Consider the following 57671-nt stretch of genomic DNA (forward strand, 5'->3'; position numbering starts at 1 on the left):
AAGCTCCAACTGGACGGAAATACCAAAGAGCCCATCGTGCTGGCCAGCGCCATTCACCTTGTAAAACTTTTCTTGCGATTTCTTTTTCTGATTCACGGGCACGTTGATAAAAGTAACCGTATTGAACTGCTTCGAATCCGCCAGGGCTTTGATATACTGCATCACGCACAGATCGAAGCTCTTTAAAATCTAAACAATCACAAAACACACGATTTACGACAACACAGCCAACAAGTTGTTCACCTTGTCGGCCTTCGCCCTCAGCTTCAGCACGGATTAAACGTGCTAATAAATCAACGTCACTTTCGTTGTATGGAATAAGGGGCATTGTAATACCACCTTTCTTAACCTGTTATAGTAAAGAGTGTATGTTTCAAAATGAGCTAAGTGCATTTTTCTTGAAAATAACTACTAATTTTAAAAAGGAGCTTATACAGATAAAAGCTAACTATTATATAGAAGATAAAAACGAAAAAGGAGAGGTACTATGCATCGTATTCATAAAGAACATATCATTTACGCAATGTCACCAGAAAATAATCCATGTATTGAAGTAGAAATTGGGAGCCGTCTTGTATTTGAAACATATGATTGCTTTGAAAATCAAATTGAATCTGAAGATGTTGTGTTTCAAGAGCTAGATTGGAGTCGAATTAATCCAGCGACTGGACCTGTATATATTAAAGACGCAGAACCTGGCGATATTTTAGTCGTAACGATTGAAAAAATTAAAATTGCAGGGCACGGAGTTTTAACGACAGGTGCGAACCTTGGTGTAATGGGTGATAAGTTAAATGAAAATATAGTAAAAATTGTCCCAATACATAATGGACATGTTTCATTTTCAAAAGAACTGCAAATTCCAATTAATCCAATGATTGGTGTGATTGGTACTGCACCGAAAGAAGAGAGTATTTCATGTGGCACACCGCATGATCATGGTGGGAATATGGATTGTAAAGAGATAAAAGAAGGAACAACGTTATTATTACCTGTAAATGTTCCTGGTGCTCTTTTAGCATTAGGTGATTTACACGCTGCGATGGGTGATGGTGAAATTGGTGTTAGTGGAGTAGAGGTTGCTGGTGAGGTAACTGTAACTGTTCAAATTATAAAAGAAAAGAAATGGCCACTACCAATGGCTATCCAAAAAGAAAAAATAATGACGATTGCTTCAGAGGAATTGTTAGATGATGCAGCGAATCGCGCTGTACGTAATATGGTGACATTTTTACATGAAGAATTAGAAATGTCTAAAGCTGATGCAACTCTTTTATTATCAGCAGCAGGTAATTTAAAAGTATGCCAAGTTGTGGATCCACTGAAAACAGCGCGGATGGAACTAGGAAGGGAATATGTGGAGAAGTTAGGGTTTTCTCTAAGTCAATTTCATATTAAATAAAAAAAATAGAAAAAGGATACTTTTGTATAAAAGTATTCTTTTTCTATTTTACGGATTTTGTGAAAAGAGGTAGTATTTATATAAGTATATTTGAGATTGTGGATCAAAAAGGAGTTCAGAAATGGTCAAAATTATGATTGTTGAAGATGATATGAAAATTGCGGAGCTATTATCAACATATGTTGCGAAATACGGTTACCAAGGAATTATTGTAACGGATTTTCAAAATGTGTTAGACATATTTTTAGAAGAACAACCGGAGTTAGTGTTATTAGATATTAATTTACCAAGTTTTGATGGTTACTATTGGTGTCGTCAAATTCGCGGGGTTTCCACATGTCCGATTTTATTTATTTCGGCCCGTGAAGGTACGATGGATCAAGTTATGGCGTTAGAAAATGGTGGCGATGATTTTATTCCGAAGCCGTTTCATTATGAAGTTGTAATGGCGAAAATTCGAAGTCATTTAAGACGTGCTTACGGAGACTATGCACCGAAACTAGAAGAACGAATGGTTGAGCAACAAGGTCTTAGTTTATATCCCGAAAGACTTGTATTAAAACTTAGGAACCAAGAGATTGATATAACGAGAAACGAAGCCATTTTATTAGAGACGCTAATGAAAAACTATCCGCGTGTTGTGAGTAGGGAAGTATTATTAAATAAATTATGGGATAGTGAATCCTATGTTGATGATAATACATTAAGTGTAAATACAACACGTGTGCGTAAAAAGTTAAAAACGTTACAAATTGAAGGAGCAATTGAAACAATTCGTAGTGTTGGGTATAGATTACATATTACTTGGGATAATGGTATGGAAAAATGATAAGGTTATTTATACGTGATCATATACCACTTATTTGTTTTACTGCGATCCAACTACTAGCCATATTCTTAGTTTATTGGTTTGATGGACATAATCATATTTCAACGGCATTATATGCAATGTTTTTAGGTGCTTTTTTTATGGTGAGTTATTTAGTATTTCGTTATTTTACACATCGATCTTTTTATGAACGTTTAGCAAATCCGTTGCAATCTTTGGATGAATCTGTTCAAAAATCTGATTTTGCAGTTTTATCAACTGCGCTTCAAGACTTACTTGAGGTACAATATCGCCATTATCAAAATCAGCTCCAGATACAAGAGAGAAAAAATAATGATCATTTAACCTTTATGAATCAGTGGATTCATCAAATGAAAACACCTTTATCTGTAATAGAATTAATTACACAAGATGAAGTGGATTCGCGTTTTGAAAGTATTAATGAGGAAACGGATCGGTTGAAAAAGGGGTTAGAGATGGCACTGTATGTCGCACGTTTAGAGGCATTTACACAAGATTTTTATGTAGAAAGAGTACAACTACATAAAATAGTGAATGATTCTGTACATGAACATAAACGCTTTTTTATCCGGAATTTCGTATATCCAGAGCTTGAAATTGATAAGGGTATTACTGTAGAAAGTGATGCGAAATGGCTACAATTTTTAATTGGACAAATTATATCGAATGCAATTAAATATTCATCAGGTAGTAGAGAAAAGATTAAAGTGAAAGCTTGTAAGGAAGGTAATACAGTTGTGCTTGAAATTATCGATAATGGCGTAGGGATACCGAAGCAAGATTTACCAAGAGTATTCAAACCCTTCTTTACAGGAGAAAACGGTAGAGATTTTAAAGAATCAACTGGAATGGGGCTCTATCTTGTATATGAAATTACGAAACAATTAGGACATAGTGTAGAAATCCATTCAGAAGTTGGTAAAGGTACCGTTGTACGAATAATATTTTTTAATGTGTAACAAGTGATTCAGGCTAAAGAACTTTGGAGATAAGTTTTTTAGCCTTGTTTTGTACCACTTGGGAATAAAGAATTATTTATCTAAGAGAAGTAAAAGCGAATTGTTTATTATTCGTTTATGGTAGGGGGATTGTAATGGATATTCGTAAAATGAGATATTTCATAACAGTGGCAGAAGAATTAAACTTTAGTCGTGCAGCAGAGCGTCTTATGATGGCACAACCGCCTTTAAGTCAAGAAATTCGTAAATTAGAAGAAGAATTAGGAGTTCAACTTTTTCATCGAACGAAAAGAATGGTTGAACTTACGGATGCTGGAAAAATATTTTTAGAAGGTGCGCGGCAAACATTACTTCAAGTAGATAGAACTATTAAAGAAACACAGCTTGCGGATGAAGGGAAGATAGGACATTTAATAATCGGTTTTGTCGATTCTACAGAAACCGTAATAGAGATATTAAAAAGATTCCGAGAACGTTTTCCTAGAATACAGCTTATATTACGCGAGATGACAACAGACCAGCAAATAAAAGCGCTATATGAAAAACAAATTCATATTGGATTTATTCGTTCCAAGCAGAATAATGAAATATTAGCTTCCGAAGTTTGTTCTGAAGAATGTTTAAAATTAGTTTTGCATCAAGATCATCCTTTAATCTCGTTACCTAACATTTCAATCAAATCATTAGTTGATGAACCATTTATTTTATTTCCTCGTCATTTCGGTACAAACTTTTATGATTTAATTATTAGTTACTTTTGGGAACATGGAGTAAGTTTAAATATTGTTCAAGAGGCGATCCAAATGCAAACGATTGTGAATTTAGTTGCAGCAGGAATGGGGATTTCTGTCGTTCCATCATCGGTGGAAAGTTATAAAAAATCGGGTGTCATGTATAAAGACATTCAAGAAAATACATCGAAAATAAATTTATATGTTGGATGGAGACAAGATGAAAAGTCTGTCGTGTTAGAGAACTTCTTAACAGTTGTTAGAGAGGTTTATGCAACTTCACAATTTGAATTTGAAAAGTAAAAGCCCATCTTGATAGGATGGGCAGTGGGAATTTGGAAAGGGAAACTTCTATTTTTATTTTAAAGTCACTGATGATTCAACCTGTTTTACTTGGATCGTACTCAACGAAACCTTTTAGTATGCTATCAATTTGATCCATAATTTCAGGTTGCAATTTAACACTAGAAGCAATTACGTTTTCTCTTATTTGCTCCGGATTTGATGCGCCAATAATTGCAGATGAAACAGCTGGATTTTGTAGCACCCAAGCAACTGCGAGTTGAGATAAGGTAAGATCATTTTCTTGTGCGATGGGTTTAAGTTCCTGAATAGCAGTGAGTACATCTTCATCCATCCAACGTTGCACGAGTTTGTGGAAAAATGGTTTACCAGCATCTGAATTAGCACGTGATTGAGTGGGTATTGGTTTACCAGGTTGATATTTTCCAGAGAGAATACCTTGTGCGAGGGGGGACCATACAACTTGACCAAGTCCCTCACGTTGACATGTTGGTATCACATCAGTTTCGATTACTCGCCATAACATCGAGTATTGAGGTTGGCTAGCGATGAGTGGAATTTTCATTTCTCGTGCAAGCGCTGCACCGCGGGTAATTTGTTCCGATGTCCACTCACTTACGCCAATATAAAGGACTTTACCTTGTCGTACAAGATCTGAGAAAGCTAACATTGTTTCCTCAAGAGGGGTTGTTGTATCATATCTATGTGCATAATAGACATCGATGTAGTCTGTCTGCAATCGACGTAAAGATGCATTACAATTTTCTAAAATATGCTTTCGTGATAAGCCTCGATCATTTTTTCCGGGTCCAGTCGGATGGCATACTTTTGTACAGAGTTCTATACTTTCTCGGCGTATACCTTTCAAAGATCGGCCAAGTACTTCTTCGGCTATAGTGTCTGAATAAACATCAGCAGTATCGAACGTTGTAATTCCGACATCTAGTGCGGCTTTCACACAGTCATTTGCAGTATCCTCATCTACTTTTCCACCATGGTTTATCCAGTTACCGTATGCAATCTTACTTACTGTTAATCCACTGTTTCCTAGTTTGCTAAATTCCATTGTAGAAGCCCCCTTAAAAATGATATCTTTATTATAAGAATTGAAATGTAATATGTATAATATATGATTAATGATAAATTTATATAAAAATTATATAAGAGGGAGTGCTTAGAAGTTTATTACTAGGGAACTCTAAAGCCAGTAGTACAACAAATGTAATTAATGCTTGTTCAATATGTAGTTAAGAAATGATAAATAGACCAAGAAGAAAGCACTCTTTATAACAGCACATATAATTGCATTTACTCATACAGTATTATCATGGTACAATATGGTTACTAACGACGGAAAGGAATGATGGGTGGACGATGATTAACTAATCTTATTTTTAAATGTTGAAATTAAATAAATTTCAATTTCTAAAAAATAGGATTAGTCTGCCCAATTTCCATACAACGGTATTGCTATTTAAGTTGCGCAATAGCTTATTTGGGTATAAATATTTTTACGACTAATCCTGCCAAATTTATTTGGGAGGATTTTTTTATTCTCCCTTAATGAAAGGGATCGGTATTATGAAAGAACTTTTAAAATTAAATGATGTTTATGTTGAAATAAAGGAAAACACTTTGTTAGAGAAAATGAATGTGACAGTAAGACAAGGGGATGTTATTGGATTAATCGGCAAAAATGGTGCTGGTAAATCAACGTTACTTCAATTAATAAATGGGAAGATTGAACCATCAAAAGGTACTGTTGAATGGATGCAAATGAATATGACAACAGCATATGTTGAACAAGAAAAAGAATCTTTCGTTAGTAAGGATATAATTGCAAAAGAAGCCGAACTTCTTGCGAAATGGAGCGTGCCAACGAACGATTTTCATACTTTAAGTGGTGGTGAAAAGTTGAAAGTTCGACTAGCAAAAGGATTTTCTGAAAATCCTAATGTCTTAATATTAGACGAACCGACAAATCATCTAGATGAGATGAGTACGGAATTTCTCATTAAACAAATCAAAAATATGAAAGGTACAGTTATCGTCGTATCGCATGATCGATACTTTTTAGATGTTGTCGCAACAAGAATATGGTCAATTGAGGATAAGAAATTAATTGACCATAGCGGTAATTATACGAGTTATATGAAAGCACGTGAGCAGAAAAGAATGACGCAGCAGCGTGAATATGAAAAACAACAAAAAAAGATAGAACAAGTAGAAACACATATAAAAGAATTAAGCTCATGGTCACAAAAGGCACATGCGCAATCTACAAAACAAGAAGGAGTGAAAGAGTTTTATCGTGTAAAAGCGAAGCGAATGGATGCGCAAGTGAAGTCAAAACGAAAACGTCTCGAAAAAGAGCTGGAGAAAACGAAAGTGGAATGTGTGAAAGAAGAGTATTCAGTCGAGTTCTCTATTCAGGCGAATAAAAAAGTAGGAAAACGCTTTTTAGAAGTAAAGCAATTAAAAAAAGACTTTCATGGAAAGACATTATTTGAAAACGTTAATTTTACAATCCAACACGGTGAGAAGGTAGCGATTGTTGGACCAAACGGTAGCGGGAAAACAACGTTACTGAGGATGATTATGGGAACAGAAACTGCCGAAGGAGAAGTATGGATTTCACCATCAGCAAACATCGGTTATTTAACACAAGAAGTATTTGATTTACCACTGGATAAATCGCCAGAAGATTTATTTTATAAAGAGACATTTGAAGAAAGAGGAAAAGTCCAAAATTTAATGAAACATTTAGGATTCCAAGCTACTCAATGGACAGAGCCGATTCGATATATGAGTATGGGTGAACGAGTGAAATGTAAGCTAATGGCTTATATTTTAGATGAAAAAGATGTACTTATTTTAGATGAACCGACGAATCATCTTGATCTTCCTTCACGTGAACAACTTGAAAATACATTAGCTGAGTATAATGGAACACTCGTTATCGTTTCTCACGATCGATATTTTCTGGAGAAAACAACTAACACGAAACTCGTGTTTTCAAATAATACGATACAAAAGCAGCTAGAGGCACCTATTAAAACAAGAGATGATATTGAAGAGCTACGTTTAACGTTAGAAACAGAGAGACAAGAAGTATTAGGTAAATTAAGTTTTTTAACTTCTAAAGACAAAGAATATAAAGAACTAGATGAACGGTTTATGGAACTTACGAAGCAGATCAAGGCACTTTAGCGTAAGTAAGGAGGGGATTCACATGGGAGAAGAGAGTTTAACTAAGTTATTTAGAATAGATTGTGGAGATATATACCTACAAGAGTTTACGGTCAAAGATGCAGAGAGTATTTATAAAATATCAAATCAACCGGAAATAGAAAAGTTTTTACCCGACTGGAAATCAACGAAAGAACAGAGGACTCATTGGATTATCAATGATGAAATACCAGCAAACAAAGCATTTCTTGATGCAGTGACAAAAACGTCTAACATAGATGATCATATATTAAAGCTAGGAATATTTAAGAAAGCCACAAATGAATTTATTGGATGGTGCTGCACAGGTATGAAAGATGAACTCCCTGCACCGAACAGAGAAATTATGTATGCTGTTTCAAGTGAATATCATAATAATGGTTATGCAACGAAAGCGACAAAAGGGTTGATCGATTATTTGTTTGAAAATACAAATGTAGATGCCCTTAACGCAATTGCTTTAATTAAAAATGTACCATCAAATAAAGTTATTGAAAAATGTGGATTTACTTATATGAGCCAACAGACGATAGAAAAGCAACTATATAATAATTATATATTGAGTAAATCGGAGTGGATAAAAAATATTGCTCTTTAAAAGGAGCGATTATACAATGCAAAAAAGCTTAGAGCTAATACTCTAAGCTTTTTTGCATTTATATAATAAAGATTTGATATACAATTGTATTTTCTACCACTATACAATTATTATAAGATAGTTATGCGTTAATTTTAGTTGGAAAACATTTTCATTATCAGTTTTTTTAGAAATCTTACAAGCGTGTAAGATAAATGAAAGATGAATCAATATGAGCATTAAGACAATTCATTTACACTCTATTGTGAGAAGTGCAAATGAAGGGAGAATAGAAATGGAAATTTTACATGCAAAAAGTATTAGTAAAGTATATAAAGGGAAAGTACCTTTTAAAGCATTGGTAGATATTGATTTATCAATTCAAGAAGGTGAATTTATAGGGATTATGGGACCATCAGGTAGCGGGAAAACTACATTATTAAATATGGTATCTACTATCGATTCTCCGTCCTCAGGAGAAATATTAATAAACGGTACAAATCCTTTCCAGTTATCATCAGAAGATTTAGCTTTATTCCGTAGGAAACAATTAGGGTTTGTTTTTCAATCATTTAATTTACTTAGCACGCTTACAGTGAAGGAAAATATCGTATTGCCGATGACATTAGATGGCGTTTCTGTGCAAGAAATGAACAAACGCGTACAAGAAATCGCAGAGAAATTAAATATTACAGATATATTGAATAAAAGAACGTTTGAAATATCAGGAGGCCAAGCTCAAAGAACAGCAATTGCTCGTGCAATTGTTCATAAGCCACAATTATTACTTGCAGATGAACCAACAGGGAATTTAGATTCTAAATCTTCAAATGATGTAATGGAGATGTTAGATACTCTAAATAAGGAAGAAAAAGCTACGATGATGTTAGTGACTCATGATCCGTATGCAGCGAGTTTTTGCAGCAGAGTTATATTTATAAAAGATGGTCAATTATATAACGAAATTTATTGTGGTGAAAGTAGGCAAGCATTTTATCAAAAGATTATGGATGTCCTTTCTTTGTTAGGAGGGAAAAGGCATGACTTTTCGTCAGTTCGCATTTAATAATATTTTTCGCAATAAGCGTATATATGCAGCTCACTTTTTAAGCAGTGCATTTTCAATTATGATTTTCTTTACGTACGCTCTTTTATTATTTCATCCTGATTTACAAGGTGAGTTACAGTCGACGAGTGCAACAATAAGTGCATTTGGTACATTAGGATTTAAAGTTTCGCAAGGTTTGATTTTTGTATTTTCATTTTTCTTTATTTTATATTCAGTGAGTTCGTTTTTAAAAACGCGTAAGAAAGAATTTGGCATTTTAATGATGCAAGGTATGTCTATGAGACAGCTTAAAAAGTTATTGTTAATTGAAAATATGTTAATTGGACTTGGCTCAATTTGTATTGGGATTCTTATCGGCCTCGTATTTTCTAAACTAGTTTTATTAATAAGCGCCAGTGTATTAATGATTAGTAACGGTTTACCTTTTTATATACCAGTACAGGCTGTATTATTAACAGTTATCACGTTTCTTTTCTTATTTTTAATCGTTTCATTAATTACATTTAAAACGGTTAAAGTAACAGAACTTGTTGAACTTATGCAAGCAGGTGAAAAGCCAAAGCCTGAACCGAAATCGTCAATTTTATTATCACTTTTTTCTTTATTTAGTATAGGATACGGTTATATTTTAGTATTTCGCTTTATCTCAAATTATAGTTTTATTACGCTCGGAATGGGTGTGCTTTTAGTAATTATAGGCACGTACTTTTTATATACACAGTGTAGCGTATATATATTGCACCTTGCTAAAAGGAGTGAATCTTTCTTTTTAAAAAGAACCAACATATTAACGTTTTCAGAATTAATATACCGTATGAAAGATAATGCAACGATGTTTTTTATTGTATCTATTATTTCAGCGGTTGCTTTTACAGCAATTGGCACGACAGCTGCTCTTGGAAATAAAGATTTGGTAAGGATGACAAACCCATATACATTTCTATATATAGGGCCTGAAAAAGACAAAATGGTGGACGAACATCTTTCTATTATAAAAAAACACCTTTCTGATGCTAATATTCCATATCGAATGGCTTCATCTTCATATATATATACAGAAAGTAGCGTATATGTAATGAAGTTAAGTGAATATAACGATCTTGCGAGAGCACTCGGTTATCAACAAGAAACGATTGAAAAAGAAGATGAAATTTTACTAATACCTGGAATGGTATCGCAGAAACAAGAATTTAAAAATGGTGACTATAAAAAGAATATTGAAATCATTCAAGGAGATTGGACAAAGACATTTCGTGTTAAAAAAGCTCTAGAAAATTTAGTTTTACCACATGATTCTAGTAGTATTTATATTGCTGTTCAAGATCATATATATGATGGAATTCCTTTTAATGTTAATCAGAATGATATAGTTGTTAAAGATCGTACTTACGGATTTGTTGTAGATGACTGGTTGAAAACGAAAGAGATCTCAAATCAATTAAATAGTATATTTAGTGAAGATGTTAAAGAAAGAGACTTCCATTTTCAAGCTCTAACATTAGATTTGTTACGTGCAAAACAAACGAATGGGTTATTACTTATGGCAAGTGTTTTAGTTGGAATCGTCTTCTTTACATTTGCTGCCAGTTTTATTTATTTCCGGTTATATACTGATTTGGATCGTGATCAACAGCAATATAAAATGATTTCAAAAATGGGATTAAGTAAACGAGAGTTAAAAAAAGTTGTAACGAGGCAGTTAGTATTAATGTTTTTCTTACCGATTGTTGTTGCAGTGATTCATACTGTAGTTGCTTATACCGCATTACAACAATTAGTCGATTTTTCTATTTTAAATAGCTCTATCGTTATTTTAATTTCATTTATATGTATACAGGCTTTATATTTCTTTATAACACGTTGGCGTTATTTACAAAAGCTTTATAAAACTATGGAGCAATAGAGTATATCAGCTTGTAAGATTACACAAAAGTATATAAAAAAGAAATGAATTATGAAAGGAATTGTGATGAAAAAAACATTAACCATTTTTATGTTAATTATAATACTTTTAATAAGCTTTAGTGCTTGCTCTAAAAATGAAAATAGATTTCCAGCAAACGGTGTATTAATTATTGGGGAGGAAAATTATACTTCACCAATTATTAATCGTTATCAGGAGATTACGAAAGAAAATGAAGTGTTTTCTGTGAAAATAGATACATTCGGAATAGGACAAGTATTAATTTTAAATGAATCCACAGCGCAAGCGTTGATTAAAACAAAGGTTTTTCGTAAAAGAGAGAATGGATCCAAATTTAGACCTATAGATACGTTACCTAATTTACCAAAAGAAGGATCGCTTTTGTTTGCAAATGAAGATGGAAAAAATTTGCAAAGTATTGAATTAGAAGGAACGGAGATTGCTGTTAAATACGGTAGTGATGCTTGGATAGGTAACACTCGTAAGTATCCAAACCAATCGTATGTAATTGTAGCAAAAGATAGTGTGTATAAAGAAATAAAAGCAAATGAAACGAAAATGCACCTTCTCCACTTGAAAAAGTCTTTAGGTGATGAAAAACCTAAAATGTCGACAGATAATACATTGATAAATGAAAAATTAAAAGTAGAAAAGTTAATTAAAGATTATATAGGGGAAGCGTCATTCCAGTTTGTAACGATTGGAGAAAAATCTTAAAAAAGAGTTCGAGGTTGATAGAAACTATATCAACCTCGAACTCTTTTTAATACCATTTAAATAACTTACATTACTTCATTTAATCGTGTCTCGCTCGTTTCTTCAATACCATTTGAATGTTGAACCGAACTATCTCGAGTTTCCTTCTCTTTACGAGCCTTTTGTAGCATTTCAAGTATGATCCATAAAGGTACACCTTTGTCTTTTACCATTTTCCATAAGCCTAATTCGCTAAATTTATGATCTCATTGTTTCATTTCTTGTTCAGATGTACGAATATCAAATTTGATTAGATTATTAGATTTCTTATCTTCAAGCTTAGTAGAAGAGATAGTATTATGCTCAAGATTAGATGGGTTATTTTAGAAGGTTGAGATAATGTATGAATGTTTAATCCGATTTGCATGGTTTTCCCCTCTTTTTCAAGCAATGAAATTAGTTTTCTTATGATTGTTTAAATCCATTTGACATGAGGAAACTATATTTAATTATAAATTCAAATAATTGGATTTGCGAGTTTTATTATAAAAAGTAAATGCTTACTTGATTTAATATTTATCAACATTTGTGTATGTTTTCTATATATACAACGTATATAAAATACTTTACATTATGTTTAAGTTGCAAACTAATTGTGTAGATTTTTTTAATAGGAAAATGTAAACGTTTTATTAGGGGGAGAAAGTATGGGGAAGTTATTTTTAAGAGTATGTTTTTTCGCATTTGTGACTGTTTGTTCATTCGCAGCAAAAACAACATACGCTGAAGAGGGACAACAAAATAATTATCCTATCATTTTAGTGAATGGATTTGCTGGATGGGGTAGAGAGGAAATGCTAGGGGTAAAATATTGGGGTGGTGTTAATGATATACAAGAAGATTTAAAAAGAAATGGTTATACAGTACATACTGCAGCTGTTGGGCCAGTTTCTAGTAACTGGGACCGTGCATGTGAATTATATGCACAAATAAACGGTGGAACAGTAGACTACGGCGCGGCGCATGCTGAGAAACATGGACATAATCGTTTTGGTAGAATTTATAGTGGATTTGCACCGAATTGGAGTGAAACAAATAAAGTTCATTTAGTTGGGCATAGCATGGGTGGACAAACGACAAGAACATTAGTGCAGTTATTAAAAGAAGGAAGTTATGGAGAAAAAGATTATGTGAAAAATCATCCGAACACAAAGATATCACCACTATTTGAAGGTGGTAAATCGTATGTTCATAGTGTTACAACTTTAGCAACTCCTCACAACGGTACAACACTCGCGGACGGAAGTCTTCTGTTGCCGTTCGTTAAAGATTTACTCATTACAGCTGCAAGTTTAGGTGGAAACAATAATTTATCATTATATGATTTTAAATTGGATCAATGGGGTATAAAAAAGAATACTGGAGAGTCCTTTTTCCAATATACTGATCGTATTTTAAATAGTTCAATTTGGGAAAATACAAAAGATATAAGTCAATGGGATTTAAGTACTGATGGAGCAAAGGAGTTAAATAATTGGGTAAAGACGCAATCGGATGTATATTACTTATCCTATAGTGGACATGCATCGCAAGCAGCACCTATAACAGGTTTGCATCTACCGCATATAACGATGAATAAAGTGCTAATGGGGAATGCATTCTTCTTAGGCTCTTATGCAAGATATGAAGAAAACCGGCCATTAATAGATACTTCTTGGTGGCAAAACGATGGTGTAGTAAATACAAATTCTATGATTGCACCATCTTCTAATGCTACTGTAAATAATAATGAGTTATTACAGGTTGGAAAATGGAATCATATCGAAACGAAAGCAAATTGGGATCATCTTGATATGGTAGGGCTTAGTGTTTCAGACACGTTAGGTTTTTCTAACATTCAAGAGTTTTATAGAACAATTGCTGGAAAATTATCACGTCTACCGAAATAGGTAATATAAAGCGCTCTCGATGGAATTCGAGGGCGCTTTATATTATATTGAAAGAGGGATTTGGTATAAAAATATGGGGGGATATTATGAAAATTCAAATTGTATTATCAGGATACGGGACAGTAGGAAGAGAGTTTATAAAATTATTAAATGAAAAATATTTATATATAAATGAAACATATGGAATAGATTTAGTGGTAAGTGGCGTATTAGGTAGAAATATTGCAATACATAATGAAGAAGGCTTATCTATTCATCATTTATTAACGTATGGTGGCGGTACTGCAGCAATTGAAAAGTATATAGAACATCACCCGAAAGAACGTGCAACAAATAGCATAAGTGGTAATGTATTAGTAGAATCAACAGTTACAAATCTTAAAGATGGAAATCCGGGAAAGAAATATATAAAACAAGCGATTGAGAAACATATGGATATAGTAGCAATTTCAAAAGGTGCACTTGTTACAAACTGGAGAGAAATAAATGAAGCAGCAAAAATCGCAAATGTACGAATTCGATATAGTGGTGCAACTGCTGCGGCATTACCGACACTAGATATTGGGCAATTTAGTTTAGCTGGTTGCAATATTGAAAAAATAGAGGGAATATTAAACGGAACAACAAATTATATTCTTTCGAAAATGTATGGGGAAGATATTACGTTTGAAGAAGCACTGAAAGAAGCACAACATAAAGGAATTGCTGAGACGAACCCAGCGTTAGATGTAAGTGGTTCAGATAGTGCATGTAAATTGTTACTTTTAACAAACAGTTTAATGGGAGTAGAGTATACACTTACAGATATACATATAAAAGGAATCGAGCACGTTACAAAACAACAAATTCGAAATGCTAAGGAACAACATAAAATTATTAAATTAATAGCATCGGCGCATAAAGATGAGGAAGGCAATGTAAATCTAAATGTTGAACCGTGCGAAATAGATAAAGATCATCCGCTAGCAAAAGTAAATGGGACAGAAAAAGGAATCACGTTCTTTACAGATACAATGGGGCAAGTTACTACAATTGGTGGAGCTTCTAAGCCAAGAGGGGCAGCCGCATCAGCTTTGAAAGATGTAATCAATTTATATCGAAAGGATTTATAGGTTTTATAACCGTACCGCTATTAATAAAAAACACATATGTAGTGGACCTTTTGAAAATGAAATAAATATGCAAAAATGATTGCAGGGGGTAAGGATTTGTTTAAAGATTTTAAAGTTGTGAAAGATCGTCCTGTTTATATTCAACTGAAAGATTATTTAAAAAAGATGATTATGAAGGGACATTTGCTAGGGAACCAAAAAATCCCATCAACAAGGGAACTGAGTGAATTACTATCTGTGAGCAGAAATACAGTACTCGCTGCTTATGCGGATTTAGAGCAAGAAGGACTCATTTATGCAGTTAAAGGAAAAGGAAATTTTGTTGCGAAGGTTGATATTTCTAACACTTCGTCTGTTGAAATAGATTGGAAAAATAAACTCAATACAGTTACCGCATTAGCGGATGAATTAGATTTAATGAAACATGGTGTTCGCTGGGAAAAAGGAATGATTGCTTTTAATAGTATAGCACCGGATGAAAAGCTATTTGATGTTGAAAATTTCAAAAGAGCTTTTCTTACTCGCATGTCCATTGAAGGGGATATCGTACTGAACTACGGATATGCAAAAGGTTATAGACCGTTAATGAATTATTTACTTCATTACATGGAAATGAAAGGCGTAGATATTTCGAACAAAGATATTTTAATTACAAATGGATTTACAGAAGGATTAGATATTGTATTATCTTCGTTATCGAAAAAATCAGGGCGTGTTATTTGTGAAAATCCAACTCATCATGCTGCATTGAAGCTATTTCGCTTACATGGACTTGAAGTTCATGGAATTAATATGAATGATGATGGTATTGATACGAATGAAGTAGAAAAAAGTTTGCGTGAAAAGGATTTTGATTTCGCATATTTAATCCCTTCTTATCATAATCCAACGGGTATTGTTACGAGTTCGGAGAAAAGAACGGAATTGATGAGATTATTTTCAAAATATAAGATTCCTATTATAGAGGATGGATTTAATGAGGAATTACGTTATTCGGGTTCACATTTAGCGCCATTATTAACTTTTGCTGGGGCTGGTAATAATGTGATTTATATTAGTAGCTTTTCAAAGGTACTTTTCCCTGGTTTACGTGTAGGTTGGATCATTGCAGATAAAGAGCTCATTCATTATTTAGAAAGTGTAAAAAGAGCAAGAACCATTCACACATCAACGTTAGATCAAGCTGTTCTGTTTCAATATTTACATGAAGGATATTTTGAAAAGTATTTAAAAAAAGCAAGATCAGTTTATAAGAAAAAATATGAGTTAGCTGTTGAGGCGTGTAATCAGTACATTCCGTTTAAAAGAATGACTGGAGATGGTGGACTTCATTTGTTTATAGAGTTGGAAGAAAAAATTCAAGCCCGCGTACTTTTACAAAAGTGTTATGAGAAAGGAGTTACGTTTTCTCCTGGAGATGTTTTTTACTCTGATGGAGGAGGAACGAACACATTCCGATTAGGATTTTCACGTTTGAAAGAAAAGGAAATTGTTAGCGGGATTCAAATAATTGGTGAAATATTAAAAAATGAAACTTGGAGTTGAGAAAATGAGAATTGGCGTTATTATGGGAGGAGTCTCCTCTGAAAAACAAGTATCAATTATGACTGGGAATGAAATGATTACACATTTAGATAAGAGTAAGTATGAAATAGTTCCAATTACGTTAAATGAAAAAATGGATTTAATTGAAAAAGCGAAAGACATTGATTTTGCATTGCTAGCATTACACGGAAAGTACGGAGAAGATGGTACAGTTCAAGGAACGCTAGAGAGTTTAGGTATTCCTTATAGCGGTAGCAATATGTTATCAAGCGGTATATGTATGGACAAAAATATTTCGAAAAAGATTTTGCGTTATGAAGGAGTAGAAACACCAGATTGGATTGAACTCACAAAAATGGAAGATCTAAAGCTTGAAGAGTTAGATAAGATAGGATTTCCGTTAGTGGTAAAACCTAACTCTGGTGGCTCAAGTGTGGGAGTTAAGATCGTCAATGATAAAAATGAATTAATCTCAATGCTGGAAACAGTATTTGAATGGGATTCTGAGGTAGTAATTGAGAAGTATATAAAAGGTGACGAGATTACATGTTCAATTTTTGATGGTAAACAGTTACCTATCATTTCAATTCAACATGCAGCTGAGTTTTTTGACTACAATGCAAAATACGATGATGTTAGTACAATTGAAGAAGTTCTTGAACTTCCAGCTGAAATTAAAGAACGTGTAAACAAAGCGTCAATAGCTTGTTATAAAGCATTAAAATGTAGTGTTTATGCAAGGGTTGATATGATGGTGAAGGATGGAATTCCATATGTAATGGAGGTTAATACATTACCAGGGATGACACAATCAAGTTTACTACCAAAAAGTGCAGATGCGGCTGGAATTAATTATAGTAAACTATTAGATATGATAATTGAAACTTCATTAAAAGTAAGGAAAGAAGAAGGTTTTTAAGATATTTGTAGAATTAAAACTTTTGATAGTTCTACGAAGTATGCTATGATAATTACAATACGACAACTAAATATTTATCCACTAGGGGGGCCTTTATAGGCTGAGATCAAATTTAATTTTGAGACTCTTAGTACCTGATCTGGTTAATGCCAGCGTAGGGAAGTGGGAAAGACGTTGCTATTTATTGAATAAATACTGTCAATTTCACTTTCTTTACGCCTGTAAAGAAAGTTTTTTTATTTTACAGCTTTAATAAATGGGATAAATACTTATATTTTATAAATTATTGGAGGGATTTAAATGACTTTTTCACAATCATTACGTAAAGAAGTAGATTCAATTTGGGAAGCAAGTTTTAATCATCCATTTGTAAAAAAACTAGGAGAAGGAACGCTAGATTTAGCTAGTTTCCGTTATTATGTGCTTCAAGATTCATATTATTTAAGTCATTTTGCTAGAGTACAAACGTTAGGTGCTGCAAAGGCTCTTGAATTAGAAACGACAGCACGCATGGCGCATCATGCACAAAATACATATGAAGCTGAGTTATCATTGCATGAGAATTTCGCGAAGAAATTAGGGATTACGAAAGAAGAAAAAGATAATTTTATTCCTGCGCCAACTGCATATGCATATACATCTCATATGTATCGTGCAGCTTATGAAGGGCATTTAGGAGATATTATTGCAGCTATTTTACCTTGTTATTGGTTATATTATGAAATCGGTGAACGATTAAAAGAATGTCAACCAGAAGAGCCGATTTATCAAGAATGGATTTCTGCATATGGATCGGATTGGTTCCGTACGCTAGTAGAAGAGCAAATCACACGATTAGATACGATCGCTGAAAAAGTAACAGAGGCAGACCGTAATCGTATGAGACAACATTTTATTTTTAGTAGTCAATATGAATATTCATTTTGGGAAATGGCATATACACTAGAAAAATGGCCGGTGAATGAAAGAGTTAAAGGTCTTATTAAATAAAGAGTATAGAAAGGGTATCGCTATATAAAGAGGCGATACCTTTTCTTATATTTAATTTATGTAAATTTTTTGTAAATTATAGATATAAAACCGAATAATCTTTTATAATGATTTTATAATATAAGAAGTGACATAAGGGGGTAGTTATATGTTAATGGTAACTTTTTATTAATTTAGTTTTTTGTAATTTATTATTATAATAATTTAATTTAATTATTCCCCGAAATATGCTTCGTTTAAATTTGAATTGTTTATGCTTAAAAATATTGGTGAATTTACTAGTATTATTCATGATCAATATTAATTAAGAGAGGAAGTATTACTAATATGGAAAAATTACAGTTATTAACATTTAAAAATATAGTAGACCCCCTCTATAATGAGAAAGTATCGTATATTTACTTTCCTATTGAATGGCTTGAGATTGTAGAGATACATTATAGAACATTTTTATTAACGAGTAAGTTAAAACTTGTAAATGAAAGATTGTATGATATGTTTTCTGATATATTATTCATTCAGCATAATCCATATATACTAAAGGAAGATACACCTTGGATTGTAGCAAAAGAACCAATGAGCCAAGAGCAGTTAGACTATATTTTCCAAAGTTGGTATGAGGTTATTCATGATTGGAAACCGAATAAATTAATAGATCCACCACATTTAGAATGGCAGTATGATTTAATTAGTAATTTACCAGTATTACATGATAAAAAAACGTTTTCTAAATGGGTACCAGCTCTAATTACACATATCTTTTGCGAACAGCCTTTACTTATGAAAAATAAGAATGATGAAGAAGTATATTTTTCACCACTGCGATCCCAACATGTTTCTGAGGCGATGTCTGAGCCAATTAAAGATGACGAAACACAGGATTATTTCGCTTATGTATATCGGTTTGAATACATAACTCGTGGAGGTGAGAATATTCCACTATTAAAAGTATCAGTAGGGATTAGACGGTTTTATCAGCAATATAACCATAAAGATATTTCTATACTTTTAGGACGAAAGCGAAGCCAAATACTGATTTCAACTCCTGAATTTGAATCAAATAAGAAAAAGAAAAGATTTGTAAAGTTAAAAGTGCAACAAGCTGAAAAAGGAATAAAGTGGATTAAGCGTTTCAGAAATTTAAAAGATGAGTATAGGATAGGGGGAGAAGTTAAATTAGAACACATTCTCCAATGTCCGAAAGAGTATATTAGAGGAACAAATAAAAGAGTGCTTCTTCCATATAACGAAAACATATATAAAGTTCAAGGAACAAAAATAAAGCTTGGTATAAAAGTAAGAGAAAAAAAGGAGCTTTTAAATGAATTCCAACTAACCTTCCCATATTTTACATTAATTCCTGAATGTGAAAATGTATTAACTAATAATGAGAATGAGTTATTACCTTTACTTACCCCAAAGGGATTAGACTCAATTACGTTAGAAGTATGGTCAGATGATATAGTAATAGAGATAGAACAAGCGTTATTAGATAGCAAAATAGTTTTAGCTCAAAATGGAGATTCCTCCTATGTATTAAATGCAGACAATCCGGTGTTGTTAAAAATAGTAAGATATAACATTGAAAAAGTATTACAAAATCCATATAGAATGCAATATAGCCATAAAAATAAAAAGAAACTTGTAGACGATGTTGTAAAAGCGGTACATGCTACAGCAGGAGAGCAAAATGAAATGAAACTAGCATTAATTGCATTAAAAACTTTTAATGGCCGTGAAAAAATTAATCCAAAGCAAATTATTAGGGAAGGATTCGTTCGAACACAACGTATTTCAGCTTTTATTAATTTATTTATTGGACAAAGTGTATCTAAAAAAGAAATTATTACCGCTATTCTTAGTTTGTTAGAGCAAAATGGGTTCTTAAAGCGTAGTTGGAATAAGATAAAATTACCAGGTATAATTGTAAATTTATCAGTTGAAAAAATGTCTAAATTTGATTTCTTACCTATTTTTTCAAAAATAAATGGGAGAGAAATAGTATATAAATTATATGGTCAAGAAGAATGGGATACAATTGATCATACTTTATTAAATATAGGTAATAATAAAGTGTTTTTACCACAACCATCAAAAAGGAATGATATAGGGGCCCACTTTAAACAATTTATATCAGAAACATTAGTTGAAATTTTACAAGATGCACATAAACAAAACAAAGAAGTTTATTTTGTTGTAGATGCAAATATGAGAAAACATTGGATAAAAGAATTGCAGAATGAAAGCGTTAATATAGAGGTTTTACCTGAAATAATCTCAAATTTTAAAGAGGATATAAAAATAATTAGAATTAATACTAACTCAGATGTACCGAACTATATTGTTAGAGATCAAAAATATGTTATGGATGAAACGAGTTTATTTGTAGATCAACTGGGAATTTACTATAGCACGGCTGCTTACGAATTAAATTGTAATGCGATAGCACAGCAGTGTATACTCGAAATTATCCCGTTTGGTGTAAAATTTGAAGAGAGGGAAGAACTCGCCAAAATGATACATTACATGTGCTGTAAATCAACCTTGCTCTCAGAACAAAATATTCATAATACGTACATAATGCATATGGTTAAATTAATAAAAAATTATACTACCGATATTGATTCAAGGGAGTTTAAAGAATTCGATGATGAATTAGATGAAGATGTAATAATTATGGAAAAAGAAGATGGATTGATATTAATATAAATGATAGTATACAAATCCTGTTAGTAATAATAAAACAGGATTTGTCATTTTTTATTGTAAATATAGATATGATTTGTCATGTATATTTTCGTTTTCATATTTACTTTATTTACTTTCAGGATTAAGATGTTTTTTAGAAATATCACAAAGGTTTTTCAAATAGTATGAACTTTATATTTTGCGAAACTGAAAAAAGAATTTGAAAGGAATGGGGAATTGTGAAGAAATTAGATGTGCTATTAATGATACTGAGCGGCCTCTTTCCGGTTGCAGGTGTTATGAAGCAAGTCCCTCTAGAACAATCTTTATTTATTGGAGGATTATTATTTTTCACTAGTTTTGGAAGTTACTTTGCTAAAAAGATGTACTCACGAATATGTAGCTGGATAGCGTATGCGCCATTTATTACATTACTGTTAGTTATTTGGAATCAGGATATTTCAACAAATTCAATAATAGCGAACGCGAAAATCGCCGCTTGTATTGCGTTAATTCCATGTATATTGCGTTTTCGTACATACGGGCTTACTTTGGGCTTATTCTCATTATGGGCCGCTTTACTATGGGATATAAAAGAAGTACAGTCATTAATTATACTTGAGCGTATGATGAGTTTAATGACAGGCCATTACTTATATATTCTCCTTTTAGTTGGAGGACTTATATTAGGTGGATTACTTGCGATGTTATTGCACCGTAAAGAGAAAGGTGCTAATAAAGAAAATACTAGTTTATTTAAACAGAAAAAGAAACGCAACAAGCCAACATTTAAAATTCGTATTCCTAGATTACCAAAGTTTAAGTTAAAATTATTAAAGTTTGGTGGGAAATCTTCTAAACGAAAAACACCAGAAACAATTTATGAGCGTAATTATGATGAACCGGCTCAATCAAATCAAATGATAGAGCAAGAACCGCAATATAAAGTAGAAGCTATCCAAGGACAAACAAGGATGGAACGTCGAAGAAATAGGCATAATGCATAGTAAAATTAGTTAACCCCTTAATGATTTATCGTAGAATTGATAAATCATTAAGGGGTTTTATATATTCCTCTGTGTGCTTTTTTATCTCTCACATGTTTATAAGCAATTATCCAGTGAAATATATAAACTACTAGTAGTTACATATATCATCGAGTAAAAAGATAGACGTTGTTATTACAGTCATTCAGCTAATGAATAAAGCGTGCCCAACTGGTGAAGAGTTACACCAGTTGGATAGATACCTTGATATATAACCGAAAAAAGAGGTGGACAAGAAAAAAATACCGATTTGGGAAGATAAAGAAGAAGTGGACAAGTGAAGGGAAACGGAATGAGAGAAATTAAATAGGATGAAGAAAATGCTTGAAACCGTTGACGTGAAAGTTATGTCGGATGATGAGTTTCTAAAGAAATATAAGGGCACATTTAAAAAGGAAAGACACCAATTCAAAAACTACTGTAAAGATTGCAAGCAGAAACATAACGATTTGTTATAGGAATTTCATTTTGTTCAGATAGATTTTTGTTTGGAGTTTTAAGACTGTTGCATTTTCTTTATTTTTTTTGTTCCCAAAACACAACTAATAATTGCAAGTAATGCACTTGAAGAGATGAAATTTACGGTCCAATAAATTCCTGTTCCAGTAATTAAGTCGATAATTACAAATTTTTTAATTGCCGAACTTTTTATTGTATGAAAAACGAATTGATTGTTATTGTTATCCAATGTTGTCACGTCCCTTATCTTTTTTTAAAACATATGACAAGGTATGCTTGTTCTAGTCATTTAATCTCAAGAGAACCATAAAAAGAACAGCTAGCAAAAGCTAGCTGTTTCATAAATGAAAAACAAAAAATTAGATTGGTTTTGAAAAATGATTGAGACGAATTATTTAAAATGTTGTAGAGAATTTAGTAAGTCATTATGGATACGTAATAAGGTTTGGATATCTTCTTCAGATAGTTGTTCTAGTGCTAGTCCCATTGCTTTATAAGAAGTCGAGTTTTCAATGGATTTCTTAGATATTTCTTGTCCTTGTGTTGTTACTTTTAATTGTATTTCTCTACGATCTTCATGTGATTGTTTTCGCTCAATTAATCCTAAATTAACTAACTCATCTACATTTACACTCATTGTGCTTTTAGGAACTGAAAGGCGTTCTGAGATATCTTTAAGAGTAGTATTAGGAGTTGCATAAATTGAATTTAAGATGCCCATTTGTTGAACTGTTAATCCTAACGTAGAAGCGTTTTGATGAGTAAATTTTATAATTTCTTTGTTTATTTTTACAAATGAATGAACAATTTCACTGGCTTGTTTGATACCTTGTTTATGTAGACTCAAAGTAATAACTTCCTTTCATTTTAAAATAATCCAACTCGATATTGTTCATTGTTGAACTATTTTATTTTGAATCAAATTGTAGGGAAAGTCAATAAACGCTATTGATAAAAAACCTAATAAAAAATTCATTTTGTAGAAATAAAAAAAGGTGATGAACATCGCATCACCTTTTGATAAAGCAAAGCACTTTCAAAAATAAAGTATTCAAAGTTAAAACAGAAGTTATCATAAATTCCTTTAATCTTTGACTTGAAACTTATCTTTAATATTAATAAATAATAAAAATAATATTATGGCAGATATTAAATTAGACAAGTAGAAATCTTGGTGGAACAGTAGTTCAAAGATAAAATCGAAAGTGTATAATAAAGAAACAGCAGGTAATATGCAAATGAATATAAATCTCCAATTTTTTAAATAATATTTGTAATAAGTATGTACTTTCTCCATAGATCTTGCTCCTTTGATTTTACCTTCTATATAAATATACATTCAAATAAATAGATTTACAAAGCCTTTTAAAAATAAATAAAAAATACTGTGAAAGTGGTGTGTAATAGAAAAAGTGTACTGAAATGTTAACATCTAGACGAAATAATCATAAATTAACGCTAATATATCACTGTACTAATATGAAGTTATAATTAGATTTATCTATAAAAACCTTTAAAACACCATTACTAAAATGATACACTATAATCTACGTTATTTTAGTAATGAATAGAGGGATTTACATGATAGATAAAATCAAAAATGCTGTAGAGGACATGTACGAAGATGAAGCAAAACATTTACTGCAAAGCATTCTTATACAATTAGATTTATTAGAAGAAAACTATAGTGAAGATAAGATTAAACACTTGATAAGTATACCTAAGCAACTAACGAGTAATACATCTTATAAAAAGAATGTAAAAGAAAGTACACATATTCATATCACTTTCGATGAATCAACAGGCGGATGTTTAAAACATATGTTAAGTCAAGAAGAACTATTTGAAGAGAGTGTTGTATCATTCTCGGAATTCTTTTCAATTGGACCGATAAACAAGTTACATATGAATGAGGGACAACTTGCAAGACAGCAATGGTTATTAAACAATCTAACTACTTATGATGGTTATTTTGAAGAGGAATATCTACTGAATTTTATAGAAACTTTAGAAGAGCTACATTCTATTCCAAATGAAACACCAATTACCATCTGGAAGGCGAATAACGCACATGAACATGTAGGCCTTTGTTTTGTAATGGCTCAATTAAAAGATAAGAAAAATATTCGTATAATTAATACCTCTGAAGCGAGTAGAGAAATATTAAAACAAGAATATGATATACGTGGAACTGGTGAATTGCCGCCCGAAAGTTTAGCTACTTTCTTAAAAAATTCTGCAGAGTTATCGTATTTAACTAAAGAGACTAGAGAAAAGTTTAAACATGAGTGGGATAGTTTATCGAATAGCACAGAGTTATTAAGAATTTGGAAAGACAATGAAGTACATTCAGTGGAAGAAGACTATTTTGATCCATTTATGATTGAATGCGCAAAAAGAATAGGTGCTGATAAAGACTTCCTTAAAGCTCCGAGAGTAATTGGGGAAGTGCTTGGTCATGTCGAACAACTTGTAGGGGATACTTTTTTAGAATACCGCTTGAAAGCATTAATTAATCAAGATGTATTTGAATTTGAAGGTTCACTAGAAGAAATGCGTTTTTATAGTGTGAAGTTGAGAAAATAATAAATACATTCCGTTTATGAAAAAGCTTGTAGTTTTAAAACTACAAGCTTTTTTTTAGTTGAATTTGGGCTATACATAAGCTTCAGATAGGTGTCATATCACATATGAATGTTAAAGGTAATGAATGAAAAGAAGGTGATTTATTAATATGTATAACCAACAAAATTATCCATATGATCAAACGGTGTATTATAATCCACAACAATACGGATATGAACCTGATATCGAAGTTAGAGAAGTTGAACTAGAAGATTACCGACCAGATGATGCAGAAGATGCTCCAACGTCACCACCACCGTCACAAGCTCCGTCGCTACCGTCTACATTTGCTTCTCCTGCACAAGCAGGTAATATGAAATCATGGATGTGTAACTGCCTAGGAAGATGGGGATATTTACGTTTGCATCGTCCTGGTCCATTCGGAAGAGACTTATGGTTCTTTCCGACGGAAGTAAGAAGAAATGGGGTATCAGGTTACACTTGGCAAGGTGGTCGCCGTCGTAAAGTAAGTTATCGATATCAACAAATTAGTAATTTTATGTGCTTTGCATAAAGAAAAGTGAGAGAGTAGAATGATTTTACTCTCTCACTTTTTTATTTTTCAATACACGAAGTAAGATTTTAATTAAAAATTTACAATTTTCATGTTTTTATTGGAGTATAATGCAAATGTTGGGTTGGTTTTCAAAATCAAATGAGAGTGAGGGAATACAATGTCAATGAAAAACAAAGTGGGGCTAAGAATAGAGGACGGCATTAATTTAGCTTCTGCTCAATTTAAAGAAGATGCATATGAAATTTATAAAGAATCGCGAAAAATGCAGCCTATATTATTTGTAAATGAAGTTGAAATTGGTAAAGAATGGCTCATTACAAGATATGAAGATGCTCTGCCACTTTTAAAAGATAATCGCTTAAAAAAAGATCAGGCAAATGTGTTTCCTCAAGATACAAAGAACATGTATCTTTCCGTTGACAATAGTGATCATTTAACAACGCACATGTTAAATTCGGACCCACCTAACCACAGTCGTTTACGATCTTTAGTTCAAAAAGCTTTTACACCAAAGATGATTTCACAATTAGACGGAAGAATTCAGAGAGTAGCGGATGATTTAATAAGTGAGATAGAGCGAAAAGGTACATTAAATCTTGTGGATGATTATTCATTCCCACTACCGATTATTGTAATAAGTGAGATGCTTGGAATTCCAAAAGAGGATCAAGCGAAATTTAGAATTTGGTCGCATGCTGTCATTGCATCGCCAGAAACACCTGAAGAAATAAAAGAAACCGAAAAACAACTATCTGAGTTTATTACATATCTTCAATATATAGTTGATGTAAAACGAAAAAATCCAAAAGAAGATTTGGTTAGTGCGTTAATACTTGCAGAAAATGAAGGGCATAAACTTAGTGCCCGAGAGCTATATTCAATGATCATGTTATTAATTGTAGCAGGACATGAGACAACAGTGAATTTAATTACGAATACGGTATTAGCACTTCTTGAAAATCCAAATCAATTACAGTTATTAAAAGATAATCCAAAATTAATTGATTCTGCAATTGAAGAAGGATTGCGTTATTATTCTCCAGTTGAGGTTACAACTGCAAGATGGGCGGCTGAACCTTTTCAAATTCACGACCAAACAATCCAAAAAGGTGACATGGTTATTATTTCATTAGCTTCAGCAAATCGTGATGAAACAGTATTTGAAAAGCCAGAAGTATTCGATATTACACGAGAGAATAACCGTCACATTGCATTTGGTCATGGAAGTCATTTCTGCCTTGGGGCTCCGCTTGCTAGGTTAGAAGCAAAGATAGCTATTACTACGCTGTTAAAACGCATGCCTGAACTACAAATAAAAGGGAATCGTGAAGAAATTAAATGGCAAGGTAATTATTTAATGCGTTCTTTAGAGGAATTACCGTTAACCTTCTAGAATATTTGTTTTGAGACATGCATACATCAAAAATGTTCTACATAGAGTATGTATGTGTTATTTAAATTCGAAACGGAAGGGTGAAAACATCCCAATGATCAACTAATTCTATTTGTAAGAGATCTTCGTTAAAAAACGAAATATTCTTCTGAATAGGATTAGTCTGTACATTTATAGAAAAGGGATGTATTTCGCTCTGCGAATATATAGTCTTTTTATATGATTTGTGCTGCCTCCTGTTCAGAACATGAAATAGGAGGCTTTTTTATGTCGACAAATGTAGTAACGAAACAAAACAATGGGGTATCACAAGTATTAAAAAACCGGTTTGTGCAAGGAATTCTTGCATCAGCATTATTTTTACAAATTGGAATATGGGTTCGAAACTTTGCGGTATTACTGTATGTAATGGAAATGACAAAAGGTGATGCTTTTGCTATTTCAATGATTTCGGTTGCTGAATTTGCTCCCATTTTTATTTTCTCATTCATTGGTGGAACTTTTGCTGATAGGTGGAAGCCAAAGAAGACCATGATATGGTGTGAGACGTTAAGTTCTATTTCCGTATTCGCTGTATTAATTACTCTTATGTTTGGAACGTGGAAAATCGTGTTTTTTGTCACGCTTATTTCTGCAATCCTTTCGCAGTTTTCTCAACCATCTGGTATGAAGTTGTTTAAACAGCATTTATCAACGGAACAAATTCAATTAGCGATGTCTATATATCAAACAATATTTGCAATTTTTATGGTGTTAGGACCGATTCTTGGAACATTTATTTTTCATAGTTTTGGAATTTATATTTCAATCATCATAACAGGTATCGCTTTTTTACTTGCAGCAACTGTGTTGTTATTACTTCCGAAAGATCTTGAGAATGAAAATGAGAAGAAAGAAATCACTCTATTACAGGAAATGCTAGACGGTATTAAATACGTAAAAAAGAAAAAAGCATTAACTTTGCTAGGGCTTTGTTTTATGGCAGCAGGACTTGGTATTGGGTTAATTCAGCCACTAGGTATATTTATTGTAACTGAGCAGTTAGGGCTATCAAAAGAGAGTTTACAATGGTTACTAACAGTAAATGGTGCAGGAATGATTGTTGGCGGAGCTTTAGCGATGGTATTTGCGAAAAATGTTGCACCGCAAAAGATGTTAATTGTAGGGATGCTCGGCCAGGCGATTGGCATTGGTATTATAGGTTATTCGGAAAATTTATGGGTGACACTTACAGCACAACTTTTTAGTGGGTTAGCTCTTCCGTGTATCCAAATAGGTATTAATACGCTCATTATTCAAAATAGCCATACTGATTTTATTGGTCGTGTAAATGGCATTTTAAGTCCACTATTCACCGGTTCAATGGTAGTAACAATGAGTGTAGCTGGTTCATTAAAAGAAGTGTTCTCATTAGGTACGATGTATGAAGGCACAGCTTTACTATTTATAATTGGATTATTATTTATTTTACCTATATACAATTTAAAGCCAGTAGTAGCGGTAGAAAGTGAAATGAATAGTAAAGGAAGTGCTGTACAACATGAATCCTAATCCAAATGTTAAATACCCCATTGAGGGAAATCAAAACGTCCATTTTATAAAAAATACAATAACGAAATCTAATATACTTGTTGGTGACTATTCTTATTATGATGCGAAAGATGGAGAAACATTTGAAGATAGAGTATTACATCATTATGAATTTCTTGGAGATCGACTTACCATTGGAAAGTTTTGTTGTATTGCAAATGGAGTTACCTTTATTATGAACGGAGCGAATCATCGAATGGATGGATTTTCGGCATATCCATTTAATATATTTGGAAATGGGTGGGAGAAGTATACACCTAATTTGTCTGATTTACCTTACAAAGGTGATACAGTTATAGGAAATGACGTTTGGATTGGTATGGATACAACGATTATGCCCGGAATAAAAATAGGGGATGGTGCAATCATTGCAGCTAAATCTGTTGTGACTAGAGATATCGCACCATATACAATTGTGGGCGGAAACCCTGCAAATAAAATAAAGGAACGATTCACAAATACAATAATAGAAGAATTATTGCAAATTCAATGGTGGCATTTTGATATTGAAAAAATAACCGAGAATATAGATGCTATTGTACAAGGAGATATTGAACCATTAAGAAAGTTAAAAAGGGAATAAAAAATGCATGACAAAGAGTATCATACCTCCGAATTTTGTTAATGATAATAGAACAAGGAGGTGTGATACTATGGCACAAGACGTTTTATGTGAAGTAAACAACTGTAAATTTTGGGCTAACGGCAATAAATGTAGTGCAGATGCAATTTATGTAGTAAGTAATAAAGGGAAACATGCATCTACAACTGAAGAAACAGATTGCAAAACTTTCGATCCAGAAATATAAAATTTTGAAGGGTAGCCAAATCGTGGTTGCCCTTTTATTAATTATAGTATTGATAATAAATCTCATTTTCATTCATTGTTTTTAACTTTTCTTTTTATTTTTTCATATTTTCTTCATAAGTGATGTAATCCAGAGCAATTCATGTTCAATACGTGATTTACTAAATTCAATGACTTCTGTAATAAAAGATGAGCTAACATGTAAAGATTGAATAGCAGTAAGCTGTTTATGTAGTACGTCTTGGCGTATTGTTAAAATTTCTTTTCTAGCTTCGTAATCAAGTTTCTCAAATAGCGCGATACGCACAAGGAATTCAGCGTTATTTGTCGCAATCTTTTCGGAAAACTCTCTTAACATTTCATAAAAAATTCCTTCTCCTGTTTCAGTTATGTCGTACATATTTCGGTTTGGCTTTCCGACTTGTTTATGTATTTTTTTCGTTATAGCACCCATATTTTCGAAGCGCCGAAGAGCGGGATACAGTGTATTATGGGGTTCAGCCGAGATACGTGTAAAAACGGGTCATAAGCTGTAATATATTTCCATTATTGGTTTTTTAGTTAAAAATATCTACCTCATGATTAACAAAAAGCTGATTACCTATGCGCTATAAATGAACTGCCCCTAATTGTTAAACAAAACCTAGCAATTGGGGGCAGTTCATAGTTATCATTTGACTCTTCTAGTGACTTTCTCAAGTAAAGCACCCTTTGGTTGAATAAGATTTATTTATTCATTCCCATCAATCGCTTAATTGTTCTTATTTGTCCACGATGATTAATTTCGTCTTCCATAACGTGAAACCACAAGTAGTAATTATTATAAGGCACACCATTATCCCACTTGTTTTCCTCGAATAACCAGCTATCTTGTTTTGATTTCAGATATGTTAGTGTATTTTCTCTAACTTGTGATAATTCATTCAAATAATAATCTAAAGATTGCTTTTTTATTCCTTCCCTTGCTTTGTCTCCAAGTTCTAAAGAAATTCGCCACTTTAGATATTCACTTTCAGTTAAATCTCTTTTTTCAAACGAGATAACTTGATGAACAAACTCCATCGCTGCAATATGTGATAAGAGAGAACCAATAGTGTTTGAACTACCGTTTGGTAAGAAATCTAAATCACTTTGGTTTAAATTGGAGATTTCGCTCAATGTAACATCTCTTGTATGTTCAAGCATTGTTACAAGCTCTCCAATCTTATTTGAATAGTTTTCTCTTGAAATTATTCTATAATCTATCATATATATCCCTCCAATTCATGCTAAGCATAAGTTTACCAATAAAATAAAATATGGAAATTCATGTAAAATAATGATATGATTTAATTGAATATAAAGAAAAAGGAAACCTGTTTTTATCAGTGTTACCTTATCCAAGACTAAATTTTACCCATACATCATTTTTTTGATGTAGCTCTTGAAGATAAAAACTATTTAATTTTCAAGGAACAGTTATTAACTTAAAACTTATTATACGAGGAGGGTGTATCATGAAAAAAATATGCTTTGTATTAATTGTCGACGCTGGTATAAATTATGGTTCTATATTTTCTCTACCATTTTTAAGGAATCATGATGATTTGAAGGAGTATTTTTCTAAGTATTATGATGTTTCAATTAATTATATTGGGGATAAAAACTCAGTTGACTATTTGGTAGTTCCCAAACCGTGTCCACCTTTTGATAATGAAAATAATCTTCCAATAATTGAAGTACCAGCAATCTTATTTATGGAAAAGAATTTTGAAAAAATAAAGACTTATATAGACAATTATTTTTCTAATAACTCATAAAGAAAATAAAAGTACAGTAAAAAGAAGTCCGATAAAAAACGAGTGGCGTAGAATATTTCTATTAATCATTCGTTTTTTATTATATTTACATATCAGTCTATCGCAAATGAACTTGTACAACATATCGGGAAATATAGTGAGGTTAATATCGTTGAAGAGTTTGCTGCACCTTTACCTGTTACCGTCATATCCGATTTATTAGGAGTGCCAACAACTGACCGTAAAAAAATTAAAGCATGGTCTGATATTTTATTTATGCCGTATAGTAAAGATAAATTTAACGATTTGGATGTGGAAAAAGGAATTGCGTTAAATGAATTTAAAACATAACTTCTTCCAATTGTTCAAGAGAAAAGATATCATTTAACCGACGATATTATTTCAGATTTAATACGAGCTGAATATGAAGGCGAAAGATTAACCGATGAAGAAATTGTAACTTTTTCTTTAGGGTTATTAGCGGCAGGTAATGAAACTACTACAAATTTAATTATTAATAGCTTTTATTGCTTTTTAGTGGATTCCCCTGGAATATATGAAGAGTTAAGAAAAGAACCTACATTAATTTCAAAAGCGATTGAGGAAGTTTTACGCTATCGCTTTCCCGTTACATTAGCTAGGAGGATTACAGAGGACACAAATATATTTGGACTTTTTATGAAAAAGGATCAAATGATTGTTGCATGGGTAAGTGCAGCAAATTTAGATACGAAAAAGTTTTCACAAGCCGCTAAATTTAATTTACACCGAATAGGAAATGAAAAGCATTTAACCTTTGGTAAAGGTCCTCACTTTTGCTTAGGGGCACCACTTGCACGTTTAGAAGCCGAGATTGCATTAACTACCTTTATAAATGCTTTTGAAAAAATAGAGCTATCTTCATCTTTCAATTTAGAAAAATGTATATTGGAAAATGAACAAACTTTGAAATTCTTACCTATTTGCTTAAAAACTCAATAAACTGTTCAGCAAGGTACAAAATTACTGTACCTTGTTTTTTATTTCTCAATTGTAAATTTTTAGCGGGCTATTTAGTATGGAAGTGTGTGAAAAAGAGTGGAGGAGGATGCTTATGTTAACGAGTAATGGAAGTAAAACGTTTCAAACATTTATTAAATCTATAACGGATTTAATTGATAGTAATTTATTAGAAGATCAAATTGTTTGTGCGATTGAAAAATTACTAGAAGAACTTTTAGAAAAGAAAACATGGCTTCCGTTAGATAAACAGAAGGCGAATTCGGCTCAATATGCACGACATTTACTGTATGAAGATCCATTAAAACGTTTTGAAGTATTAGCTCTCGTATGGAAAGGGGGACAATCTACACCATTACATGATCATGATGGCACATGGGGAGTAGAAGGCGTTTTTTCAGGAAGGATAATGGTACAGAACTTTATACAAACTAAGCAGCTTGAAAATTCACTTGTTCATTTAACCCATACAGGAAATCTTTATTTGGGAGAAGGAGAAACAGATAAAGTCATTCCACCAGCTGATTGTCATATTCTTAAAACAGCTAAAAATGAAAGCGTTGTCACAATTCATATTTACGGAAAACGTTTAGAAAAGTTTAAAGTATATGTCCCAACTGCAGAAAAGAATGTGTATATGTGTGAGACAAAATATATTAGTTATAGTTCATAGTTTAAAATCAAAAGCTTTTCTTTAAAGAGAAAAGCTTTTGATTTTATTTTTAATAATTTCTTGACCTGAAACGCTTTTCATAAATTATAAATAAGGAGTACTTCATGAGATCAGTATGAAAACGATACCTTTTGTTTATTATGAACTCGTGTATTTATAGAAAGTGGTGAAGAAATAATGAAATTAATCGCAATTGATTTAGATGGAACTCTTCTTTCCGGGAATAAAATGATTAGTAAAGAGAATGCAGAAGCAATTCGAAAATGTCAGGAAGCGGGTCATGTTGTAGCAATTTGTACAGGACGTTCTATCGTCGATATTGAACGATTGTTGTTAGAAGTTAATTTAGAGTGTCCCATTATTGCGGAAAATGGTGCGCTTATATATAAAGATAAAAAAATGATGAAGAGATATCCAATTCAAAATATGCAGGCACTTGAGATTGTGAACTATCTTGAAGAGAATGGTTTATATTATCAGCTTTATACTGATAAAGGTGTGTACGTACCGGATTATGGAGTAGAGAGTGTACGTAATGAAATCGAGTACGTGAAGAATTCGAATGAAAATTTCGACTTGAAAGAGTTAGAAACGATTGCAGCATTATATCTTGAACATACAGCATTTCATAGTGCAGAAAGTTGTAAACCAATTGTAGAAACTGATATACATGTGCATAAGCTTTTACCATTTTCTTATGACATAGAAAAATTAAAAAAGTTAAAAGAAACGTTTCTGCATAATACTGATTTAGCAATTACATCTTCCTATTGGCATAATTTAGAGATTAATCATCGAGATGCTCAAAAAGGAAATGGATTATATACTTTAGCAGAACACTTGAATATTCCAGTTGAAAATACTGTAGCGATAGGTGATGGTCTAAATGATGTTTCCATGATGGAAAAAGCAAATATATCAATTGCAATGGGGAACGCAGTTGAAGAAATAAAAGTGATGTGTCAATTCGAAACTTTATCAAATGAAGAACACGGTGTTGCACATGCTTTATATAAATATGTAATGTAAATATAAAAAGAAAAAAGAATCCAAATGGATTCTTTTTTCTTTTTATTAGGGGTAAGGTATTCTATGAGATTCATAGAAGCCTTATTACATTTTATTATATAGAATATATTGGAATAAATGTTTATATTTTTCATAATAATTGTGAAAATTTTATGAACTTTATATTTTTTGTATTTTTATACTGCTGCTAGCAGCGCGTAACACTCCCATATTATTTTCTGTTTTTAATTGAAAAATAGAATTTGTTCGAATAATTATTCTATAGCTATATACCTAGGAGCACTTTCTTCGTATAATGAAGAAGTATGAATTTTGAATTTGTATAAATTTTACATATAGAGGTGAAAAAGGAATGAATGCGCGGCTAATGGAACTTATTGATGTGAGTACAATAGAAACCATGGCAGAACAATTTTATAACTTAACCAACATATCACATCAACTTCTTGATGCTGAAAACGAATGTATATTTTCATTTGGAATTAATGAAATGAAAGTATGTAAACTTCCCAAAATCGAAATCCCCCTTTTCTTATACAATCAATATTTAGGATCTTTTGTTGTATGGTCCAAACGAAGCGAAATTTTCAATTGCCAAAAATATTTTGAAATGCTCTCTAACCTCATTATAGATGGGGTGAAAAAAGCAGTTCAAAGTAAAAATACATCGTTACTTTCTCGAAAAGAGGAAGAACTACATACGATCTTACAAAACATGCCTGTTATGGTTGATGCGCTTGACTATAATGGAGATTTTGTTTTGTGGAATCGAGAATGCGAGATTGTAACAGGTTATACTGCTGATGAAATAATTGGGAATCCAAAAGCTCTTCAATTACTGTATCCTGACCATAATTATCGCCATCAAATACAAAATAAATTTTTGACTCGTGGAAAAAATTTTAGAGATTGGGAAATGAGTTTAACATGTAAAAATGGTGAAATTAAAACGATAATGTGGTCCAATATATCTGAGCAGTTTCCTGTAACAGGATTTAGTTACTGGGCTGTTGGGGTAGATATTACACATTTAAAAGCGATAGAAGGGCAATTAAAACAACAAACGTCTGAATTAGAATTAATTTTTAAAGCTTTACCAGATTTATGTTTTTTAACAGAAGACGATGGGACAATTATAGATTATAAAGCAGGATCTCCTACAAAATTTTACGTACCCGCAGAAGCTTTTATGGGAAAAAAGTTTTACGAAATATTACCGTCTCCAGTAGCACAGCAATTTCAAGAAGCAATTCGCCAATTGAAAGAAGAAGGAAAGAATGTAATTGTAGAATATCCTCTAACAATTAATGGAAGCATCGATTTCTTTGAAGCTAGATGTTTACCATTATTACAAGATAAAATTATGATCATTGTCCGCGATATTACAGAGCGGAAAAAGGCAGAAGAATTGCTAAATAAATCAGATACACTTGCAGCAATTGGACAATTAGCAGCCGGTGTGGCTCACGAAGTGAGGAACCCACTAACGGTAATAAAAGGGTTTATTCAATTATTCCAAATTAACAAAGAAGATCAAGAAAGATATTTTGACCTTATGCTTTCTGAAATCGAGAGAATTGAAGTGATCCTTCAAGAGTTTTTATCGATTGCTAAAACAGATGAAATCTCAACTGAAGAGAAAAATATTTATCAAGTATTTAAAAATGTTGTTTCTTTAATGAACACAAAAGCAATTATGACGAATATTCAAGTTGAGTTATTTGCAGATTCCGACGAACTAGCTATTGAATGCTCCGAAAATCAATTGAAACAAGTATTTATTAATATTTTGCAAAATTCAATCGAAGCAATGCCTGATGGTGGTAAGATTTCTATTCATATGAAAGAAATAAATGAAGATGGCGTAATTATAGCTGTAGTCGACGAAGGCATAGGAATACCAGAGGAAAGAATAAAAAGATTGGGTGAACCTTTTTATAGTACGAAAGAAAAGGGGACAGGAATTGGATTGATGTTAAGTTACAAAATTGTTGAAAGTCATCAAGGAACCATAAGTATTATGAGTGATGTTGGTGTTGGGACAACTGTAACTATTTTTTTACCAAAAATTCAAAGTGCAAATATAAATCCAAGAGTAAGGGTAGATGTATAACGCTTCGTTCTATTTCTAACTCTTAATAAATTTAATATGCGATAAGAAAGGGCTTAGTGAATACTAAGCCCTTTCTTATCGCATATTTTTATATTAAATTTAGTAAACTTTACCTTTTCTTAACTATTTTTTAAATTACTATTAAGTTTTTAATATTATATTGATATTTATATATTTTAATGAAAGTGTGGTTGGAAGGAGATTATTACGTGGTGAAAAAGAAAAAAGAGAAAAGTGGTAGAGCACTACCTATACGGTTAAATATTTTATTCTTTTGCGTATTTTTATTATTTTCTGGAATTATAATCCAGTTAGGTAAAGTGCAAATTTTCGATGGAGAAACATATAAGAATGAAGTAGAAAAAAGAGAGAATGCAACTGTTAGTCTGACAGTACCACGCGGCAAAATTTATGATCGTGAAGGGAATCCAGTAGTGGACAATAAGTCTTTACGTACGATTACATATACAAAGGTGAAAGGTGTAAAATCGGAAGAAATGCTAAAAACTGCAAGACAACTTGCAGAAATAATTGAAATGCCGCAAGAAGATATAGATAAGTTAACCGAGACGGATAAGAAAGATTTTTGGATGCAATTAAATCCAAAACTTGCTGAAAATCTAGTATCTAAAAAAGAAATAGATACATTTAGAGAGAAGGGTATTAGCGGTAAGAAGCTAGATAAAAAAATAGAAGAGTTAAAAAGAAAACGAGTTACAGATAAAGATCTTCAGGAATTAACAGCAAAAGACATAGAAGTGTTAGCTATTAAAAGTAAAATGACTTCAGGTTATCAAATGGCGCCACAAATTATAAAAAAAGATGTTAGTGAAAAGGAATTTACAATAATTAGTGAAGGTTTAGCGAATCTCCCAGGTGTAGACGTATCGGTTGATTGGGAGAGAGTTTATGTAAATGATGGATTATTCCGATCCGTTCTTGGAAATGTTTCTAATGCCGATGAAGGATTACCAATTGAACGATTAGATTACTACTTGGTACGTGATTATAGCCGAAATGATAGGGTTGGAAAAAGTTATATCGAGCAGCAATACGAAGATGTACTTCATGGTACAAAAAAAGAAGTAAGAAGCGTTGCTGATAAACAAGGTAATACAATTAGAACAGAAACAGTTTCTGCAGGGAAAAGCGGCAAGAATTTAACGTTAACAATTGATATGGAATTACAGAAAAAAGTAGAAGAGAGCATAGAAAAAATATTAAAGGCCTATAAAGGTTCAGAATCGATGTTGGACCGTGCTTTCGTTGTAATGATGAATCCGAAAAATGGTCAAGTATTATCAATGGCAGGGAAAAAGTTAGTAGAAAAAGACGGGAAAACAGAGATTGAAGATTATGCTTTAGGTACAATGACAAGTTCATATGAGCTTGGATCAACTGTTAAAGGTGCAACAATATTGACTGGTTTCGAAACGAAAGCTATAACACCAGGTACTTATTTTTATGATGCACCTATGAAGTTTAAAGGTACTAAGGAGAAGAAGTCTTGGAAAGAGTTTGGAAATATAGATGATTTAAGAGCGTTACAAGTTTCTTCAAACGTTTATATGTTTAATACAGCATTAAAAATTGCAGGTGTGGATTATGTGAAAAATAGTTCATTAAATATTAAACAGGAATACTTTGATGAAATGAGGTATTATTTCAGGCAATTTGGATTAGGTGTTCCAACAGGCATCGATTTACCGAATGAAACGGCTGGACAAATTGGTAAAAAAGATAACCAGCCAGGTTTTTTATTAGACTACTCAATTGGCCAGTATGACACGTATACACCGCTTCAGCTTGTACAGTATATTTCAACAATCGCAAACGGTGGATATCGAATGAAGCCACAAATTGTTCAAGAGGTTAGAGAGCAAACCGCTCAAAAGGATGAAATCGGTAAAGTGGTGCATGCAATAGAGCCCGTTGTTTTAAATAGAATTGATATGAAAGAAGAATATATCAATCAAGTAAAAGAAGGATTTAGAAGAGTATTCCAAGAAGGGGATGGAACGGGAGTAAGGGCGTTCCAAAAAGCACCATATAAACCAGCTGGCAAAACAGGAACTGCACAGACTGTATACGGTGGAGAAAGTGATATTGGGAGAAATGAGAAAGGCGATCGTAGAGAATGCTATAATTTAACATTAGCAGGATATGCGCCATATGATGATCCAGAAGTAGCATTTTCCGTTGTAGTACCATGGGTTATAGATGATAAGTCTGGTATTAACTCTGATATTGGAAAAGAAGTTTTAGATGCTTATTTTGATTTAAAAAATAAGCGATTAGCTGGCGAAGTACCAAAAATAGATGACTCTAAAGAGAATTAAAATATACGAAACGTCTCTAGCAATTATATGAACTAGAGGCGTTTTTTACATACGAATAGATTAGAAATGAGGTATATATAAAGCAATTGATTCTAAAAGATTGGAGAAAAATATGTAGCTATATTTTAATTATAATAGGAATTATTTTTATTAATAAGTCATTTTTATTTTGTATGGTAGAAGGAATTTCGATTTTTCAAACTGTAGAGAAATGAAAGTTCCCACGCATAAATTATTTGTGTTAGTTGAAAATCGAAATCATAGTAAAGATAGTAGGAATACGCTTGGACTAATTGATGAGTCACATATAATAGGTAAAGTAAAAATGGTATATTATCCATTTGATCAAATAAAATGGTTAAAATAATTCTATTAACTATTCACGTTTTATAAAATAATTCATATATTGATAGCATAGGACAAGCAGAAAAGCTTATCCTAACCTCACAGAACACTCCTTATCACAGTTAGGCATCTACTTATGTAGATGCCTTTTCCGATGTCTGATAATTATTTATCAACCTAAAGTAGTAAGTATATTGGGACTATTAAGGGAAGGTTGCTTGTAATAATAACAGTACGATTAATAAGAGAACATTGAATTGTAAGGAGTGAGAAATAAATGATGAATATTTTAATAGTTAATTTTCCTGCAGAGGGACATGTAAATCCTACATTAAGTTTAGTAAAGGCCTATACTGAAAGAGGTGATAACGTACACTATATTACAACGGAAAGCTTTAAGGAAAGGCTTGAAGTTTTGGGAGCTATTGTACATACTCATCCGGATTTATTAAAGGAGATTTCTATTGATAATGAAACTTCATATGGATTAAAATCTTTCTTTCATGTACATGTTCAAACTTCTTTATACATATTAGAAATTACGAAACGATTATGTAAAAGCATTAATTTTGATTTCGTAGTTTATGATATATTTGGTGCTGGAGAGTTAGTAAAGGAATATTTACAAGTTCCAGGCATAGTTTCCTCTCCTATATTTTTAATTCCACCAGTATTATTGGAAACCTTGCCTTTTCATCCAAATGCAGAAATACAATTCCAACCCGATGAACTCTCTGAAAAGTTACTGTATCAAATGGAACATGAATTTGGAGTAAAGCCCAAAAATAATCTTCAATTTATGCATAATAAGGGAGATATTAGTCTCGTGTATACAAGTCGTTATTTTCAACCTAATAGCGATTCGTTCGGAGAAAACAATATTTTTATTGGACCGAGTATTATAAAGCGCAAAACAAATGTAAAGTTTCCACTTGAATTGCTTTCAAAAAAGAAAGTTATTTATATTTCAATGGGAACACTTCTCGAAGGGCTCGAACCATTTTTTAATACTTGTATTGATGCTTTTTTAAATTTCGAAGGGATTGTAGTAATGGCGATCGGTGATAGAAATGATATTTCAAAAATTAAGCAATCGCCAGACAACTTTATTATAACCCCTTACGTACCTCAATCAGAAATATTAAGTGAAGCAGATGTTTTTATTACACATGGTGGAATGAATAGTGTGCACGATGCAATCCATTATAATGTCCCATTTGTGATAATACCGCATGATAAAGATCAACCTATGATAGCGCAAAGATTAACTGAGCTTGAGGCAGCACATAGATTATTGAAAGAGCATGTTAATGTGCAAACTTTAAAAAAGGCAGTAACAGATGTTCTTTCAAATGAAAAGTATAGACATGGCATTCGAAAATTGAATGAAAGTTTTTTAGAGTGTGGTGGTTCCAAAAGAGCCATTGCAGTCATTGATGCTCTTTTAAATAAATAGTTCGGACAATATAAAAGCATAGAGGCTCTACCTGTATGCTTTTATATTATTATCCAGCAAATTGTACAGCAGTATTTGCATGTAAAAAAGCAGTATCAAAAACAGGAACAGAAAGGTCATTTTTGGAAATAAGCAATGGTATTTCAGTACAGCCTAGTAATATTCCTTCCGCACCATTTTGAATTAATGAATTGGTAATTTGTATTAGTTTTTCTTTTGATGTTTCTGAAATAATTCCTCTACTTAATTCATTTAATATGACGTGATGGATAAAAGTTCTTTCTTCGTCATTTGGGATAATTGTCTCAATTTTATATTTTGCTAGTCGTGATGTATAAAAATCTTGTTCCATCGTTTGTTTCGTTCCTAATAATCCGATCCGTTTTATATTCTGTTCTACCATTTCTTTAGCACTTACATCACCGATATGAAGAAGTGGGATTGATATTGCTTGTTCTACTTCCTCAGCAAATAGATGTACAGTATTAGAACACATTAGTAAACATTCAGCTCCTGAGTTTTCTACCTTTTTTGCTACCGTGACTAATTCATTTTTCACTTCTTCATATTGATGGTTTTGCAATAATGTAGTTACCTCCCCAAAGTCCATGCTATATAAAACAAGCTTCGCATTTTGATTATATTTAGAGAGAGTAAGTGTATTAATATGTTTATAGTACAATGATGTTGATTCCCAACTTAGTCCGCCAATTAAGCCAATTACTTTCATCATGCATTCCTCCCGTAACAATTTTGAATTCATTATTTCACAATTCCGATAAGAATACAATGATTTAAATGAACTATTTATCGAAAAATAAAAATAGTAAGAAAAGTATTGAAATTATTTGTTGTTAGTGCCATAATACAGATTACAAATACATACTTATCCAGAGAGGTAGAGGGAACGGCCCTATGAAACCTCAGCAACCCCTATGTAATTACATAGGAAGGTGCTAATTCCGCAGAGGACACTATGTGTTTTTTGAAAGATAAGGGGATTCTTGTACGTGAAAGAAAATGACCTCTTATTTAAGAGGTCATTTTTTGTTGTATAGAAAGGAAGTGTCGATGCATAATTCATTTTCAAAATAAATATAGAGTATTAAAAGTTGAATAATACGAGAGGGGAATTGTAATGAACAAATTAACGACAAAGCTAGTAGTAGCTATTGGAATTGGAGCAGCTTTATACGGGGTATTAGGGCTTTGGGGATTTTCTATCGCACCGAATACATTTATTAAACCCGCATTGGCTATTTTAACCGTTTTTGGAGCATTATTTGGCCCAGTAGCAGGACTTTTAATAGGACTCATCGGTCATTCCGTTACAGATACGATCGCTGGTTGGGGTATTTGGTGGGGATGGGTTATTAGTTCAGGTATTATTGGTTTTGCAATGGGACTCATACAAAAAAGAGTTGGTTTTAGTGTAAAACATGGAACGTATAATAACCGTGATATTTCTTATTTTGCAATTACAGGGTTAATCGGTATTGTCATTGCTATTATATTTGCTGGGGCATTCGATATTATTGTGATGGGAGAACCGTTTGACAAAATAGTTATACAAGTACTAGGCGCAACAATTGCAGACGTTATCGTATTTTTAGTTCTTGGCTTACCAATCACGATCGGCTTAGCGAAATCAAATAAGAAACATACACATTTAAAAATTGAAAAGTAGGGATGAATACATGCAACCAATTATTTCTTTTGAACAATTTACCTTTCAATATAGGCATGCCACGCAGCCTACTTTAAAAAATATTACATTTCAAATATATCCTGGGGAAAAGGTACTTATCGCTGGACGAAGTGGTTCAGGTAAGTCAACATTAGCTCATTGTATAAATGGACTAATCCCATTTTCTTACGAAGGGATAAGTACCGGTAACATTTTAATAGCTGGAAAGGATCCGAGAAAAGGTAGTGTTTTTGAACAGAGTAAACACGTAGGGACAATATTACAAGATCAAGATTCACAATTTATAGGCCTTACTGTCGAAGAGGATGTAGCATTTGCATTAGAAAACGATTGTGTAAATCAAATAGAAATGAGAAAGATTGTTACGGATTCTTTAAAAAAGGTAAGCATGCAGGACTTTCATACACAAAGTCCGCATGAATTATCAGGAGGTCAAAAACAGACAGTCTCTCTTGCAGGTCTGCTAACGACAAATGCAGGTATATTATTATTTGATGAACCGTTAGCTAATTTGGATCCTGCATGTAGTTTGAATACAATAGAACTCATTAAAGATATAAATGAGAAATATAATAAAACAATTGTAATTATTGAACATCGAATAGAAGAAATTTTAAACCTTGATTTAGATAAAATTATTTTAATAGATGAGGGAGAAGTTATTGCCATTGGTTCACCAGATAGTATTTTAAATTCTAATATATTACCAAATATCGGACTAAGAGAACCTATTTATATAGAGGCGCTAAAGAAATTAAATTTTGACAGTAACAATGTTAGGGCATTTCCAATTAAAAATCTTCGTAATGAAGACGTTCATAGCCTATTAAAGAACTGGATGCAGAAGCAAGATTCATCAAAAAACAAATATATTAAAAAAGCCTTATGCAAGATAGAAAATTTATCTTATACGTACAATAACAAACATACAGCCTTAGAAGATATCAACCTTTCAATAGGAGAGGGAGAAATAATAGCGTTATTGGGTCATAATGGAGCAGGGAAATCGACATTAGCTCATACTCTTATAGGAATAAATAAAACAAAGAATGGGAGAATAACATTTGATGGAGAAAATATAAATTCTTGGTCTATTCGTAAACGCGGGGAAATTATTTCTTACGTTATGCAAAACCCAAATCAAATGATTACACAGCCTACTGTTTTAGAAGAGGTTTCATACTCATTAAAATTAAAAAAGGTTTCTAAAGATAAGATTGAGACAAGAGTCGAAAAACCTTTAAGAATTTGTGGATTATATCCATTTCGTAACTGGCCAATTCAGGCATTAAGCTATGGACAAAAAAAGAGGCTTACTATTGCATCTGTACTTATAACAAACCCAAAACTTATTGTATTAGATGAGCCGACGGCTGGACAAGATTATTACCATTACAAACAGTTTATGTCGTTTATTAGAAAACTGGCTGAAAGGGGCATATCCTTTATTATTATCACACACGATATGAATCTTGCTTTAGAATATGCAGATCGAGCGGTAGTTCTGCATGAAGGGAAAATTATTGCGGACAATACTGTATCTGCTGTTTTAGGGGATCAACGAGTGTTACAAAGAGCTAATCTACGGGAGATTTCATTAATAAAACTAGCTAAATTAAGTGGAATTTCAACTCCAGAAACATTTGTAAAACTTTACATTGAGGCTAATAGGAGGGAGGAATATGCATAATACGTATTTTTATCGTATGGATGGTGCAATTAAATTATCTTTATTTATATTTTGTATGACACTTACTTTTTTATTTTTTGATTTTCGTATATTGCTAATTTTATTTATTATTGGATGTAGCGGCCTCTTAATTGCAAAAATTCAATTGCGTAAAATTATAGTTATTTTCAGCGTTATATTTACATTTAGTTTATTAAATTCCGTTATGATTCTTTTCATTACGCCCACCCATGGATCGGAATTAACGGGATCGTATACCTCTTTTTTTTATATAGGTTATGCAACAATTACATATGAAACTTTATTTTATGCAGCTACACTTTCATTGAAATATTTTACGTTATTACCATTTACACTTCTTTTTATTTATACAACTCATCCAAGTGAATTTGTGAGCAGCTTAAATAAATTTGCTGTTCCTTATAAAATTACATATGCAATAAATATTGCACTACGTTATATACCAAGCATTCAATCTGAATATATAATCATTAGACACGCACAGGAAGCAAGAGGCGTACCTTTTGAAAAAGGAGAAGCGAGCTTGTGGATTCGTATGAAAAACCGTGTTTTAATTTTTTGGCCACTTATTATTCATTCATTAGAAAGGATTGATACTGTTTCAAATGCAATGGATTTAAGAGGTTTTGGAAAAAAGGATAAACGAACGTGGTACTATGCAAAGAACGCACAAAAGGAGGATTACATCACACTTTTTGTTGGTATTATCATTTTGGTTATTGCAGTTTACTTAAAGCTGAATGTATTCCAAAGTTTCTGGTACCCATTTTAAAGCGCTCTCAATAGAGTGCTTTTACTAATTTTTATGAAGACATGCTCAAAAAAAGGAGATACACATACTGTATAATACGAACCAGTTAAAATGATCAACTACCTATTAGTTTTCAAACCAAAAGGAGGAGAAAATATGAGTTTCGGTGGTTCTTGTGGTTTTGGTGGAGGTTTCGCTTTATTAGTTGTGTTATTTATTTTATTAATTATTGTTGGATGTAGCTGTTGGAGCTAAGGGTACTAATTTCTAATTAGTCTCTTCTAAATGTAAACTAAAAAAACATAGTAGATACGTTTTGTATCGAAATAAATGAAAAAGGAGCTTAATAGCTCCTTTTTCATTTATTATACGAAATCTCCTCATTATTGCATTTAGGTAAAGTGATAGTTAAGGTAGTTCCTTTATTGATAACACTTTGGATTTTCAATGTGCCTCGCATCGTTTCGATAATTTTTACAGCAACCATTGTTCCTAAACCAGTACCTTTCGTTTTTGTACTAAAATATGGTTCGCCAAATCGATTAATTTGCTCTTGCGACATTCCAATTCCACTATCTTCAATCCGTATTATGACCTTATTATTACTAACAGTTGCAGAAATAATTAGGTTACCGCCACTTGGCATTGCTTCTATACTGTTTTTTATTAAATTTAAAAAACATTGATGGAAGTTCTGTGTATTACCAATAATTATTCCTTCAGAGAACTCTTGTGTAATATTAATATTATTCATATTACATAAAGGCAATATCATTTTTATAACTCGATGTAACTCGTGCTCCACTGAAATACAGTCTAGTTTTTCTGAAGCGGGTTTGGCAAAAGTTAAGTAATCATCAATAATTGCCTGTGCACGATTTAATTCTTCAAGTATATGTTCAATATACTCATCTCTGGATTGTTGGGTTATATTGGGTGTTTTTAAAAGTTGTGTAAATCCTTTTACAACCGTCAAGGGGTTCCGTACTTCATGTGAAATACTTGCAGCGAGTTGACTGACAATCTCCATTTTTTCAACTTTTATTAATTTTGATCGCATGCATATTGCATCTTTTAAAACTTCATTAAAATAAATCATAAATAATATTAAAATAGTTGGTAATAGAATGAAATAAATAATGTACAAATTATTCACTTCAAAATCCGATAGAGTTAACACAATTACTGTTGTAAACACTGCAAGGAAAAAAGTTAAAAACATGGATGAAGCTACTTTCATTTTTCTATTGTATGTATTAAATTTTGATGATGCGAATGCTGTAATTATTAACATCGTTCCATACACAAGGATTGTTAACAAGCTAAAACCATAAAACATAAAACGTGTTATTAACAAAATCATGAGTAATGCAATACCGACAGGAAATCCACCATAAAGTGTACCAATTAAAAAGGGGATTTGTCTTAAATCGTGAATACAATTTTCATCCATATAGATGGGGTATCGCATACATAAAATTAGTGGGATGCTCGTACAAAGAATGATAAGCAGTTTCTTATATTTCTTCCTAAAGTATCCACTATCATAAATAAAATAAAAAACAAATATACTACTTAAAATATATAGAAGATTATTTAAAACATTTTGATTAATGTAAACAAAGTTCATAATACATGCCCCGTTATCCTGAATTTCAATCCCATATGTATTATACATTAAAAAAGTACAAGTTTTATATACACATTTTATAATGTATGTAGTTTTTATAGCTTTTCAGCGTTATATACTTTTAACCATACATTATTAAACTCTTCCATTGACGCATAGCGCTCACTACGATTTTCATTTATAGCACGGTATGCGACTTCATATAGGCCTTCACTAGCTTCCCATTTCATAAAGGAACGATCTTGCCCGCCACCTAATAGTGCGAAAGCCATAGCCCCCATATTAAATACATTCGTTTTCCCGTCTATTATAGCATTAAGTTGAAACTCTTCAGGTGACATAAAACGAGATGATCCCCACATTCGCCCCATCTTATTTACATATGGTTTGTTACTGTATAAATCAATATCACAAATTTTTGTTTCATTAGTTTTAAAGTTGTACAAAATACTCCCGTCATAAAAATCAATAGCTACATAGTTTTTTTGTTCAACGTAAGCATGGAAATTAAAAATAGAATTTAATGAAATTAGCCTATTTTTAACGGATAATTTCTTATATTTATAAAATGGTGAGTTAGGATCATTATATTTTGCTGGGGGTGGGAAACTCCAGTGCGGGTGAAGACATTCACCGTCAAACCAATCAAAAATTAAAACATATCCATGTTGTACAGGGTAGTGATCGATTAAATTTATAAGAGAAACGTGTTTTAATTCATTGTATATAGTAACTGAGCTTTTTAATCTTTTTATAGCTTCATTTGTAGAAGCATTATATGCGAGTGTTTGTGCTCCTGCATATTTAATAAAGTTCTTTTTCCCATTCTTTTCAACACCAAAACTTATATTACCGGAATCTTGTTGGTCAAAAACCGCAAATACTGTACCTAGTTTTGTAAGCCAATCAAAATTATGATGTTTTTTTAGTTGGAATGTTATAGTATCTAACTGAATTTCAACTGGAATATCTTTCATAATTCACCTCAAATTTAATATAATTAAGTTGTCCATTACAGTATTCGACATATTTTGTGAAATCCCTATGTTTATAAACTTAAATTTTATAGATATAATAATGTGCAGTTATAAGGAGGAAAGAATATGGATGGAAAAATCATAATTAAACCGTACCAACAATATTGGCATACAGAGTTTTTAAATGAAAAAAATAAAATTGTGCCGTTACTCCATGAAGAAATTATTGCTATTGAACATATAGGAAGCACAGCCGTAGAAGGGTTAGGGGCTAAACCTCTTATTGATATGATGATCGGCGTAACAAATTTACAAATTACCGAAAATTGGAGGGAAGACCTAGAAGAAATTGGCTATGAATATGTTCCTAAAAAAACACCTAATTGGCGTTTTTTTAGAAAAGGGAAATGGAGAGCTGGTACCCACCATTTACATGTTTATATTTATAATAGTGAAGAATGGAAGAACAACCTTTTATTTCGAGACTTTCTAAAAAACCATGATTGGGCACGTGAAGAATATAGAGTGTTAAAAGAGATGCTTGCTGCTTCATATCCTTTTGATCGTGTTTCATATACAAATGCAAAAGCACCGTTTATTTGCAACATATTAGAATTGGCCAAAAAGGATATAAACAAAATATAAGTAATTTGCAGATTCTCATTTTATTTTAATCTTTCTCTCATGTTATTCTCTCTTTTACTTGATACACTGCTGATTATAGAGCTTTTGAGTCAAAAGGGGATTAAATAAAATGGAGAAGATACTAAGAAATAAATATTTTCATATGTACGTTAAAATAATAGGAATCACTATCATTATTTGCAGTGTGGAATTACTATTTATTAATGTTTTGTACGGGAACTTATTAAATGTTCAATGGTTAAATAAGAAATTAGGATCTATTGGTGAATATGGTGCAATTATAGCTGCATCATTATGGTTCTTACGTCAAATATGGTTGTTTTTAAAGAAGAGAAATATGCACGGATTTAAAATAATTAAAGAGCTGTATCTTTTTATAAAACAGTTTCACGTATTAATTGGATGCGCTGTAATAGCTGTTGCGACAACTCACGGTGTTTACTTTTTAATAAAAGGAAATCGGCATATTTTACTAATATACAGTGGTATATTTTCTCTTTTTACATTAATAGCATTAGGGATTGCAGGATTTGTTTTACAGAAATCTAATCAGAAAACAAAATTGAAGATGTATCGAAAAGTACATCAATTCATTGCGGTTATATTCGCAATAGGATTAATTATTCATTTAATCGTATAGGAGGAAGTATCGTTGCAACAAATACTAATTATTGAAGATGAAGAAAGTTTAGCGGACTTTTTAGAATTGGAATTAAAGTATGAAGGATATAAAGTAGATATACAATTTGATGGACGAAAAGGATTAGACGCAGCACTTGAAAAGAATTACGATCTCATATTACTTGATTTAATGCTACCAGGATTAAATGGGCTGGAAGTATGTCGGCGATTAAGAGCAACTAAAAATACACCTATTATCATGTTGACTGCTCGTGATAGTATTATGGATCGTGTGACAGGGTTAGATAGTGGGGCTGATGATTACCTTCCAAAACCGTTTGCGATAGAAGAACTTTTAGCACGTATGAGAGTTATTTTTAGGCGCGAAGAAAATACAGAGCAGAAACACCCATCATTTCTTACGTTTAAAGATCTACAGCTTCAGATTGAATCTCGAACTATAACTAAAGGAAATGAAGAAATTGAACTTACAAATAAAGAATTTGAGCTATTATTTATGTTTATGAAAAATATTAATCGAGTTCTTACCCGTGATATTTTACTGGATCAAGTATGGGGATATGATGCAATGGTCGAGACAAATATAGTCGATGTATACGTTCGTTACTTACGTAATAAGTTACATAGTGTAGATAAGGAGGAGTATATCCAAACAGTACGCGGTGCTGGATATATAATGAAATGATAAAGAATATTATGTACCGGATTCGAAATCTACCTATAAAGTGGAAATTAACACTTTGGTCCACTGCACTCGTATTCATTTTGTTTATTTTGTATAGCACGTTACAATTCATTGTTATTAATAAGTGGACTATAGATTATGAACAGAAACAAATAAACAGACAAGTGACAGAAATAGCGGCATATTTTCAAGATAAAAATGATACGCTCTCGAGCAAAACATTTGAAAATAGTAAAGAATTTCTAAACAACATGATCGATAAGCATCAAATGATTCGTATTATAGGAAATGACGGAAAACCTATTGTCACCGTTTCGAGAGATTTTAATGAAATGTGGATAGAACCCAAAATGGTTACGCAAGATGAATCATTTATAAAAAGACATATAGAAGATCGAATATTAGTTGAGCGTATACCCATTCAAACAAAGAAATTTACTGGAACTATTGAGCTTGCGAAAAACTTAGAGACATTTGATCATTTGTTAAAAATAATTTTAGTAGTAATGGCTATTGCAGGAATATGTGGATTAGTGTTTAGTTTTTTAGGCGGAATACTTATAACGAAAAAGCTTTTATCGAGTGTTCAGAACATAACAGAAACGATGAAGCGTATTAAGAAAAATGGACTAAATGAAAGGGTTCCAGTACGAGAAAATAATGACGAACTTGCAAAATTATCGATTCTTTTTAACGAAATGATGAATGAAGTAGAAACTTCTTTTACACAGCAAAAACAGTTTGTAGAGGACGCATCACATGAATTAAGAACACCATTAACAATTATTCAAGGGCACTTATCGATGCTAAATCGATGGGGGAAAAATGATCCAGCAGTATTGGATAAATCCCTTCAATCCAGTTTAAAAGAAGTAGATCGATTAAATAAATTAGTTTCAGAACTGCTAGAGCTATCAAGAGCGGAATCAGAACAGATGCATCCTATAGCATCTGAACAAGTCCATGTTAATAGCGTATTAAAACAAGTTACACAAAACTTTGCAATGCTGCAAACTGACTTTCAATTTGATATGAAATTGGATGCAGATGAAGCGTATGTTTCAATACCATCATCTTACTTAGAACAAATAATCATTATTGTAATGGATAATGCAGTGAAATATACAAAAGAAGCTAATAAGTATATTTGCATTGAATCAAGTATGCGGTCAGGAAAAATTAAAATCCGAATAATAGATCATGGGACAGGAATACCTGAAGCAGATTTACCATTTGTTCTTAACCGTTTTTATAGAGTCGATAAAGCGAGAAGCCGAAAACAAGGTGGAAATGGGCTAGGTTTATCAATTGCAAAAGGGCTTGTAGAAAAATATAACGGAGCTATTCAATTAGAGAGTAAAGAAAACGAAGGAACAATTGTTACAATTACATTTCCTGATACTACACATGAATAGTTAAAGGTAAAAAATTCTTTTTGAAAATACTTTTTAAAAGGAGGAATACATTTTGTATTTCCTCCTTTTTTGATGCTTAGTAATCAAATTATTTTATTTATTTCGATATTTAAAGTACATTGAAAGGATTAAGGGGGAATAATTAATGAAAGCTATTGTACATCAACATAAAAATGGAATAGAAGGTTTAAAATATAAATTTTCACCTGAGATAACACCTAATGTTGGGGAAGTTAAAGTGAGATTAAAAGCAGCAGGTTTAAATCATCGTGATTTATTTATAATGAATAATAGAAAAAATATGGAATTACCTTTAATTTTAGGATCAGATGGTGCAGGTATTGTTACGGAATTAGGAGAGGATGTTTCAAATATCGCACTACATACAGAGGTTATAATAAATCCTAGTATTGGCTGGAATAATACTCATGAAATACCAGAGTTACCTGAAGTACTAGGCGGACCAGCCGATGGAACGTTTGCCGAATATGTTATTGTGCCGGCTGAAAATGTAGTAAAAAAGCCATCTTATCTTACGTGGGAAGAATCTGGTGTATTATCTTTATCCGCATTAACTGCATATAGAGCGCTTTTTACAAAAGGTAGATTAAAACCTGAAGAACATGTCCTAATTCCGGGAATTGGCGGTGGTGTAGCTACTTATGCTATGTTATTTGCTAAAGCAATTGGAGCAAAGGTAAGTGTTACTTCAAGGATAGAGGACAAAAGAAAGGCTGCAGAAAACTATGGTGCAGACTTTTCATTTAATAGCTCTGGTATTTGGGAAGAGTGCCTACATGGAGAAAAAGTAGATTTAATTATAGATAGTATAGGTCCGGCGACTTTCTTGAAATATTTTGATGTATTAAAACCAAACGGAAGAATTGTTAATTTTGGTGCAAGTTCAGGGGATAAAATTGAATTACCGTTACGAGCATTATTTTATAATCAAATCGATATTATGGGAACATCAATGGGGAGCTGTGAAGAATTTAATGAGATGGTTCATTTTATAGAGAAACATAATATTAAACCAATTATTGATAAAGTATATCCAATTGAAGAAGCAATCCAAGCTTTAAATCGAATGCAGCAAGGAGAACAATTCGGTAATATTGCCCTTCGTATGGAATGAAAATATGATTTCGTTTACAGTATATTTAAATGAACATGTTAAGTATTATATTCATGCATAGAGTGTTTATCATACTATTTAAAATGTTTTACAACCTTTATACATACTTAGCTCTTGTAAATAGTTACACGATTGTCAAATGAATAGTAATAAAATGAGAATTAGATGAGAAAAGTTTAAGCCCATTTTCATATTGATGTTGTATACTGTGTAAATCAAGAACACTTGTATCTTTATTTAAAGTACAATGAGTAATAATAAGGAGAGAGTACTATGAATTTCACAGTATTTCAATGGATTAATAACTTTGCTGGATCATCCAAGCTATTAGATACGCTAATGATCGCTATTACAAATAGTGTTCCATATGTAGCTATTCTATTCATGCTTATCCTATGGTTCAATAATGGAAAGAAAGAGAATGCAATTAGAAAACAATATACAGTGTTATATACGACACTTTCAGTCAGTATTGCATTATTAGTAAATGTTCTTATACATGCGGTATATTACCATCCGCGTCCTTTTATAACACATCATGTAAATCAATTAGTACCGCATGCAGCAGATTCATCATTTGTAAGTGATCATTCTGTGCTTGTATTTTCGATTGCTTTCGTATTTATTCTTAGAGGAGAAAACCTTAAATATATCGCGTTAATATGGGCAATATTAGTAGGTGTATCACGCATGTACGTAGGCGTTCATTATCCTCTAGATATACTTGGTGCTGCGTTCTTAACATTTATTACAAGTGGATTAGTAATGCAAAGTGCACGTATATTTGAACCGTTAGCAAGTTTTATTTTTAAAATGTATGCACTAGTAGCAAAACGGGTGCCTTTTTTAGCGAAATATAACCATATAGCTTAATCTGAAGAACCTACAAAAAGTAGGTTCTTTTTATTTGAAATTTCTTAAATTTCACTTACCGTATTTTTATTTTAAAAAGATAAATTAATAAAAAACAAGTAGTAACATAGCTAGTTTTCTTATAGTTATAGAGGAATTACTAAAAAAACTTCGAAAAATATAGTATCTAATATAATAAAGAACATATTTAGTAACACATCTTTGCATTAATACATTGGAAAAGAAAGGAGATAAATATGCATAAACTTCAAACGAATAAAGGCGCTCGATATATGATGATTGCTTTTATTGTTTTGTTTCTTACTATGCTTTTACGCATATTTTATATTCAAGCGGTAGGAGTCGTGCATGATGTTAATGTAAAGGATCTTGCGAAGGAGCAACAAAACATAAATGGAGTTTTAGAGGCAAATCGCGGGACAATTTATGATCAAAACGGTAAAGTATTAGTCCAAGACTCAACGACATATCGCATCGTTGTAAACTTAAAAGGAAAAGATAAATTAAAAGATAAAGAAGATACTGCACAACGTTTAGCAGATGCGCTTGAAATTGATAAAGAGGAGATCATGAAAAATTTTCATGAAGGACGTACGCAAGTTGAAATTGGTAAAATTGGACGTAACTTATCTAGAGAAGCGAAGGAAGAAATTAAAAATTTGAAAATACCAGGTGTATCGTTTACAACAGAAAAAGCCAGAGTATACCCAAATGAAGATTTCGCCTCGTATATACTTGGTTTTGCAAGACCAGACGATAAAGGTAATGCGGTGGGGAAGTTTGGGCTTGAAGAAAGTTTAGATAAATATTTGCGCTCTACAAATGGTAATGTTTCATATGTAGGTTCACGAAAAGGAATCCCACTTACAAATGATATAGGAAAAGTAGAACCTGCTAAAAATGGGAACAACGTATACCTTACATTAGATAAACAAATTGATAGTTTTTTAGAAGAAGCGATGAATAAAGCTGAGCAACACTATGATCCTTCTATGTTAGTAGGTATTATAGCAGATCCAAAAACCGGGCAAATTTTAGCAATGTCTAGTAAGCCTAGTTATAATCCTAACAAAGGAGACATTGAATATTTTTTAAATGATCCAATTGCGAACGCATATGAGCCAGGGTCCACAATGAAAATATTCACATTAGCTGCCGCAATAAATGAAGGTGTATACAACGGAAAAGAATATTTCCAATCAGGAAAATACGCAGTTGGTTCAGCAGAAATCAAAGATCATAATGGCGGATATGGATGGGGCTCAATTACATTTGATGAAGGGTTTGAAAGGTCATCAAACGTCGCCTTTTCTATTTTAGAAGACCAATTACTGAAACCAAATAAATTTAAGCAATATATGAATAAATTTGGGTTCAATCAAAAAACAGGTATAGATTTGCCCGGAGAAAGTAAAAATACATTATTGTTAAATACTCAAATTCAACAAGTTACTACTTCTTTCGGCCAAGGATCTACTGTAACTCCTATTCAAATAATACAAGCAGCCACAGCTATAGCAAATGACGGGAAAATGATGCAACCTTATATTGTTGATAAGGTTGTAAATCCAACAAATAAACAAGTTATTATGGAAAATCAACCTAAAGAAATTGGGAATCCGATAAAAAAAGAAACATCAGAAAAGGTTAGGGGCTTAATGGAGCGAGTAATAACTTCATCAAAAGGAACGGGAACGATGTATAAAATTGATGGGTATTCAATTGGCGGTAAAACAGGAACAGCGCAAATCCCTAATCCTGAAAATGGACGATATATGGAAGGGAAAGAAAATTATATTTTTTCTTTCTTAGGGATGGCTCCGATTGATGATCCGCAATTAGTTGTATATTTAGCTATTAAACAACCGAAATTAAAGGGCGATGAGTACGGCGCTCAGCCTCTTTCTGAAATTTTTAAACCAGTTATGAAAAATAGTCTAGAATATTTAAAAGTGAAACCATATACAGAAAAACAAATGACTGATGCAACGAAGCAGGCTGAAATAAAAGTACAAAATTATGTGAACCAATCGATAGATACAATAAAAAATATTATAGAAAAAGAAAAACTTCAGCCAGTATTATTAGGAGAAGGAAAGATAATAAAACAATATCCGCAGCCTGGCGAAATAATGAGTGAAGGAGATCGTATATTTCTAGTAGGGAATAATGTGGAAATGCCTAATTTAAAAGGTTGGTCAATGCGCGATGTTATGTATTTCTCCAAGCTTCTGAAATTAGATTTAAAAACAATAGGCACAGGGTATGTAACCGGGCAAAGTATTGAAAAAGGACAAGTTATACAAGAAGGAGCTACTTTAAAAATAGATTTAGAACCACCTCTAGAACCATTAGCAGAAGCAAGTGCAGATTAATATAGAATTTCGAAAGAGCCTAGAACATAATGGGCTCTTTTTAATAAAATTACAAGCAATTTCACGCACCGTATTTTGTATTAAATAAAAAAACACAAAAAATTATAAGGGATGCTCCGTTTGGAAAAAACAGATTATTCTTTTAAATCATTTACAATATAAAACCTCTATGATAATATGGATAAAATTACATGCAATGAAGAGAAGAGTAAATAAAATGTATTTTTCACAGAGAGCTCCATTTAGCTGAAAAGGAGCAAAAATCTTTTATTGAATCAAGCCTCTGAGCAGCACACCGGAACATTTAATTAGGGGGTGGAGTGACGGTAGCTCCCGTTATAGAGCTAAGGTATAGGCATTTTGAAATGCAGTACCTGATAAGGTTAATATGGCGACATATTAACAAACTAGGGTGGCACCGCGATGATAAATCTCGTCCCTAAGACTTTAAGTCTTGGGGGTGGGATTTTTTTATTGATTTAAAACAATCTTGAAAGCGGGTGCCTAAAGTGAAAAAATTACTTGAAGATTGGAAATATCCTTTATTACTACTGTCCGGAGTTGGTATTGCAAATTTAGGTGCATGGATTTATTTAATTGCATTAAATATACTTGTATATAATATGGGAGGATCGGCTTTAGCGGTCGCTACTTTATATGTAATTAAGCCATTTGCGACATTATTTACAAATGCTTGGTCAGGAAGTTTGATAGATCGTTTAAATAAACGGAAGTTAATGATCCACCTTGATATATATCGCGTAATACTTATCGCTATGTTACCTTTACTTCCATCTCTTTGGAGTGTCTATCTCTTAGTATTCTTTATTAGCATGGCTAGTGCAATTTATGAGCCAACTGCTATGACATATATGACAAAACTAATTCCAGTAGACAAAAGGCAACGTTTCAATTCACTACGTAGTTTAATAGGATCTGGCGCTTTTTTAATTGGCCCAGCAGTGGCGGGGATATTATTAATAACTGGTACACCAGAGTTTGCTATATATATGAATGCTATAGCATTTCTGTTATCAGGGTTAATTACATTACTTTTACCTAATCTTGATAAAAGATACGAATCTAATACATCAAGTGATAAGTTATCTCTAACTGTACTAAAAAAAGATTGGAACATAGTTTTAAATTTCAGTAAAAAATCTACGTATATCGTATGTGTATACTTCTTATTCCAGGGGATAATGGTATTAGCAACAGCTATTGATGCCCTTGAACTATCGTTTGCGAAAGAAATTTTACTACTAACAGATAGTAAATACGGTTTCCTAGTTAGCATTGCTGGTGCAGGTATTATTTTAGGGGCAATAATAAACACTATTTTGTCAAAAAAATTAGCAACTGCATTTCTTATTGGAGTAGGATCACTATTCATCGCGATCGGTTATATGGTCTATGCTTTTTCAAATGGATTTTTAATAGCTGCAATTGGATTCTTTATACTATCTTTCTCTATGGCGTTTGCAAATACGGGGTATTACACATTTTATCAAAATAATGTTCCTGTTGATTTAATGGGGCGAATTGGTAGCATTTACGGGCTTATCATTGCAATTATAACAATTTTTGTAACGATACTCTTCGGAGTAGCAACTCAATTTCTGTCCATTCAATTTGTAGTAACTGTAGGCGCATTTATAATGCTATTAATTACTATCATATTGTGTGTATATACTTTATTACCTTCAAGGATCAAAGTATATACAGCTGAATCCATAGATTCAAAATAATCTTTCTTCCTTTTTAAAATTAATGGCACGTAATAAGAGGGTTCTTTCATCTCTATATTGAAAAATAATTAGGTGGAAGAACATTATTGAATGATAAGGGTGGTTGTCATGATTAATACAAATAATGAGGTTGCGAAAATTGTAAAAGAATTACACCAAGAATTAGAGTTTTCCGGGGTAATTTTAATTAAAAGAGAAAATGACATTATCTACGAAAATTCATTTGGATATGCTAACCGAAGTGAAGGTATAAACAATACACTACAAACAAGATTCGGAATCGCTTCAGGATGTAAAATCTTCACTGCAATCGGCATATGTCAACTCGTTGAAAAAGGTTTACTTTCTTTTCATACTAAGTTAAAAGATTGTTTAAGTATTGAATTTCCAAACTTCGATCAAGACATTACAATACATCAACTTTTAACGCATAGCTCAGGTATTCCGGATTATTTTGACGAAAGTATTATGGATAATTTTGAGGATCTTTGGAAAAAAACACCTATGTATCTATTAAAAGGTTTAAAAGACTTTTTACCATTATTCCAAAACAGTAATATGATGTTTGCCCCAGGAAGTAAGTTTCACTACAACAATGCCGGTTTTATCATACTCGGATTAATTATAGAACAACAGTCAGGACTTGAATTTACGGAATATATAGAAAGAAATATATTTGTTCCAGTTGGAATGAATGATTCGGGTTATTTTTCTTTAGATAATTTACCTAAAGATACAGCCATTGGATATATAAAAGATGTAAATGATCAAAAATGGAGAACAAATGCATATTCTATACCTATTAAGGGAGGCGCTGATGGCGGTGCCTACGTTACTGCACCAGACATGTTGAAATTTTGGAAGTCTCTATTTAATAATGAAATATTAAGCCACCAATATACAAATTTACTTTTAACCCCTCATATTTTAGTGAATAATAGTCAGTCTTACGGTTATGGAATATGGATTGAGAAAAAACAGAATACCATTTTTAAATATCATGTAATGGGATATGATCCTGGCGTTAGTTTTCGCTCAGCCGTATACCCAGACTTAGGAATCACATTAGTTATTCCATCAAATAAAGGGGCAGGACCTGAAAAATTAATGGTAGAAATAGAAGGGGTTTTGTAATTACATGGCTATAAAAATTAGAGCATATAAAAAAAGAAGACAAAATAAGCTGGGTACGTTGCCGTTCGTTATCTTTTTTAGATACAGCATATTATGACAATGTACTTAGAGAGAAAGAAAAATATGAAAA

Annotated in this window: 50 protein-coding genes, 5 pseudogenes, 2 riboswitches and 1 other annotated feature (2 of these 58 only partly in view); of the genes and pseudogenes, 44 read left to right on the forward strand and 11 right to left on the reverse strand. The window is 32.2% G+C overall.

The genetic code is table 11. The annotated features are described in order from the left end of the window. On the reverse strand, positions 1-328 hold the 5' portion of the coding sequence (locus Q3V31_RS17435) for a cell wall hydrolase (RefSeq protein WP_001128405.1). 101 nt of this gene lie to the left of the window's left edge; 328 of the gene's 429 nt are visible here — the first part of the coding sequence; its start codon is at positions 326-328; its stop codon lies beyond the left edge, outside the window. A gap of 159 nt (positions 329-487) precedes the next feature. On the opposite strand from Q3V31_RS17435, the gene Q3V31_RS17440 reads away from it, so the two are divergent. From Q3V31_RS17440 to Q3V31_RS17455, 4 genes are all read left to right on the forward strand, one after another. Further along, on the forward strand, positions 488-1402 hold the full coding sequence (locus Q3V31_RS17440; RefSeq protein ID WP_000554749.1) for an acetamidase/formamidase family protein: 915 nt from the start codon (positions 488-490) through the stop codon (positions 1400-1402). A gap of 121 nt (positions 1403-1523) precedes the next feature. Further along, the gene (locus Q3V31_RS17445; protein ID WP_090813504.1) at positions 1524-2231 is read left to right on the forward strand and encodes a response regulator transcription factor; all 708 of its coding nucleotides are present in this window, start codon (positions 1524-1526) and stop codon (positions 2229-2231) included. Beyond that, positions 2228-3211, forward strand: a complete 984-nt coding sequence (locus Q3V31_RS17450; RefSeq protein WP_033656954.1) for a sensor histidine kinase — start codon at positions 2228-2230, stop codon at positions 3209-3211. The genes Q3V31_RS17445 and Q3V31_RS17450 overlap by 4 nt, the downstream gene beginning before the upstream one ends. 134 nt (positions 3212-3345) lie before the next feature. Continuing rightward, positions 3346-4245 carry a LysR substrate-binding domain-containing protein gene (locus Q3V31_RS17455; protein WP_329765673.1) on the forward strand — a complete coding sequence of 300 codons (900 nt, stop codon included), beginning with the start codon at positions 3346-3348 and terminating at the stop codon, positions 4243-4245. A gap of 76 nt (positions 4246-4321) precedes the next feature. Here the strand turns inward: Q3V31_RS17455 and Q3V31_RS17460 are convergent, their stop codons facing one another. Beyond that, positions 4322-5311, reverse strand: a complete 990-nt coding sequence (locus tag Q3V31_RS17460; protein ID WP_090813502.1) for an aldo/keto reductase family protein — start codon at positions 5309-5311, stop codon at positions 4322-4324. Positions 5312-5826: 515 nt separating this feature from the next. On the opposite strand from Q3V31_RS17460, the gene abc-f reads away from it, so the two are divergent. The 5 genes from abc-f to Q3V31_RS17485 all read left to right on the forward strand — a co-directional run bounded on the left by abc-f (position 5827) and on the right by Q3V31_RS17485 (position 11760). Further along, positions 5827-7455, forward strand: coding sequence for a ribosomal protection-like ABC-F family protein (gene abc-f, locus Q3V31_RS17465; protein ID WP_090813649.1), 1629 nt, complete (start codon positions 5827-5829; stop codon positions 7453-7455). A gap of 22 nt (positions 7456-7477) precedes the next feature. Next, complete coding sequence (locus tag Q3V31_RS17470; protein WP_090813501.1) at positions 7478-8071, forward strand: GNAT family N-acetyltransferase; 594 nt, start codon at positions 7478-7480, stop codon at positions 8069-8071. A gap of 274 nt (positions 8072-8345) precedes the next feature. Further along, positions 8346-9116, forward strand: coding sequence for an ABC transporter ATP-binding protein (locus Q3V31_RS17475; protein WP_000404268.1), 771 nt, complete (start codon positions 8346-8348; stop codon positions 9114-9116). After that, entirely contained in the window at positions 9091-11022 is a 1932-nt protein-coding gene (locus tag Q3V31_RS17480; protein ID WP_329765674.1) for an ABC transporter permease, read from the forward strand. Before Q3V31_RS17475 ends, Q3V31_RS17480 begins: the two co-directional genes overlap by 26 nt. Positions 11023-11088: 66 nt before the next feature. After that, a complete protein-coding gene (locus Q3V31_RS17485; protein WP_329765675.1) occupies positions 11089-11760 on the forward strand; it encodes a lipoprotein BA_5634 family protein in 672 nt (223 codons plus the stop codon). A 65-nt stretch (positions 11761-11825) separates the two neighbouring features. Here Q3V31_RS17485 and Q3V31_RS17490 read toward each other — a convergent pair. Then, positions 11826-12166, reverse strand: a pseudogene (locus Q3V31_RS17490) (DUF3914 domain-containing protein). A gap of 280 nt (positions 12167-12446) precedes the next feature. Between Q3V31_RS17490 and Q3V31_RS17495 the strand changes: the two are divergent. The 7 genes from Q3V31_RS17495 to Q3V31_RS17525 all read left to right on the forward strand — a co-directional run bounded on the left by Q3V31_RS17495 (position 12447) and on the right by Q3V31_RS17525 (position 21949). Further along, on the forward strand, positions 12447-13688 hold the full coding sequence (locus Q3V31_RS17495; protein ID WP_000517092.1) for an esterase/lipase family protein: 1242 nt from the start codon (positions 12447-12449) through the stop codon (positions 13686-13688). Between the two features lie 86 nt (positions 13689-13774). Then, complete coding sequence (locus Q3V31_RS17500) at positions 13775-14800, forward strand: homoserine dehydrogenase (protein ID WP_329765676.1); 1026 nt, start codon at positions 13775-13777, stop codon at positions 14798-14800. Positions 14801-14896: 96 nt separating this feature from the next. Continuing rightward, on the forward strand, positions 14897-16345 hold the full coding sequence (gene pdxR / locus Q3V31_RS17505) for a MocR-like pyridoxine biosynthesis transcription factor PdxR (RefSeq protein ID WP_000471635.1): 1449 nt from the start codon (positions 14897-14899) through the stop codon (positions 16343-16345). Positions 16346-16349: 4 nt separating this feature from the next. Then, entirely contained in the window at positions 16350-17264 is a 915-nt protein-coding gene (locus Q3V31_RS17510; RefSeq protein WP_329765677.1) for a D-alanine--D-alanine ligase, read from the forward strand. A 73-nt stretch (positions 17265-17337) separates the two neighbouring features. Continuing rightward, positions 17338-17442: riboswitch (TPP riboswitch) on the forward strand. A 122-nt stretch (positions 17443-17564) separates the two neighbouring features. Then, positions 17565-18254, forward strand: a complete 690-nt coding sequence (gene tenA / locus Q3V31_RS17515) for a thiaminase II (RefSeq protein ID WP_000144511.1) — start codon at positions 17565-17567, stop codon at positions 18252-18254. 327 nt (positions 18255-18581) lie between these two features. After that, positions 18582-20963 carry an RNaseH domain-containing protein gene (locus Q3V31_RS17520; RefSeq protein ID WP_090813498.1) on the forward strand — a complete coding sequence of 794 codons (2382 nt, stop codon included), beginning with the start codon at positions 18582-18584 and terminating at the stop codon, positions 20961-20963. Positions 20964-21181: 218 nt separating this feature from the next. Continuing rightward, positions 21182-21949, forward strand: a complete 768-nt coding sequence (locus tag Q3V31_RS17525; protein WP_090813497.1) for a DUF3959 family protein — start codon at positions 21182-21184, stop codon at positions 21947-21949. A gap of 535 nt (positions 21950-22484) precedes the next feature. Here Q3V31_RS17525 and Q3V31_RS17530 read toward each other — a convergent pair. The 3 genes from Q3V31_RS17530 to Q3V31_RS17540 form a co-directional block, all read right to left on the reverse strand. Beyond that, the gene (locus Q3V31_RS17530) at positions 22485-22676 is read right to left on the reverse strand and encodes a hypothetical protein (RefSeq protein ID WP_000369808.1); all 192 of its coding nucleotides are present in this window, start codon (positions 22674-22676) and stop codon (positions 22485-22487) included. 162 nt (positions 22677-22838) lie between these two features. Further along, positions 22839-23294, reverse strand: a complete 456-nt coding sequence (locus Q3V31_RS17535; protein WP_000052127.1) for a MarR family winged helix-turn-helix transcriptional regulator — start codon at positions 23292-23294, stop codon at positions 22839-22841. A 237-nt stretch (positions 23295-23531) separates the two neighbouring features. After that, complete coding sequence (locus Q3V31_RS17540) at positions 23532-23744, reverse strand: hypothetical protein (protein ID WP_000416582.1); 213 nt, start codon at positions 23742-23744, stop codon at positions 23532-23534. 284 nt (positions 23745-24028) lie between these two features. Between Q3V31_RS17540 and Q3V31_RS17545 the strand changes: the two genes are divergently transcribed. The 6 genes from Q3V31_RS17545 (at position 24029) to Q3V31_RS17570 (ending at position 29381) form a co-directional block, all read left to right on the forward strand. Beyond that, positions 24029-25033 carry a DUF1835 domain-containing protein gene (locus tag Q3V31_RS17545; protein ID WP_071734475.1) on the forward strand — a complete coding sequence of 335 codons (1005 nt, stop codon included), beginning with the start codon at positions 24029-24031 and terminating at the stop codon, positions 25031-25033. A 148-nt stretch (positions 25034-25181) separates the two neighbouring features. Further along, positions 25182-25586, forward strand: a complete 405-nt coding sequence (locus Q3V31_RS17550) for a hypothetical protein (RefSeq protein ID WP_000282707.1) — start codon at positions 25182-25184, stop codon at positions 25584-25586. Between the two features lie 160 nt (positions 25587-25746). Further along, positions 25747-26982, forward strand: coding sequence for a cytochrome P450 family protein (locus tag Q3V31_RS17555; protein WP_000062098.1), 1236 nt, complete (start codon positions 25747-25749; stop codon positions 26980-26982). A 267-nt stretch (positions 26983-27249) separates the two neighbouring features. Then, entirely contained in the window at positions 27250-28533 is a 1284-nt protein-coding gene (locus Q3V31_RS17560; RefSeq protein WP_090813496.1) for an MFS transporter, read from the forward strand. After that, positions 28523-29155, forward strand: a complete 633-nt coding sequence (locus tag Q3V31_RS17565; protein WP_016129578.1) for a Vat family streptogramin A O-acetyltransferase — start codon at positions 28523-28525, stop codon at positions 29153-29155. The genes Q3V31_RS17560 and Q3V31_RS17565 overlap by 11 nt, the downstream gene beginning before the upstream one ends. A gap of 70 nt (positions 29156-29225) precedes the next feature. Beyond that, a complete protein-coding gene (locus Q3V31_RS17570; RefSeq protein ID WP_000046092.1) occupies positions 29226-29381 on the forward strand; it encodes a DUF1540 domain-containing protein in 156 nt (51 codons plus the stop codon). A gap of 102 nt (positions 29382-29483) precedes the next feature. Here the strand turns inward: Q3V31_RS17570 and Q3V31_RS17575 are convergent, their stop codons facing one another. Further along, positions 29484-29888, reverse strand: a complete 405-nt coding sequence (locus Q3V31_RS17575; RefSeq protein WP_050427109.1) for a PadR family transcriptional regulator — start codon at positions 29886-29888, stop codon at positions 29484-29486. Between the two features lie 218 nt (positions 29889-30106). Then, positions 30107-30628, reverse strand: a complete 522-nt coding sequence (locus Q3V31_RS17580; RefSeq protein WP_000568385.1) for a DinB family protein — start codon at positions 30626-30628, stop codon at positions 30107-30109. 248 nt (positions 30629-30876) lie between these two features. Here Q3V31_RS17580 and Q3V31_RS17585 point away from each other — a divergent pair, with 248 nt between their 5' ends. The 8 genes and pseudogenes from Q3V31_RS17585 (at position 30877) to Q3V31_RS17620 (ending at position 40112) form a co-directional block, all read left to right on the forward strand. Then, a complete protein-coding gene (locus Q3V31_RS17585) occupies positions 30877-31179 on the forward strand; it encodes a hypothetical protein (RefSeq protein WP_016129575.1) in 303 nt (100 codons plus the stop codon). A 93-nt stretch (positions 31180-31272) separates the two neighbouring features. Further along, a pseudogene (locus tag Q3V31_RS17590) lies at positions 31273-32139 on the forward strand (cytochrome P450); the annotation flags it as partial. A gap of 112 nt (positions 32140-32251) precedes the next feature. After that, positions 32252-32830 carry a cysteine dioxygenase family protein gene (locus tag Q3V31_RS17595; protein WP_016129573.1) on the forward strand — a complete coding sequence of 193 codons (579 nt, stop codon included), beginning with the start codon at positions 32252-32254 and terminating at the stop codon, positions 32828-32830. 177 nt (positions 32831-33007) lie between these two features. Next, complete coding sequence (locus Q3V31_RS17600) at positions 33008-33859, forward strand: Cof-type HAD-IIB family hydrolase (RefSeq protein WP_016129572.1); 852 nt, start codon at positions 33008-33010, stop codon at positions 33857-33859. 352 nt (positions 33860-34211) lie between these two features. Next, positions 34212-35998, forward strand: a pseudogene (locus Q3V31_RS17605) (ATP-binding protein). A 186-nt stretch (positions 35999-36184) separates the two neighbouring features. After that, positions 36185-38311 carry a peptidoglycan D,D-transpeptidase FtsI family protein gene (locus Q3V31_RS17610; protein WP_329765776.1) on the forward strand — a complete coding sequence of 709 codons (2127 nt, stop codon included), beginning with the start codon at positions 36185-36187 and terminating at the stop codon, positions 38309-38311. A 77-nt stretch (positions 38312-38388) separates the two neighbouring features. Beyond that, positions 38389-38678 (forward strand): annotated as a pseudogene (lepB, locus tag Q3V31_RS17615) (signal peptidase I). Positions 38679-38933: 255 nt separating this feature from the next. Further along, positions 38934-40112, forward strand: a complete 1179-nt coding sequence (locus Q3V31_RS17620; RefSeq protein WP_329765678.1) for a macrolide family glycosyltransferase — start codon at positions 38934-38936, stop codon at positions 40110-40112. A gap of 49 nt (positions 40113-40161) precedes the next feature. On the opposite strand, the gene Q3V31_RS17625 is transcribed toward Q3V31_RS17620, so the two are convergent. Then, entirely contained in the window at positions 40162-40845 is a 684-nt protein-coding gene (locus tag Q3V31_RS17625; RefSeq protein WP_139265922.1) for an aspartate/glutamate racemase family protein, read from the reverse strand. A 150-nt stretch (positions 40846-40995) separates the two neighbouring features. Continuing rightward, a riboswitch (SAM riboswitch) is annotated at positions 40996-41111 on the forward strand. 139 nt (positions 41112-41250) lie between these two features. On the opposite strand from Q3V31_RS17625, the gene Q3V31_RS17630 reads away from it, so the two are divergent. The 4 genes from Q3V31_RS17630 to Q3V31_RS17645 all read left to right on the forward strand — a co-directional run bounded on the left by Q3V31_RS17630 (position 41251) and on the right by Q3V31_RS17645 (position 44537). After that, a complete protein-coding gene (locus Q3V31_RS17630; protein ID WP_001038270.1) occupies positions 41251-41799 on the forward strand; it encodes an ECF-type riboflavin transporter substrate-binding protein in 549 nt (182 codons plus the stop codon). 10 nt (positions 41800-41809) lie between these two features. After that, positions 41810-43510, forward strand: coding sequence for an ABC transporter ATP-binding protein (locus Q3V31_RS17635; protein ID WP_090813493.1), 1701 nt, complete (start codon positions 41810-41812; stop codon positions 43508-43510). Then, positions 43503-44303 (forward strand): energy-coupling factor transporter transmembrane component T family protein, encoded by an 801-nt coding sequence (locus Q3V31_RS17640; RefSeq protein WP_090813492.1) that lies wholly within the window; start codon positions 43503-43505, stop codon positions 44301-44303. Before Q3V31_RS17635 ends, Q3V31_RS17640 begins: the two co-directional genes overlap by 8 nt. A 135-nt stretch (positions 44304-44438) precedes the next feature. Next, complete coding sequence (locus Q3V31_RS17645) at positions 44439-44537, forward strand: YjcZ family sporulation protein (RefSeq protein ID WP_000007808.1); 99 nt, start codon at positions 44439-44441, stop codon at positions 44535-44537. A gap of 103 nt (positions 44538-44640) precedes the next feature. On the opposite strand, the gene Q3V31_RS17650 is transcribed toward Q3V31_RS17645, so the two are convergent. Together Q3V31_RS17650 and Q3V31_RS17655 are read right to left on the reverse strand one after the other, a co-directional pair. Then, positions 44641-45960 (reverse strand): sensor histidine kinase, encoded by a 1320-nt coding sequence (locus Q3V31_RS17650; protein ID WP_139265921.1) that lies wholly within the window; start codon positions 45958-45960, stop codon positions 44641-44643. Between the two features lie 47 nt (positions 45961-46007). Further along, a complete protein-coding gene (locus tag Q3V31_RS17655) occupies positions 46008-46889 on the reverse strand; it encodes a protein kinase (protein ID WP_000651938.1) in 882 nt (293 codons plus the stop codon). A gap of 126 nt (positions 46890-47015) precedes the next feature. Between Q3V31_RS17655 and Q3V31_RS17660 the strand changes: the two genes are divergently transcribed. From Q3V31_RS17660 to Q3V31_RS17705, 10 genes and pseudogenes are all read left to right on the forward strand, one after another. Beyond that, on the forward strand, positions 47016-47534 hold the full coding sequence (locus tag Q3V31_RS17660) for a GrpB family protein (RefSeq protein ID WP_000348750.1): 519 nt from the start codon (positions 47016-47018) through the stop codon (positions 47532-47534). Positions 47535-47643: 109 nt separating this feature from the next. Beyond that, complete coding sequence (locus Q3V31_RS17665) at positions 47644-48174, forward strand: hypothetical protein (RefSeq protein ID WP_090813489.1); 531 nt, start codon at positions 47644-47646, stop codon at positions 48172-48174. Positions 48175-48186: 12 nt separating this feature from the next. Beyond that, positions 48187-48861: a response regulator transcription factor gene (locus Q3V31_RS17670; RefSeq protein ID WP_001186132.1), complete on the forward strand. Its 675-nt coding sequence runs from the start codon at positions 48187-48189 to the stop codon at positions 48859-48861. Further along, positions 48858-50276 carry a HAMP domain-containing sensor histidine kinase gene (locus tag Q3V31_RS17675; RefSeq protein WP_329765679.1) on the forward strand — a complete coding sequence of 473 codons (1419 nt, stop codon included), beginning with the start codon at positions 48858-48860 and terminating at the stop codon, positions 50274-50276. Before Q3V31_RS17670 ends, Q3V31_RS17675 begins: the two co-directional genes overlap by 4 nt. Positions 50277-50421: 145 nt before the next feature. Then, positions 50422-51411, forward strand: a complete 990-nt coding sequence (locus Q3V31_RS17680; protein WP_000644504.1) for a zinc-binding dehydrogenase — start codon at positions 50422-50424, stop codon at positions 51409-51411. 273 nt (positions 51412-51684) lie between these two features. Further along, a complete protein-coding gene (locus Q3V31_RS17685) occupies positions 51685-52284 on the forward strand; it encodes an undecaprenyl-diphosphatase (protein WP_001011952.1) in 600 nt (199 codons plus the stop codon). A gap of 236 nt (positions 52285-52520) precedes the next feature. Then, on the forward strand, positions 52521-54659 hold the full coding sequence (locus Q3V31_RS17690) for a penicillin-binding protein (protein WP_000549367.1): 2139 nt from the start codon (positions 52521-52523) through the stop codon (positions 54657-54659). Positions 54660-54846: 187 nt separating this feature from the next. After that, positions 54847-55103 (forward strand) — a binding site (T-box leader). 65 nt (positions 55104-55168) lie between these two features. Further along, a complete protein-coding gene (locus Q3V31_RS17695; RefSeq protein ID WP_000734560.1) occupies positions 55169-56407 on the forward strand; it encodes an MFS transporter in 1239 nt (412 codons plus the stop codon). Between the two features lie 108 nt (positions 56408-56515). Beyond that, positions 56516-57541: a serine hydrolase domain-containing protein gene (locus tag Q3V31_RS17700; RefSeq protein ID WP_090813487.1), complete on the forward strand. Its 1026-nt coding sequence runs from the start codon at positions 56516-56518 to the stop codon at positions 57539-57541. A 4-nt stretch (positions 57542-57545) separates the two neighbouring features. Beyond that, positions 57546-57671, forward strand: a pseudogene (locus Q3V31_RS17705) (GNAT family N-acetyltransferase) (its annotated part continues 73 nt past the right edge of the window); the annotation flags it as partial.

This window comes from Bacillus nitratireducens (assembly GCF_036320425.1).
In the GTDB taxonomy this organism is placed as follows: Bacteria; Bacillota; Bacilli; order Bacillales; family Bacillaceae_G; genus Bacillus_A; species Bacillus_A nitratireducens.

Excerpts from the sequence above, each read along its gene's own strand:
- Q3V31_RS17650 (WP_139265921.1), bottom strand. The coding sequence starts at position 45,960 with ATGTATAATACATATGGGATTGAAATTCAGGATAACGGGGCATGTATT.
- Q3V31_RS17675 (WP_329765679.1), top strand. The coding sequence starts at position 48,858 with ATGATAAAGAATATTATGTACCGGATTCGAAATCTACCTATAAAGTGG.
- Q3V31_RS17680 (WP_000644504.1), top strand. The coding sequence starts at position 50,422 with ATGAAAGCTATTGTACATCAACATAAAAATGGAATAGAAGGTTTAAAA.
- Q3V31_RS17660 (WP_000348750.1), top strand. The coding sequence starts at position 47,016 with ATGGATGGAAAAATCATAATTAAACCGTACCAACAATATTGGCATACA.
- Q3V31_RS17475 (WP_000404268.1), top strand. The coding sequence starts at position 8,346 with ATGGAAATTTTACATGCAAAAAGTATTAGTAAAGTATATAAAGGGAAA.
- Q3V31_RS17630 (WP_001038270.1), top strand. The coding sequence starts at position 41,251 with ATGAACAAATTAACGACAAAGCTAGTAGTAGCTATTGGAATTGGAGCA.
- Q3V31_RS17685 (WP_001011952.1), top strand. The coding sequence starts at position 51,685 with ATGAATTTCACAGTATTTCAATGGATTAATAACTTTGCTGGATCATCC.
- Q3V31_RS17450 (WP_033656954.1), top strand. The coding sequence starts at position 2,228 with ATGATAAGGTTATTTATACGTGATCATATACCACTTATTTGTTTTACT.
- Q3V31_RS17595 (WP_016129573.1), top strand. The coding sequence starts at position 32,252 with ATGTTAACGAGTAATGGAAGTAAAACGTTTCAAACATTTATTAAATCT.
- Q3V31_RS17440 (WP_000554749.1), top strand. The coding sequence starts at position 488 with ATGCATCGTATTCATAAAGAACATATCATTTACGCAATGTCACCAGAA.
- Q3V31_RS17580 (WP_000568385.1), bottom strand. The coding sequence starts at position 30,628 with ATGATAGATTATAGAATAATTTCAAGAGAAAACTATTCAAATAAGATT.
- Q3V31_RS17700 (WP_090813487.1), top strand. The coding sequence starts at position 56,516 with ATGATTAATACAAATAATGAGGTTGCGAAAATTGTAAAAGAATTACAC.
- Q3V31_RS17570 (WP_000046092.1), top strand. The coding sequence starts at position 29,226 with ATGGCACAAGACGTTTTATGTGAAGTAAACAACTGTAAATTTTGGGCT.
- Q3V31_RS17635 (WP_090813493.1), top strand. The coding sequence starts at position 41,810 with ATGCAACCAATTATTTCTTTTGAACAATTTACCTTTCAATATAGGCAT.
- Q3V31_RS17445 (WP_090813504.1), top strand. The coding sequence starts at position 1,524 with ATGGTCAAAATTATGATTGTTGAAGATGATATGAAAATTGCGGAGCTA.
- Q3V31_RS17540 (WP_000416582.1), bottom strand. The coding sequence starts at position 23,744 with ATGGAGAAAGTACATACTTATTACAAATATTATTTAAAAAATTGGAGA.
- Q3V31_RS17640 (WP_090813492.1), top strand. The coding sequence starts at position 43,503 with ATGCATAATACGTATTTTTATCGTATGGATGGTGCAATTAAATTATCT.
- Q3V31_RS17690 (WP_000549367.1), top strand. The coding sequence starts at position 52,521 with ATGCATAAACTTCAAACGAATAAAGGCGCTCGATATATGATGATTGCT.
- Q3V31_RS17460 (WP_090813502.1), bottom strand. The coding sequence starts at position 5,311 with ATGGAATTTAGCAAACTAGGAAACAGTGGATTAACAGTAAGTAAGATT.
- Q3V31_RS17550 (WP_000282707.1), top strand. The coding sequence starts at position 25,182 with ATGTATAACCAACAAAATTATCCATATGATCAAACGGTGTATTATAAT.
- Q3V31_RS17510 (WP_329765677.1), top strand. The coding sequence starts at position 16,350 with ATGAGAATTGGCGTTATTATGGGAGGAGTCTCCTCTGAAAAACAAGTA.
- Q3V31_RS17655 (WP_000651938.1), bottom strand. The coding sequence starts at position 46,889 with ATGAAAGATATTCCAGTTGAAATTCAGTTAGATACTATAACATTCCAA.
- Q3V31_RS17520 (WP_090813498.1), top strand. The coding sequence starts at position 18,582 with ATGGAAAAATTACAGTTATTAACATTTAAAAATATAGTAGACCCCCTC.
- Q3V31_RS17495 (WP_000517092.1), top strand. The coding sequence starts at position 12,447 with ATGGGGAAGTTATTTTTAAGAGTATGTTTTTTCGCATTTGTGACTGTT.
- Q3V31_RS17665 (WP_090813489.1), top strand. The coding sequence starts at position 47,644 with ATGGAGAAGATACTAAGAAATAAATATTTTCATATGTACGTTAAAATA.
- Q3V31_RS17625 (WP_139265922.1), bottom strand. The coding sequence starts at position 40,845 with ATGATGAAAGTAATTGGCTTAATTGGCGGACTAAGTTGGGAATCAACA.
- Q3V31_RS17480 (WP_329765674.1), top strand. The coding sequence starts at position 9,091 with ATGACTTTTCGTCAGTTCGCATTTAATAATATTTTTCGCAATAAGCGT.
- tenA (WP_000144511.1), top strand. The coding sequence starts at position 17,565 with ATGACTTTTTCACAATCATTACGTAAAGAAGTAGATTCAATTTGGGAA.
- Q3V31_RS17500 (WP_329765676.1), top strand. The coding sequence starts at position 13,775 with ATGAAAATTCAAATTGTATTATCAGGATACGGGACAGTAGGAAGAGAG.
- Q3V31_RS17555 (WP_000062098.1), top strand. The coding sequence starts at position 25,747 with ATGTCAATGAAAAACAAAGTGGGGCTAAGAATAGAGGACGGCATTAAT.
- Q3V31_RS17470 (WP_090813501.1), top strand. The coding sequence starts at position 7,478 with ATGGGAGAAGAGAGTTTAACTAAGTTATTTAGAATAGATTGTGGAGAT.
- Q3V31_RS17560 (WP_090813496.1), top strand. The coding sequence starts at position 27,250 with ATGTCGACAAATGTAGTAACGAAACAAAACAATGGGGTATCACAAGTA.
- Q3V31_RS17485 (WP_329765675.1), top strand. The coding sequence starts at position 11,089 with ATGAAAAAAACATTAACCATTTTTATGTTAATTATAATACTTTTAATA.
- Q3V31_RS17585 (WP_016129575.1), top strand. The coding sequence starts at position 30,877 with ATGAAAAAAATATGCTTTGTATTAATTGTCGACGCTGGTATAAATTAT.
- abc-f (WP_090813649.1), top strand. The coding sequence starts at position 5,827 with ATGAAAGAACTTTTAAAATTAAATGATGTTTATGTTGAAATAAAGGAA.
- Q3V31_RS17565 (WP_016129578.1), top strand. The coding sequence starts at position 28,523 with ATGAATCCTAATCCAAATGTTAAATACCCCATTGAGGGAAATCAAAAC.
- Q3V31_RS17620 (WP_329765678.1), top strand. The coding sequence starts at position 38,934 with ATGATGAATATTTTAATAGTTAATTTTCCTGCAGAGGGACATGTAAAT.
- Q3V31_RS17545 (WP_071734475.1), top strand. The coding sequence starts at position 24,029 with ATGATAGATAAAATCAAAAATGCTGTAGAGGACATGTACGAAGATGAA.
- Q3V31_RS17455 (WP_329765673.1), top strand. The coding sequence starts at position 3,346 with ATGGATATTCGTAAAATGAGATATTTCATAACAGTGGCAGAAGAATTA.
- Q3V31_RS17600 (WP_016129572.1), top strand. The coding sequence starts at position 33,008 with ATGAAATTAATCGCAATTGATTTAGATGGAACTCTTCTTTCCGGGAAT.
- Q3V31_RS17645 (WP_000007808.1), top strand. The coding sequence starts at position 44,439 with ATGAGTTTCGGTGGTTCTTGTGGTTTTGGTGGAGGTTTCGCTTTATTA.